This is a genomic window from Prevotella sp. P5-126, from assembly GCF_002251185.1.
Lineage (GTDB): Bacteria > Bacteroidota > Bacteroidia > Bacteroidales > Bacteroidaceae > Prevotella.
On the sequence record NZ_NPIZ01000029.1, the window covers coordinates 1 to 57,671 of the forward strand.

Below are 57,671 nucleotides of genomic sequence, written 5' to 3' on the forward strand. Positions count from 1 at the left end.
ATGATGCACCTATTATAAAGAAAAAGATAGGTATGAATGTTGATGGAAGAAATGACATTGATTATAGTCATAGTGGCATTTCTTTCAATGATGATGGTGGAGTTGACTCCATCATCATTTTCGGCACAAGAACCTTAACCGAATATTACGAAGGTAGTGTGCCAAATGATGATTATTTGGATGATTCTTCAAGTAGCCATGAAATAATTGGTTATTATTCAACAGATGGGACTGATAAGGATATGCATAAGACATTTTATCCATTTGCTAGAAGATTAAACTAGATGTCACAGATATGGTATATCCCAAAAATGATGAAGATTGTAATATGGCATTGAAATGTATGGACATGATAAAATGTAAGACTCATAATGTCTTAGTCAAACGTATGTGGTATATATAAAAAATGCATTCAGAAATGACAGCATTTTATAGATTATTTGTGCCAACACCTATATCATTGCCTTTGTTTATATACGTTCACTCTCAAAATACGCTAATGGAAAGATTACTGCACTTCACGAAATATTATATGGCAGAGGCAGACTTGGTGGCTCTGTTGGAAAGTCGTGGACTTGTCATTTCCGATGAAGCCAAAGCGGTTCGGTATTTGGAGAGCATCGGGTACTATCGCCTTTCCCCTTATATGTACCCATTCTTGATGTTTGTTTCTTTGTCGTCTTAGTCCGAGATGACTCTGATGAATTCAAGAAACTCGTTCATCCTTCGCTTTGTCTTTTGAAGAATAATCGAGAACGAACCTTTTTCAACTGGGATCCAATCGAAAAAGGTTCGGGATGAGTTCGGGATGGCTTCGGGAACAGATAAACTACCAATCGACAGTTTGTTGATAGTCGTCATGTGGTGAGTCGTGGTTCTCGTGTTTCGGCCTAATGCCCTCCCTTCTTTTGGGTGTTTGGCAGAAAACCTGCGATAATGCCCAATAATGGTAGGAAGGCACTTGCCTGGAAAATGAATTCGATGCTTGTTTTGTCTGCCAACCATCCAAAGAAGGCAGATCCGAGACCACCCAATCCAAACATCAGTCCGAAGAAGATACCGGCAATCAATCCCACCTTGTCGGGCATCAGATCTGTGGCGTAAACCACAATCGAGGAGAATGCCGATGCAATAACCAATCCAGAAAGGAAAGCGCAGACTATCGTCCAAGTGAAATTGGCGAATGGCATGGCTAATGCGAATGGTGCTGCACCGAGGATGGAGAACCATATCACGTATTTTCTTCCGAATCTGTCTCCAAACATTCCTCCTGCCAATGTGCCAATGGCAAAAGCGGTCAGGAAAACGAATAGGCAGATTTGTGATGTTTGTACGCTGACGCCGAACTTGTGGATCAGGAAAAACGTGAAGTAACTTGTGATACAGGAAGTATAGAAATATTTTGAGAATACGAGCAGAATCAAGATGGTTAGTGCTCCGTATTTCGCCCTTTTGGAGATGTCGGTATTCAGTCCCGTATTCTTTTGCGGATGCTTCACAGCATAGACTAGTCGCGCTCTAAACCATGTTCCAAGCCTTATCATGATGATAGCGGCAATTAGTGCTGCAATAGCAAAATAGGCAATCGCATGTTGACCAAAAGGCAGGATGATGATGGCGGCTAAGAGTGGCCCCATGGCAGAACCGCCGTTTCCTCCTACCTGAAAGATGGCTTGTGCCAAACTTTTCTTGCCGCCTGAAGCCATCTGTGCCACGCGTGATGCAGTAGGGTGGAATATGGATGAGCCAAAGCCTACCACGCTTACTGCCAGAAGGATTAAAAGATAGTTTTCTGCAAATGCCAGCAACAGCAACCCTGTTAATGTGAAGCACATGCCAATCGACAGGGCGTAGGGGCGTGGGTGCTTGTCGGCATAATAGCCAGTAAAAGGTTGTAGGATGGACGAAGTCATTTGGAATACCAAGGTGATGATGCCTATCTGTGCGAAGGAGAAGTCAAATCTGTCTTTGATGATAGGATAGATGGACGGGATGATTGACTGGATCATATCGTTGAGAAAGTGGGAAATGCCACATATCATCAGCATGGAATAGACTGTTCTTTCCGTCATGGTAGGTTTTCCTTTGATGATGCTACCTATTGATTTCATGTGTTATCAGTCGTTTATTGCGTTTAGCAATTGTTTGAGTTGTTCGAAATTGTCTGCCACTTCAATCATATTGTGCCAGTTTCCGCGAATCATTCCTTTTTGGTCGAGGTCATCCATGAGTGCGATGAGTGCGTTCCAAAATCCTTTCATATTATAAAGGATGACTTTCTTAGCATGGTATCCGATACATTTTGAAGCTACTACACAGAAGATTTCGTCAAGCGAGCCAACACCTCCAGGAAGAGCAACCACCACGTCACATTGGTCAATCATCAGACTCTTGCGGTCGGCAAGGTTATCTGTGGGGATATGTACATCGATATAGTCGGATGTTCGTCCACCTTTTTCTACAAGTGATGGTACAACGCCGATGACCCGTCCACCTCCATCGTGTACGGCTTTAGCGATGCAGTTCATCAGTCCTTGGTTGGTGCCTCCAAAGATGAGATCGTGATGGTTGGCTACCATCCATTTTCCCAACTCTTCTGTCATACTGAAGAAATCGGGGTCTATATGCTCGTTGGCAGAGCAGAATACTGTAATTTTCATAGTTATTTTAAATGTTTATAAACCTCTCATCGACAACGATATGCGTTGGCGTTTTATATCAACCTCAGTCACTCTTACTGCTACATGTTGGTGTAGTTTCACCACATCATTCGGGTCTTTCACAAATCTGTCTGCCAGTTGTGAGATGTGTACCAGTCCGTCATGATGAACACCAATATCTACAAATGCTCCGAAATTGGTGATATTGGTCACTATTCCTGGCAAGAGCATTCCCACTTGCAGGTCATTAATCTCATGTACGCGTGAGTCAAATTCGAATACTTCTACGGCTGCACGTGGGTCGCGACCAGGCCGTTGAAGTTCTGCCATGATGTCGGTAAGGGTGGGCATACCGGTCGTGTCGGAAACGTAGTTCTTGAGGTCAACTGATTTTTGTAGTTCTTTGTTGTCAATAAGTTGTTCCACAGTACATCCCTTGTCCTTTGCCATTGCTTTCACAATATCGTAGCTTTCGGGATGAACGGCGCTATTGTCGAGTGGATTCTTGGCTCCAGGGATGCGTAGGAAACCAGCACATTGCACGAAGGCTACAGGACCGAGGCGTGGAACTTTCTTGAGTTCTGCACGCGATTTGAAGGCCCCGTTCTTTTCACGATATTCCACGATATTTTTGGCGGTTGTGGCATTGAGACCGCTGACATACATTAAGAGGTGACGACTTGCCGTGTTGAGGTTTACTCCAACGGTATTAACGCATGATTCCACCACCATATCAAGACTCTTTTTCAGTTCTCCTTGATCCACATCGTGCTGATATTGTCCCACGCCAATACTTTTGGGGTCAATCTTCACAAGTTCGGCAAGCGGATCCATCAGTCGTCGGCCTATCGATACGGCTCCGCGCACGGTAACGTCCTCGTTGGGGAATTCCTCGCGTGCCGCTTCTGATGCCGAATAGACCGATGCTCCATCTTCACTCACCACAAAGATATTGGTATCTGTATCAAGTCCAATCTCTTTCAAGAATGTGGAAGTCTCACGACTTGCAGTACCGTTGCCCACGGCAATAGCCTCTATCTTGTATTTCTTCACCATGTCAAGTACTTGACGAGCAGCCCCTTGACGGTCGTTTTTAGGAGCATGGGGATAGATGGCTTCAAAGTGGAGTAATGTGCCTTGGGCATCGAGGCAGACAACTTTGCATCCGGTACGGAATCCGGGATCTACGCCCATCACGCGTTTTTGTCCTAATGGTGCAGCCAAGAGAAGTTGACGCAGATTTTCGGCAAAAACTTTGATAGCTTCGTTGTCGGCAGCTTGTTTGCTTGATAGGGCATATTCTGTCTCTATTGATGGTTTTAGCAGGCGTTTGAAGGCATCGTCAGCCGCTTCGCCGACCAAATGACTGCAATCGCCTCGTCCTTGTACATATATTCTGCGGATTCTGTTCTTACATTCATCGTCATCGGCGGAAATACTGATACGCAGAAATCCCTCCTTCTCTCCGCGACGCATGGCGAGAAGTCGGTGTGAGGAACAACGCTTCAGAGGTTCAGAGAAATCGAAGTAGTCGCTGTATTTCTGTGCACCTTCGTCTTCTGCTTTGGTCTTCACAACCTTCGATGTGATGACTGCGTTATGGCGAAATACGTTGCGTATCTCTTTGCGCACCTTCTCGTTTTCGTTTATCGTTTCGGCAATAATAAATTTGGCGCCTTCTAATGCCTCTTCGGCAGACTGCACATCACCCTTGACGTATTTCTGTGCTGTCATCTGCGGGTTAGGATCCCGTTGTAGCATGATGGTATTGGCGAGCGGTTCTAATCCTTGTGCACGTGCGATGTCAGCTTTTGTGCGACGTTTAGGCTTGTAGGGCAGATAAATGTCCTCCAGTTCCGATATGTTCCAACAATCCTCAATACGTTTTCGTAGCGCATCAGTCATTTTTCCTTGCTCCTCTATTGTCGTCACGATAGTTTCTTTGCGTTTAGCCACATCTTGTAGTTTTTCGCGCATGAGTGCAATATCTGCCACCTGCACTTCATCCATGTTGCCAGTACGTTCCTTTCTGTATCGGCTGATGAAAGGAACGGTACAGTTTTCTTCAAGCAGTTGTATAGTATTGTCCACGCCTCGCTCAGGCAAAGCAAGGGCGTTGGCTATGATTTTTGTAAATACGTTCATATCTTATGTCGGGTATTTTCTGGCATTTTGTCGTTTTTGTCTTTGTCAAAATACAAAGGTACGATTAAGCGAGCGAAAAACCAAATTATATTTGAGTTTTTCCGAGCGTGAGTACCTTCGCATCCGTGATGCAGAGGTACGATTAAACGAGCGAAATACGAAGAAAAGCAGATTTTTTGCTCATCCAGGAAATGAAGTGATATTGTCTGTTGTATAAGTTCGTTGTGGCGTGTATTATGATGATTGATAGCAGAAATCTCACGCTTTCGTTAAGCCAAATAAATAGAACCACAATTTTTAGGTATTGCACTATAAGCGCAAAACCTCTAACTTTGCAACCGCAAACAAGAAACGTTTCTTGCGGGTGTGTCTGTCTCATGGAGATTGATCCCCGCAGCATCAATCAAGATTCAACAACAAGCAATAGTAAATCAGAAAAAATGAAACCGACAATTGTTATTTATGGTTCTTCCACAGGTACATGCCAGGGAATTGCCGAAACCATAGCCGCCAAGCTCGGCGTGGGTGCATTAGATGTTGCCAATATCAGTTCAGATATCGTAGTAGCCAACGATAACCTCATTCTCGGTACTTCCACATGGGGAGTGGGCGAAATGCAGGATGACTGGTATTCTGGTGTAGAAACGCTCAAGAGCGCCGACTTAACCGGAAAAACCGTTGCCCTGTTTGGTTGTGGAGACAGCGATTCTTATTCAGATACGTTCTGTAGCGGTATGAAAGAAATTGCCGACGTAGTGAAAGCTGCAGGTGCAACGTTGCTCGAAGGAGTTCCAACCGATGATTATTCTTTCTCCGATAGCGAAGCGGTAGAGAATGGAAAGTTCTTAGGACTTGCCCTTGACGATATTAACGAAAGCGACAAAACAGAAACTCGCATCGATACATGGCTCGAAGCCATTAAACCATTTTTATAGTCAATAACAATCTCCAAATCCTATAAGCGATTTGGCCAAAACTCCAGTCACAATGCAGTCAGTCACCATGCCAATAGATCTGAAGGTTCTGATGAACCATATTTATGAGTATAAAAAAGGTGTGCGCCGTATGGTGTTGTTCACCTTCAACAAAAAGTATGAAACTTTTGCCGTGTCGAAGCTGAAGCGCGAGGATATTGATTATATCATCCAGCCCATCGGCAACGACCGCCTCAATCTCTTCTTTGGCAAACGTGAATGTCTGGATGCTATCCGTATGATGGTCACAAAACCGTTGTGTCATCTTTCTCCAGAAGAGGATTTTATCTTAGGAGCCATGTTAGGCTACGACATCTGTGCACAGTGTGAACGCTATTGCGAACGCAAGAAACGGGTGAGCTGACATGCGCTACTTACCATAGCTTTCTGACCGATTCTGGTTCAAGATAGTCCCATCTGTCGATTCTATAAATGGAATATTACAGATGGGACGTCTTGGCTTGATCTTTCTCGTCATGTTATAGAAATTGCAAGTACAGGGAAAGAAATACACGTAAATAGTTGGCTGTCTCAAAATAATCCCATAATTTTGCGCTTTCATTCGACAAGCGTAATAGAACAGCATTATGGCATTATCCAATATAGAGAAACATTATAACAAACATCCCGAAGACTTGCGCTTACTGCGCAGACACGGTATTGTTGAGTTTGAAACCACCATGTACCATCTGCGCAGATTTCTGAAACCCGGTTATCGTTTGCTTGATATTGGTGCAGGTACAGGGCGCTACACCTCGGCACTCATGGCAGAAGGCTATGAGGTGAAAGCTGTGGAATTGGTGCGTCGCAATATTGATGTGTTTTTGAAACGGGAACCAACAGCCGATGTTGTGCAGGGCGATGCACGCCACATGCCGTTTGTGCCTACAGCATCGGCAGATGTCACGCTTCTGCTTGGTCCGCTCTATCATCTTATTGGTGATGATGAGAAATTGAAAGCATTAAAAGAAGCCAAGCGCGTGACCAAGCCAGGAGGTCTGATCTTTGTTGCCTATCTGATGAACGAATATAGCATTCTGTCGTATTGTTTTGACGAAGACAGAATAGGAGGCTTATTGGATAGAGGAGTAGTGGATCAGAATTTCCACATTCAAGCACAGGCAGACGAACTGTATGACTATGTGCGTTTGGAGGATATTAATCGATTGGACGAAAATGCAGGATTGGAACGAGTGACGATATTCTCGCCTGATGGTGCCTCTGATTATATGCGTACACGACTCAACCGTATGAGTGATGAGACCTTTGCCCATTTCATAGCCTATCAGAAGAGTATTTCCGAGCGTGCTGATCTCATCGGTGCAGGCAGTCATGTGGTAGATGTGGTGCGCGCTTGACATCAAACAGCTCATCTTCCTGGACAGAACACTCAGGTTCCTCCTAAATCCTAACACCCGATTCGAGAAAAAATCCCCATCCATCATGATCAATAAGCGGTCATGTGGATGGGGAAAATCGCATAGAATATAGGGTTTTTAAGCCTCGGCTTTGTCTTTAGGCAATACGAGATTGAGGATGACTGCCAATAGGAACACCACTGCCACACAGTTGTTGGCGAATACGGTGCGGACAATCTCAGGGAAGATGTTGAACATCTCTGTGGCTTGGGTGAAGCCAAGTCCGACGCTCAGCGACAGACTGACAATGACCATGTTGCGATGAGATGAACCGCAACGGCCCATCATGCCGAAGCCAGCATAGAGGATGCTGCCAAACATCATCAGCGTGCAACCGCCCAAAACACATTGTGGAATCGTGGTTAGTGCATAACCTATCATGGGGAATATTCCACCCAGAATCATGATGAGGGCACCCGTGGCGATGGTGAAACGGTTGATAATGCCCGACATGGCAACCAATCCTACATTCTGTGAGAAAGAGGTGATAGGGGTACAGCCAAACAGTCCCGATACCGAACTGACGAAACCGTCGCAACTGACAGCGGCTCCCATCTCACGCTCGTTGGGGTCGCGTTTCAAAGCACTATTGCAGAGCGCACTCGTGTCACCAATAGTCTCGGTGGCAGATACCAGATAGACGGCAACGATAGACAGAATGGCTCCGATATTGAAGGTTGGGGTGAAAGGCAACAGATGGGGCAATGACAGGATAGGACGACTACCGATGCCACTGAAATCGACCATGCCCATGCACAAGGCAAGGATGTAACCTGCCACAAGACCTACCAAAACAGATAGTGAACGAAGAAAACCTTTTGCAAACACCTGACAGAGCAGACATGTGAGTAGGGTGATGCTGCCCACAATCCAGTTGTTGATACTGCCAAAGTCGGCAGCTCCTTGTCCTCCGGCAAACGAGTTGGCACCAATGGGAAGCAACGAGAATCCAATAGCAGTTACTACCGTTGCTGCCACCACAGGTGGAATCAGTTTAATCCAGTAGCGTGCAAACAGGCCGAGTGTGCCTTCTACCAATCCACCGATAATTACGGCCCCCATCAGTGTACCCATGCCTTGTGTGGCAGCGATGCTGATGGCCAGCGACAAGAAGGTGAATGAAATACCCATGACGATAGGCAACCGTGAACCGATGCGCCATATCGGATAGAGCTGTACCAACGTGCCGATACCGGCAATAATCATACAGTTTTGAATGAGCATACTGCTGGTGACACTATCGATACCGATAGCACCTGCCAGAATCATGATAGGGGTGATGTTGCTGACAAACATGGCCAGTACATGTTGCAGACCGAAGGGTACGGCCTTGCCGACGGGAACACGTCCGTCGAGTTGATAGAGATTACTGATGTCTTGTCCCATATAAAAATGTAATGGATGAGAATTAAAAAATCCTTGCAAAGGTAATTGTTTTTTCGGGAATATCCAAAGAAATACCATTCAAAACCTATTCATATCCACTTCTCATTCCATGCAAGGAGCTGATAGACTTTGATGCCAGCTTAGGACGATGCCTATGACATGTTTTTTGGACTATCTTCTTGTATCTTTTGCAAAATTAGTGTATCTCTGCATCCAGAGATGCTAAGGTACTCACGCTCGGAAGTACAAAAGAAAAAGTGATTTTTCTTTTGTACTTCGCTCGCTTAATCGTATCTTTGTAGCCAGATATGAAATATATTGCAATAGCAACGCTTCTTGCCGTCACATTCAATGCCCATGCCCAACAGCGCGAACCTCTTGCCGACAGTCTTGACTATCGGATGGAACGCCAGAATTCGGCATCGGCGGGTGATCATTCGCCATTATGGCTTCATGCCAATAAGTATGGACTCAGTTCGCTCAAAACTACTAATGGCTTTTGGCGTGCAATCATAGAGCGTCCACTCTCACGTGATGATAGTCGGCGCTGGGGTATTGGTTATGGCCTTGACATGGCTTTAACGGACAGATATACCAGCCGTTTTGTTGTTCAACAAGCCTATGCTGAGGTGCGCTGGCTCAAGGGTGTGATCACCGTGGGTAGTAAAGAACAACCCATGCAGTTGAAAGATCAGGAACTCAGCAGTGGTTCACAAACTCTGGGTATCAATGCCCGCCCTGTTCCACAAGTGCGACTTTCCTTGCCCGACTATTGGACCATTCCCGGCACACACCATTGGCTTGCCATAAAAGGACATATTGCCTATGGCAAGACAACCGATGACCATTGGCAGACTGAGTTTACCCAAAGGCAATATAAATACACGCAAAGCACTCTTTATCACAGCAAGGCAGGCTATCTGCGTATTGGAAATGCCAACAAAATCATCGTGTCGCTTGAACTCGGACTGGAGATGGCGGCACAGTTTGGCGGCACCTCATATCTGCGGCAAAGTGATGGCTCGATGAAGGCCTATCACAATCAAGGCGGACTGAAAGGAATGATAAAGGCATTGGTGCCAGGAGGCGGCGATGTGTTGGAAACGGAGAACCGCAATGCTGCAGGCAATACCTTAGGCAGTTGGCTGGCACGTTTCAATTTCGATGCTGACGAATGGGGATTCAGTCTTTATGCCGACCATTTCTTTGAAGACCAGTCGGCGCTGACCCATCTCAGTCCTGATGGATATGGCGAGGGAGACCAATGGAACACGCAGGTGAAACGGCGCTACAATCTCTATGCCTTCAAAGATATGTTGTGGGGCTTTGAACTTCGTATTCCCGACCAACGATGGATGAATAAGATGGTGCTTGAATACCTCTATACCAAGTATCAGAGTGGTGCCATGTATCATGACCACGACCAAACACTGTCAGACCAAATTGCAGGTCTCGACAACTATTACAACCATTACCTCTATACCGGATGGCAACACTGGGGTGAGGTGATGGGCAATCCACTTTATACTTCACCTATTTATAATAGCGACCATCGTATTGCTGTGGAGAACAACCGTACTGTAGCCTGTCATCTTGGTATTGCCGGCGATCCTTCTTCCCGCTTACATTATCGCTTACTGGCTACGTGGCAGAAAGGTTTTGGCACCTATTGGGCACCGTTTCCCGATCCACGGCATAACGTCAGTCTATTGGCTGAAGCCTCTTACCGCTTGCGCGATGGTAAGGAACGATGGACTCGGGGATGGACGCTCAGAGGAGCTCTTGCCATGGACAGCGGAACGTTGCTGGGCGACAACTATGGTGTGCAACTCACTTTGATTAAGAACGGAATACTGAAATGGAGAAAGAGATAATGAAACGGCTGATATTTGTATTGACAATATGTATGGCTTTGGTGGCTTGCGACATCGAGACATCAGGCAATGGCGACCTCGATGGATTCTGGCAACTGCGCCAAGTAGATACTCTTGCCACAGAAGGCACAACAGACATGCGTCAATCGATGATTTATTGGGCTGTGCAAAACCGCTTGATAGAAGTGCGCTTGTTGGAGAATGAGGAGAGCAACGGCACGGGATATCTGTTTCATTTCGACCGGACAGACGACCAATTGAACCTCTCTGTTCCTTATCTGCATCTGCGCGACGAACCCGATGAGGAGGTGACCGACCTTGAGGTGATGCGTCCTTTCGGATTTGATGCCTTGCAACAGTCGTTTGCCATCAATTGCCTTGATAATGATAAAATGATTCTTGAAACGCAATATTTACGCCTACATTTCCGTAAATATTGATGCCCTGTTGTTTATTGTTTTTGTGACAATCTTATAGAAAGTAATGGATAATATTTTCAAATCTTGCCACCACGAACGGTGTCTCAGATAGTTGAGATCCATCTCCAGGCGGCGAAGCATCTTTTCCATGGTATCAGTATAGCCATTGTAAATGGTGGCATAGGAGGTGATTCCTGGACGTATTTGATATAGAAATTGATAGCGTGAATCTCTTTCCATAATCTGATCAATATAGTAGGGACGTTCAGGACGTGGACCGACAAACGACATTTCTCCTTTCAACACATTCCAGAACTGTGGCAGTTCGTCGAGGTGGTAGCGTCTCATCCATCGTCCGGCTTGAGTCAGTCTGATATCGGTGGCATTGTTGCAGAGCTGAGGACCGCTGTTCTCGGCATTGGTCACCATGGTGCGGAATTTATAGATGTAGAATGGGCGCCCGAAGCGTCCGATGCGTTCCTGCCGATAGATGATGGGACCGTCTTTCCCACGCCGTATTGCCAGATAGCAGGCGAGAAACAAAGGGGAGAAGATGATGATGCACATTCCTGCCATGATGAAGTCGAACCATCGCTTCACTTCTCGTTCAAAAGCATTCATGCCATCGTATATATAGTTGTCTATTTGTTTTGTTTGGGTATTATTCATATGTTATTTTTAACGTAGCAATCTTGGTTTTATTATCTACGTAGTAGGAAAATATAGATGTTTTGTCGCAATTTGTTGGGCAACAGTCTTACAACACACCGCATCAGCATGTTTGTTGTCATCTCTATGGTGCTGATATACTTGAACTGATGAAAGGATCGCAATAGGTTGATTTCCGACTTGGTGTATCGCCAGCCGCCCCGTCTGCCGAAGAAGTCTGTAGAGGTGCGGAAGTGTATGAGCGGCTGTTGCAGGTTGTGAAATCGTGCCCCGTCCATGATGAGTCTTACCCATAGGTCGTAGTCTTCAAACAGATAGATGTCATGGTATCCACCTACACGCATCACCGCTTCGCGGCGGAACATCACCGTAGGATGGTTCATCGGGTTGCGGTGTTTGCCAAACCTCACAATGTCGGCATGGTGCTCGGGCAACCGCCGTATAGAGATGGTCTCTGAGGGAGTGGCGCAAAACTCGTCGGTCCATCCTCCCAACACGTCACAGTCAGGGTGTTCTGCCATGTAGTTGTATTGCAGTTCCAGTCGGTTGGGGTAGCAGATGTCATCGGTATCCATGCGCATCACAAGGTCGTTGTGGCAGTGGCGAAGACCTTCGTTGAGTGCCAGTCCAAGTCCACGGTTTTCCTTGAGTGGCACAAACTGCAGTTCGGGATAATTGTTTCGGTAGCAGTCAATCATCGTGTCCAGCGCTTCTGTCAGCGGGCCATCGCCCACGAGTATTATCTCGCTGGCACGGAAAGTCTGACTGAACACGCTGTCTAAACATTGACGTAGGTATTCTGGCTTTTCCCGATGATAGACGGAGAGCAATATACTGCAGTTTATTTGTTGCATGGCTTGCTTGTTTTAATACATCTGTTCATGCGTTGTTATATGGTTATCCAATGGCTGGGCACAGGAGTGACCGCAGCCTGTCGTCGCCACCAGAGCTTTGGCCCAATGTTGATGGCACCGGTCTGTGTTGCCAACCAAGCGCCCCACCATGAGAACGATGAATTGGCGATGATATGATGTCGGCAGAGGGTCATCAGATGCATGTCCTGTATGCCCTGTTTGCCGTTGTTCCAGTCGGCAAAGATGGCTTCTACATCGTTGAGCAATGGTTGCAGATGGTTTTTACACCATACAATATCATCGGAGAAGATGCAGAACAACTGTGTCTGAGCGTGTTGTCGGATGTAGTGGATGGCTTGGGTGTAATAGTCGGTGGCGGTGAGATCATAAAATAGCTTATCGCCGATATAGTCGGTACGCCGCACATGGATGCTGACAGCCTCTTCCTTTTCCAACCGTTGTGCCAATGCGGTGTTGGCTTCATCGGCGAAGTCGGGAAAGTGAAATCGTTCCATGAGTATGTCACGGCAGTCGCTGAAATAATCCTCATGTTGCCAGTAACCATCGTAATAGGTGTTGCCTTGTCGGCTAATAGCCTCATGGTCGATGGCAAAGTTGTGTGGCTCTACACACATGGTTCTTCGCTTGGGCAACAACCTGCTACCAAACCGCCATGATTGAAAGTTGGGGTAGGGGTAAGCCACGTGGGCTATCATTCCGCATGTTGCCTGTTTGATGTCGATGCCAAACACCTCGTTGAGTTGGTATTTTCGCCTATAGCCATTAAACCCATGCAGGTCTGCCATCACCATTTCATCGGGATGGTGTCGTTGCAAGGCGGTATAGAGGGCATATTGAAACATTTGGTTTCCAAGTCCTCCAAGTATCTTGACAATCTTTATCGGTTGTGTCATTATTATGCAAAGGTAATGATAAATCAGCAGAAATGCAAACGATGTTGCGAAATATCTTGGCGCAACTATCTGCCAAATTGTTGCTTGACGGTCATAATCGTCTTCCCGATGGCCAGCATGAGTCGTAGAGAAATGCCCTTGTGCATGGTACCGATGATTTTGGCATCATGCTGCCACGCTTGATAGATATGGATGCTACGGCTGATCTGCCCTTCGTGGTCGTGGGCTGACTCCACGATGAGTGTTGGATAATAGACGATGGCTGACGCGCGAAGCATACGGTAGTACCATTCCACATCGACCAGCCATTGCAACGGCTCATGAAACGCCTGTCGCTTGTCGCATCGAAATGCTACGCAGGCACATGGCCCGATGGCGTTGAGGCCAAATAGCGTGGTGGGGTGGTGCAGCATCCATCGTTTCAATCGTGAAGGAAAGTGTCGCTTCTTTCGTTTCTCTCCTATCATGACGTGCACTTCCGATACGGCAATATCGGCATTGGTCTGTCGTATGACGTGCAGTAACTGGGCGAGATAGTTGTTGCCCACCAAGGCTTCGTCGTGGTGGAGTACAATGCCATATGTGCCCGTAACCTTGCCGAGTCCTTCGTTCCAATTGCCCACCGCCCCCAACTGAGGTCGGTTGTGGTGGTAATTGATTCGATCATCGTGGAGTCCCATGACATACCGTTCGATGCGATTGTCGGTAGAATCGTCGCAGACTATGATTTCCATACTTACCCCTTCTTGGCTGCGCACACTGTCTATAGCACGTTGTGCTAATGCCAGATGGTTGTAGGTTGGGATGATGATAGAGAAGTTGGGAGTCATGATTACGGATGTGATAAGGTTTGATGTTTCTGATTGATGAGATACATGCAAATCAACAATACAGAGAGCGACAATACATTGTCGATACTGCCACCCCAGAAGAGATCGAGTGCCAGTCCGAGAAACAGTCCTAGTTCGGGCGCATAGTGTTTATAGCTACTGTAATGTGAGAAGGTGCGGAATAGTGAAGCGATGAACAAGAACATCAATGGGAGTCCGAAACACAATCCGAAGAGCAGAATGGTCGATTCTGTCACATCGGCTGTTGCCAGCGTTCTGACGCTGAAGCGCGTGTGGTCTGTCACTTGTTGAAACAGAAAACCATTGCCAACCAACGGGCTGTCGTTGAGTCGGTCGATGGTGTGTCCCCATAGTTTATAACGGAAATAATTACTCTCACTACTCATCATTGTCCATCGGGTCAGTACAACCACCATACCTATCGTGGCACATATTCCCGACAGCAGATAGCTTCGATGGCGATAGAGGTGGAAGGTGATGAGCACCAAGACTAACGCCAACGAGATGAAGTAGCGGAGTGACCCTGCCAATAGCAGATTGACCACCATCAGAAAGGCTATAGAATAGCGCAACCTTTTCCGAAGTCCCATCTCGTTGATGAGGAAACATAGTGCCAAAAACGAAATACTACCCGAATAGAGCGAATTACCCTTGATGCCTTGAAAGCGCGGAATCAGTTCTCCGGGACGGATGGTCAGATACACCCATGGCAACTTCACTCCTGCCACCTGCAGTATATTCGCCATGAGATCGGCTGCAAAGATGGCATAAACGGTATATTTCACAGCGGTCAGCAACCGGCTTTTGTCTTTTACTCCCATCAGCATGACGGTGAGGAAATAAAACTGAATCCATCGTGCCAATGGTGCTGTTTCGGTGGGGCGCGCCATCATCATGAAGAGCCCGACAATGAGCGAGGCTGCCGTGAAGCCTGCAAACAAGGGTACACTCTTCACACATGTTGCAAAGGTGTGCTGGGAAAACAACAGCAGTAGCGCCCCTGCTAACAGCGGAACGAAGGCGTAGCCGGCAAACTGGAGCAATACCAGTGCGATGGCAAATAGTGTTATGCCGAGTTCTTCGCGTGTCTTCATAACGGTTGACTGTTGGGAGTGAAACAGATATAAACGCCCATCACGATGGTTTTTAGCAGATACGCCAATAATATTGCCATCGCCAATGCCGACGATCCCCAATGCAGGGGTAACAGCCATAGGGCCAACAGACATGTGGCAACAGCCCATACGACATTGAACAGGAATCCTGTCCACATCTTGCCGATGCTATAAATTGCCATCTCTATCACGTTTGACACACAGGCAAACACCACCGATACGGCGAGCAGTGACAGTGTGACATGGTTGGTGTAGTCTGTGCCATAGAGAGGCATGATGACAGGGGCTGCCACAATGATCAGTAATGCCAACAGCGAGGCAATACCTGCGATGAGTTGGATGTGCAGGCGGAGCGTGTGGCTGAAGGTCTGACTCTCTGTCATGCTCGATAGGATGGGGAGGGCTATCTGACTGATAGCACCTGGAACAAACATGATGATGATTTTCCATTGGTCGGCAGCTTCAAATACTGCCAGTTCTGCGTAGCCGTCGTGCCTCACGAGCATGGCGCGGATAGTCCAGAATACGGGAGTGACCATCAGCGCCGATAGTGCTGCTGGCAGACTGTAGGTCAACAGCAGTTGCCAGTCTTTCTTACGGATAGCCACACCGTGGGTGGCGATGCCTGCGTGTTGCAGGGTGCGCCTCACGGCAAAATGGTAGGCTATATAGAGCACCGCCACACCGAGTCCGAATCCCACAACAGCACCTTCCAATCCATAGATCCAGGCACCGGTGGTCATCAATGTCGCTTCTGCCACGCTGCCCACAAGGGTGCATAGCGCTATGCTGCGAAAGTCTTCCATTCCTGCAAGAATACCGTTGAGTGACCCGTTAAGGGTTGATCCCAATAGCATCAGTCCGCCCAGCATCAATGCTGTTTGCAACTGTGGCGAGTGGAGAATATTGTTTGCCAATAGTCCCGAACAACCTATCATGACCACCATGATTCCCATTCCAAACCATAGGGCGAAGCGGTTGGACATGGCGCAGATGGAAGCTGCCTGTGCGCTGTCAGTATGGCGGTGTTGGGCTATGAAGCGTGTTGCTGTCACTCCGATGCCTGCTGCACCAAACACAATGAACATGCCGATGGTGGAACGCACCATGCCGAGCTCGCCAAACTGGGTTTTGCCCAACAGTCGGGCACAGCCGATGCCTGCCAGCAATACCAGCAGTTTGCCCACAGCCGTCCCGGTAAAGGTCCATAGCGCGCCATTTGCCATGCGTCGTTTGATGTCAGACTTCAATCGTGTGCGGTTCATGCTGTTTTCTCTTCCTCTGTTTCTTCCGTGTCGTTGAGTTGTCGAATATAGAGTACTATCATGGGCAACAGCAGCGCCAAGAGCCATGCTGCTCCAAAGGTCCATAGCTTACGGGGGAAGATGGGGCGCAACTTTCCCATTGGCGGTGTTACCACGCGTATGTTTTTATTGTTGAATGCTCTGTCGATGCCGTTTTCTTCACGCTTCTGCAACAGATAGACGTATAGCGATTCAATCACCTTCTGTTGGCGTTTGGTGGGAAGCATCTTGCTCTTTTTAGTGGGCAGTTCTGCCGCCTTCCCTGTCAGTTCCTGTTCTTTGGCTACCACCCCTTTGAGTTGAATCTCTATTTGCGACAGGGCATGGCTGATTGAAGCGGCAATGGCATTGTGCATGGGCGCAATCTGCGCATCGAGGTCGCGCACCAAGGGATTGCGCTCACTGCTGTTTGCTGCCAGATTCTGCCGTTTCAGCAGTAGCGTGTTGTAATTTGCAATCTGTTTGGCAATATTGTCGTTGTCGGGTAGAATGTTGCCTGGCAATACCTGATGGTTGTCTCCTTCCTTGCTCATCAACTGTTGCATGTGTTTCAACACATACCGTTGGTTGCTCAGTTTGAGCATCATCTCATTGATATCGGCAGCAGATATTGCCATTGCGTTAGGTGTGGCAGCCCCTATTTCCAACAGGTTGTCGTGCTCGTAGTCGGCGAGTTTGCCATCCAGTTGGCTGAGTGCCTCTTCTATCTCAGTGATGCGCTGATTGATGAAGTTGGTTGAGGCCTGTCGCTCTTCGTCCTTGTCGGCTTGCCACGCTTGAAGATACACCCTTGTCAGCTCGTTGAGTATCAGTTCTGCACGACTGCTGAAAGCGTCATCGTAACTGAGTTGCACTATCGACGTGTTGTTGTTGAGCACATCGCCTTTGATTCGCTTCAAACAGCGTTCTGCCATCTCGTAGGGTGGCTGTTTGGTAATGGTGATGGTGAGTGTCTTTGCCTGGTGCATCAGCGTTTGGAAGGCTGGAGTTGATATTAAGGTGACGGGACCGAGGGGCGTGACACAAACGCTGTTGATGTGTCCGCTTACCTCACCTTTCATCTGTTCTTTGTTTTTCTCGAAATCGGTCAATACCACAGCCCCGTCCTCGTGTAGTGTGGCGCGGAGCCGCAGTTTGTCTGCATCTGTTGCTGCACCAAACTGCGCCTTTATGGGCAGTGTCTCGCCGTAGCGTTCTTCGCGTGTAAACCAGTTGCCTGTGGTGTAGGTCATATCGAGATGGTTGTCTTTCACTACCTTCATCATCAAGGCTGGCGAGAGAAATACTTCCAATTCATTATCCACATTCGATGTGATGTTGAATCCCATATTGGCAAACATGTTCATGCCTATCATGCTCGACAGCATACTGCCTGGCGATGTCTCATCTTTCACCATGATGTCGGTGGTGCGACGATATAGTGGTGTGACAACAAGCTGGAACAACACCCCTGTAATGGTCATGGCAATGGTGCTCACGGCAAACCATCGCCAGTGGCTGATGCACATCTGGAGAAAACTCTTCTGAACTTTTTTCATAGTTGTTTTTGAGGATTATCGGGTAATGAGACCAGCGAGCGAAGCCAATATTGAGGCAATAGAAATCCATAGTGACATGGATCGTGTCTCGTTGCCGTTGGTGGTTGATTGTCGAATCTTGGTTGGGTTCGCCTTCACATATATCAGGTCGTTCTGGTGTACATAGTAGGCTTCCGACTCGTGGAGAGCTTTGCCACGGGTGAGGTCTGCCATGAGGGTGGTGTGGCGCTCGCCATCGTTGCGCACCACCACGACACTGTCTCTTCTGCCATATACGGTCAGGTCACCAGCCTTTCCCAGTGCTTCCAGTAGCGTCACTTCATCTTTTTCTATTGCGTATTCGCCAGCATTTTTCACCTCGCCCATCACGGTGTAGCTGAGGTTGCGGAAACCAACGGTAACAGTGGCGTGTTTCAGCAGTCCTTCTTCCTCCAATCGTGTTTTGATGTAGTTCTCAACCTCGCTGCGTCTCATGCCTGCCAGATGAATGGTGCCTAACTGTGGGAAATCTACGTTGCCGTTGGCATCGAGTCTGTAGCCCTCCACATACTGCGACCCTTGTGCATTTCCATTGCTCATAGTGGTAGTCATGCCCTTGTTGAATAGAGCATCCAGTTCCGCACTGTTACTCTTCACGAGGATAGAAATCTCGTCTTTTGGCTGCAGTCGGATATAGCCACTGGCAGGTGTTGTGGTCACATTGCCAGACTGCAAATCCTGCAGATAGTTGTAGTTTTTGGGTGTCACGCAGGCGGTCATCACCATCGCCGTTGCCATGGTGCAGATCCATCCGCAAATCATTGTTTTCTGTTGTTTCATATTTATAATAACGACAAATCGCACAGATAATTGTCAAAAGTACAAAGAAAAGTTGAAAATATGAAGATAATGGGGGAGAATTGGAATCAGAAACCACAAAACCACCCTGTTTTTGGTTTTTCAAAACTGTTATATTGTTATATTGTAACGCTTGAAATGCAGAAAAATGGTTTTTCAAAACTGTAACTGTAACTGTAACGCTTATGGTGTGAACATAGACCTGTGCCTATGACGTCGCGGATAGTTTTGAGGATGACATTGATCTGTCTCCATGACATTGGATTTACGGAATCATATACATGCAAAAGCGGGCTGGAAGCTCAATGACTTTCATGATCCAGGGCAATGTCCTGAGAATCCTTTGGTATTTAGCTTTTCAAAAACTGTAATACTGTAACTGTAACGCTCCTTGTATTGTTGTTATGAAGAGTAGTGTTTGTTTGTATGTGTATTAAAAGTTTGCTGTATTTCGTTTCTTATTTCATGACATTATCTTATATGCATCATACCTATTGTGGTGTTAAAATTCTGAAAATAAGTTCGAAATAGGGGAAATATAGGGGAAAATCTGCCTAAAAGCCATCATGAAATTAGCTCAGCAAAAACTGTAATACTGTAACTGTAACGCTGTAACGCAACATTTTTGCGTTTTACTGAAAAATGCCGTTTTCGGCTCTTTTCTTTACAGCACAGAACATCTTACCCATGATCTTACCACAGATTCAAGCCCAATAAACGAATAGTGCTTCACCTATCTGCCTTATATTCAGCAATATACAATAACCGCCAAGATTTGTACTTCAAAATTAGGCTTTGTAACGCATTGATACACAGCGAAATGTAACAAGCCGTGGGAAAATTGGTCACGAGCCGTGGGACAAATGGGTGAACCTATTGTTTTTCTTCGTACCTTTGCACTGCGATTCAAGAGAGAATCACTCATCGCACTGAACATTCCGTCCGCACACAGACGTGGGCAACTTCTAAGTAAGTCACCAGTGAATCCGCATTAAATCCCAGAATTTGGCGGACAACGATGGGACAAAATGGGAGGAACATGGGAACTGAAAGGGAGAAACCTCACGATGTGGGAATGGGTGCGATATTGCTAATTTATTGATAACAACATACTGGTCGAGAAATGGAACGTTTTCGTTAAGCCAGATGAGCAGAATAAAGCTCGCTTTAATTCTGCCATGGCGAGAAAACGAAGGTTGAACTCCAAGGATAAGATCCAAGAAAATGATATGGCAATTCGTAATGGGCTTCTCAAGAAGTTTGTGTGGATCGGCAGAACTGTTGACTTTCAAAACCGTAAAACGGAGGTGTCGCGGTAAGCGAGAAGATGACGTAGAAGCACACTCGCAATAGTGACAGTCAACAAAACCTGATCAGACGATAACATCGTGACAAGGCGTTACAATATAACAATATAACAGTTTCCAAAAACCGCACAACGGATTTGCAGATTTTTTTATTCCTCCAATTTTGCGTTTCAAGGCGTTACAGTTACAGTATTACAGTTTTGAAAAACCAAAAACAGTGCGCTTCTTATGGCTTTATCTGATCTGCCCGATTCCAACCACTACCCGATAGCAGAGGACTCATCCTGATGAGATTACTGTTTCTTGCGAAAATCCAACGACAGTCAGCGAATTGTCGGGAAACTGATGGGAGAACAGCAATACTGTTTCAGACCGTCCCTGTCATGTGCAACTTCTTGATGTTCAGTTGGTTGAATTTGCTGAGTCCTTGTTGCTCTTCCACTCCGTAGGCGATACACCATACAGTTCGCGGAAGGAATTGATGAAATAGGAGAGGTTTTTGAAACCTACACGGGCGGCGATCTCGTTGACGCGCAGCGTGGTCGTGGTGAGCAGCTTCTCGGCTTGTCTGAGCCGGACGTTGCGAATGAAGATGCTGGCTGACTGGTTGGTCTGGTCTTTCAGCTTGCGGTGCAGACTGGCACGGCTGATGCCTACCTCTCGGCATAGCACATCGACGGAGAAATCGCTCTCGCTGAGGTGGCTGTTGATGGATGCCATGACGCGCTGCATGAATATCTCGTTGGAATCTTCTGTCTCGACTGCCTCCAGCTTGTCGTCTTGCAACTGCTTGCCGTGATAGGTGTTGTAGAGTTGCTGGCGGAGGAGAATGAGGTTGCTGATGCTCTGTTGCAGGATCTTGATATTGAAGGGTTTGGTGATATAGGCGTCGGCGCCGATGCCAAGACCTTGCAACATGGATTCTTCGTCGGCACGGGCGGTGAGGAGGATGACGGGGATGTGGGCAAACTGGATATTCTTTTTCAGCTTGCGACAGAGGGCGATACCATCCATCTCCGGCATGGTGACATCGCTGATGATGGCATCGGGGGCATGGCGGAACACAAGGGCAAGGGCTTCTTTGCCGTTGCGGGCTTCACGGATGTGGTAGCTGGATGAGAGGGCACGGCAGAGGTAGTTTCTCACTTCATCATCGTCTTCCACGATAAGCAGATGGCGGGAGGTGTGCGACTTCTGCAGACTGGCTGGAGCGGTTTCCTGCGCCTCGTTGCTCCTGATCGGACCGATGGGTTCTTCCTCTGTGGCTTGCGCTGCGAGATGCTGCAGACGCTCGGCATTGCGGAGCATCAGCCGGTAGGTGGCTTGGCGGTCGGGGTCTGCATCGGTGTCGATGAGCTGGGTCAGCGGACTGATGATGAGCGACATCGGAGTGCGTATCTTGTGGGAGATGAGGGCGAGGGCTTTGACCTTCTCGCGACTCTTGATCCAGAAGAATACAAGGGCGAAGATGAAGAGGAGAAGGGCGGACAGCAGGAGACGCGTCAGCCAACTGTTCCACCACGGACGACGGATGTCTATCTCTACCTGTTTCACTTCCGATCGCTTGCCGTTGTACTCCACGGCATAGCGGAGGATGTGGCTGCCTGCATCGAGATTGCTGAAGGTGACCAGGTGGCCGCCTTCGGGGATGGTGGCCCATGGCTCGTCGTCTAAGGAGTAGGCATAGGTGCACTCGGCAGGAGCATCGGTCTCTTCGGACGAGAGTTCGATGCTGAACGAGTTGTTTTCGTAGGCTATGCTGAAATGCTGCGACTGGTAGATATTGTCGGTCATGACGGGTTCGCCGCCGGTGAGGGTTCGGGTGTTTGCCGGCACATTGTTGATATACAGGGCTGTGAGGCGGGGGTGGAGCACGTACTGATGGCGGGCAATGGCGGAGGGCTGGAAATAGGTGATGCCGCCGTGACCGGCAAACCATAGTGTGCCGTCGGTATCTTTCAGCAGGGCTCCTTTCGAGAACTCGTTGCCTTGCAGTCCGTCGCTGACGGAATAGTTGGTGAAGATGTTGCCCAGCTCGTCGAAGCATGACAGACCGGCATTGGAGGAGAACCAGATGAGGCCGCGCTCGTCTTCGCTGATGGCAAAGACGGAATTGGAGGGCATGCCGTCGGAGGTGGTGTAGGTCTTGGTGTGGTCGCCATCCACCACAAGGAGGCCGTCGGATGTGCCTACCCACAGTCTGCCGTGGCGGTCTTCATGGATGGCATAGACTATGCGCTGCTCGCACAGGTGGCGATGCGTGGTGATGTTGTATATGCCGTTGAAGGTGCCTGCCAGCACATGGCCGTTTGACAATACATAGAGGCAGTTGACGTATTTGTTGATGACGGGACTGCTCACCCATGAGAGCGATTTCTTCTGCATGTCATAGCAATAGACACCATAGCCCATGGTGCCGAGCCATATCCTGCGGTTGCGGTCTTCTCTAATGGCAAAGACGTTGGCTTGTTCGGGAAGTCCGGGCACGGGGGTGAACACACCGCCTGTGCCGCTATAGCAGGGGTAGCCGAACGACCCGATCCACGTCCGGCCGTCGGAGTCTTCTATCACGCTGTTGATGATTGGGGGGACGCCCTGAACAAGGTGTTGGGACGATGATCCGTACAGACGATAAAGACCATCGCCATCGGTGCCGACCCACAGACCACCGTCTTTGCCTCGGCATAGCGACAGGATGCAGTGAGAACCGATGATGTTCTTCTGTGTGGTGCGCGAACCGATGTAGCCAAACATGCTTCTGCGCTGGGAAACCATGACAACGCCCTTCTGATACAGCGCTATCCATAGGTTGCCCCTGTGGTCTTTCTCTATATGGCGCACCTTCTCCAAACTTTGAGAAAAGCCTGGTATGTCGAGGGGATAGTCGCTATAGGTGTGACGTCGCTCGTCGTAGAGCTTGAGCCCCTTACTGTCGGTGCCAAGCAGCAGGTGGTTGTTGTCGTATCTCATGAAGGTACGGACGTTGAGCTCGCGAGGCAGTGAGGCTATGATCCTGTTGGGAAAATAGGTCTTTTCCGTCTGGCGCACCTCCACCTTCTTATTGCCAGACGTCAAGATCTCACACGACATACCGCCTGCACCATAGAGGCGGCCGTCGGGAGCAAGGTGCATCACATTGATGCTTGCATTCATCGGCCTGCCATCGGGAAGGGTGGCGAGAGGGGAAAAATCGTCGCTGTCGTATCGGTAGATTTGCACGCCTTTATAGGTGCCGACAATGAGATTGCCGTTGGCATCGGCAATCAGCGAACTCACATAGTTGCTGGCCAGCGAATGGCAGTCGCCCTTGCGGTGCTTGTAGGTGGTGATTTTCACTCCGTCATATCGGTTTAATCCGTCCTCGGTGGCAATCCATATCAATCCGTATCGGTCTTCATGCAGGAAGGTCACAAGACTGCTCGTCAGGCCTTTCTCCGTGGAAAGAAAGGTGAAAGCCTGTCCACTGGCATGTACTGCAAGGAGCAGCAACAGACTGATGGATGCTCCGATTCTGCCAAGGTAAGCAAACGAAAGATGTGATGCATGGACGTAATCCATGATATATTTTGGGTGATTCATGCCTATTCGTTTCAGGTTCGTACGGATTTTGATGGGCAAAGTTAGTGAAAAATGTATGAAAGGGCAAATATAATTCGGCTTTTTCCAACGGAAATGTTGCAAGTTATGTGGAAATGTTGTAAATTTGCAACCTCAAACAACAATATCACTCGGGGTTGACTGGATTTGACAGCGGGCTGAGATGGTATGTAAGCATGCGGAGTGACGACTGTAAACTCCATAATCCATTCGGTCAAAAATTTAATTGGCGAAAACAAATACGCTCTCGCTGCCTAATCGAAGTACAGTAGATTACTGGCTTAATTCCCTTACTAGGTGAGGGAACGAGACATCGCTCTTCTGGATGTTGTTCCGAATCAGGAAGGTATAGCGGTGCAGGATAATCGGAAATAGTCTGCGTGGAGCTCCGACAGGCAGATGAAATTCAGGAGATAAGGTCATGATTGGTGGTCCAGGTCTTGTCATGATTCGAAAAACAAAGGCTGGAATAAGCATGTAGAAAGCATATGGTTTCCCTGTTTGGACGAGGGTTCGACTCCCTCCAGCTCCACAACTATTTTAAATAACTCACTGGTTTCCAGTGGGTTATTTTTGTTTTAAGGGCATCGCTCCCCCAAGGTGCTCGGTGTTTCTGGTATTAGATTATTTATTCTCATCTACAAAAAAATTGCAGTTCTATGTTGAACTTACGCCATACAACCCATAATAACAGGTTGTATGGCATTATTAATAATATAAGTATTAATTACTTATACCAATCCTGGTTCTTTTTACCTTTGTTTTCTACCCATGACTTGAACTTTGGATATACTTCGTCTTCGTCGATAGCTCTTGTCTCATTGGCAGCGTCAAACAACTTCGTCATGTCGCTCTCTGTGGCACCATCGAGGAAGATTCCGAATGGATAGTTTCCGCTGCGCACATAGTAGATGTTCTTGTCGGGCTGCGAAGCATCATCCTCTGTACCGAAGAATGACCTGTCTGCCACTTTTGTAGGAGCTTCCTGAGCGATGTGTATCTCAAGTCGCTTGCCATCCACGTCACGATAGATGAACGGTTTGATTTTCACCTTCTTCTCCTTATAGAGAGCACCTAAAGCTTCGTCATGCTTCACGTTGAACATATATTCTGTGCCAATGTTGCTCTTTGCGTTGTCGGTCAGATAGATGATGTTGTTCCTTGTGTCACGCTCGAAGTTGGCGGCTGTGAACTCTGTTTCACCTGGTTTCTTCACGAAGAACTCAATCTGGTCGGTGGCTTTCAATCCCTCAACCTTCACTGCCACTCCGCTCTTGAGTTTCTCAGCCTTGGCGGCATTGGTGTAGGGCTTGAAGGTGTAACCCTCTTCATAGATGGCATTGTTGGCAGTGGAATATACCTTTGTGTATGTTGCATTGAAGATGACATCGTTCAAGTCGTAGTCACCCTTCGAAGGCCACTGGTCCTCGAAGATATAGAAACCAACGTTCTCTGTTGTTTTTCTGAATTCGTACTTAGGATCAGGAGTCTCTCCAGGGGCATCCACTGGGTTGGTCTGGAATGTCATCACGAGGTCGCTGTAGTTGTGGTCGTAGTCGTTGTCATCCTCGAATGACACAAGCACCTGTCCGTCGATGTTATACACAGCACTCATTGGCTTGCTGTATGCCTTGCCGAGATAATCCTTGCTCATTTCGGCAGATGTGGCGGAACGCTGCTTTCTGTCGTGTGTCCATTTGCCAAATCTTTTCGACCAGGCGTTAGCAGCCAGTACAAATCCGATGCGATAGTTTGCGGGGAATATGTCTGTAGCACCGCTTTTGTCACCGTTGTTGGCGATATTGGGATAGTACTTCAGTTTTACGCAGTCGCCATTGCTCACACCGGCAGAAGAAGCCGAGCCGGCGTATGTTCCATTCTGAGTGTTTGGGAAGAGAAGGATAACATTTGCCTCGTCCAATGATGCGGGCTTCTGTCCTTCTGGATAATAGTAGTAACCCATACTGCTGTTCCAACATGTGTTTCCGCCAATGATTGTCACAGCAACTTCAGCTGGTTTGGTGATGGTGATATCTGCCTGCTTTATATAATCCTCAGGGAACGAAGACCTGTCAACAGGGAATACAGCGAGGTGGGTCTTCAAATAATTATCCAGTTTGTCCTGAGGGATAAGTGGAAGATTTTTCTCCCCCTTGAATAATTCACTGAGGCGTCCGTTTGCGTCATAATCCACGTCGCTGTCATACCAACGCTTTTCCGAGGCATAGCTACTGAGATTATTAGGTATCTCGTTTGTAGGGCAAACCATATAGCTCTTTTCGCCTCCAGTTGCCCCCCCTTGTCAGAGCGCGGGTGGAATACTCCTTGTTGTCAACGAATGTGGCGGTGTTGCCCTCCATGGTTGTCTCAAGTATAGGGGTGGCGATGAAATACGGTGTGTAGGCATAGAGCTTAGACACGTATGAGGGCAGTGAGATATTTGACTTAAACTGTCCGTTCTCGTCGGTGAATCCCGAATAGATAGGCAATACACCCTCTTTCTTGTAGTATTTACCGTTGTCAGCCCATTCTCCTGGCTCTTCGTCAAAAAGTTCAAAGTAGATGTTGGTCTTCACGCCTGTATTGTACGACAAGTTGACGTAAGACTGTGAGTTCTCTGTCGAGAAGTTGAATGTGTTGTACTCCTTCTCAACCAATTCCGGCTTCTCTGGTTCCGGACCAATGTAGTCGCCTGAGTTGGATGAACATCCAGCAAGCAGGACAGCGACTGATGCGATGGTTAAATGTTGGAAACGCATAATTACTAATATTTTTTTAATGGTTTAACCTAATACGTTATTTTTTTCGCTGCAAATTTACATCATTTTTCATTTATGTAGCAACAAAGAGAATTAAAAACAAACTGAATATTCTGCACAATCGTTTGCACAACTAGTGTTTTAAACAGCCTGTTACAGCTCTCATGTTTTCGGGTGCAAAATTAGGCAATAATCTCCAAAGTTGTATAATTATTGCCTAATTTTTATTTTTTTTTTTGCATTTCATTCTTCATTCTTCCGAAAGCCATTGGATAAACAAACCTTCATATAACAATGACTTAACTGCGCACGGAGGACTACCACCTTAGCAAAGGTATAATAAAAATTTCGGGAACAACAAAAAGAAAAATAATAAAAACAAAATAATTATGTCAACAAACATCGGGTCACTTGCAAAAGCGTGTGGATAGCATAGCACAATAAAAGCAAGCAGGTGTACGTTTATAGAGTAAACGTTAGAACAAAATGGAACAGTATAGACTCTTAGCGGAATGCCTATTGCCAGCCCACATGCTTGACTGGTTTGACTTGAAGACTGTACGTGTCGAGAAGAAAGGTGACACACAGGTGATTCACCTTTATCTCGATGAGAACGAGCAGAAACCTGACGACAGAGAAGACCTGCGCCCCAATGGATTTACACGCGAAAGTGCGTTTCACAACTTTCCGATTAGAGATCAGGAAGTACTGCTTCACGTGAGCCGTCGCAGATGGCTTGATGCAGATGGTCACAACGTGATGACCGAATGCAATCTCATTCAGGAGTCCACCCGCTGCTCAACCGAGTTGGCGGATTTTTTAAAAGAAGCGTTTGGAGACGCGCCCTATAACGGCCCGTTCGTTTGAGGATGACTATCACATAGACGGTGATGAGTATGGCAGAGCCTACAAGGACCACCTAAGCGGCTATCGTGAATGGTCTGAACTAGGCCATGCTGACGAGTGGCTCATTATCTTATCATACAATTCCGCATACATACCAGTAGTAAAGCCTACCTCATATTGCTTGTGATTCCACCTCACTCTGACAATGACGCGGTTGTCTCGCTTGTCGATAGGCGAACGAATGTTAAAACTGATGTTAATCATTTTGTTATCTCAATTATTATTTGTAACTTTGCATTTTGAATGCGTAAATATTATTTTTTTTTGCTGCAAAGGTAAATAAAAAAATTGAGAATAACGCTGCTCCCCCAAAGAGCGACAATAAAAGATAATACATGACAATAATAAACAACAAGAGCTATCGTAAAGAGTTGATAATGAATGTCATATAAGATTATTAAATATCAGATGCTATCATTTCAAAACTCCCTCCAGCTCCACTCCTATGAGTTCCAATCGTTAACAACTAATGGTTGGGACTTTTTTAATGAATATGGACCGAACAGCAGACTGCTGGCATGACGGGAAATGGATTTTCAGACGGAGATGCAACATAAAGATATCATTCAAGGGTTTCGCGACGGTACTCCCATTGCCATGGGGTATTTTGCCGTAGCTTTCTCACTGGGCATCATTGCCAAACAGGCTGGACTGACGGCGGCAATAGGATTCGTAAGCAGTTTCTTTACTCGTGCATCGGCTGGCGAATATGGGGTATATACGCTTGTGGCTGCTCAAGCGACATACGTAGAAATCGTTGCCATGTGTCTGGTGGTCAACTTGCGCTATATGCTGATGAGCGCAGCGCTCTCGCAGAAGATTGCCCCTGGAACGTCGTGGATGCATAGGGTGCTGATGGCTTGCTGTGTCACCGATGAGGTATTCGGCATTTCTATTGCGCGTAAAGGCTATTGCCCACCGGCTTATACCTATTCGGCAGCATGGGTATCTACGATGATGTGGGCTTCGGGATGTGCGGCTGGTATTGTGGCTGGCGGAATGTTGCCTTCTGCGATCGTTGCTGCGCTTAGCGTGGCGCTCTACGGTATGTTTCTTGCCGTTATCATGCCCGTTGCTCGCAACGACCGTTATGTACGCTATGCTGTTGCTGCGAGTTTTGTGTTGAGTGGTATTTGTAGCGTGGCACCGGGGATAAGCGGGTGGAGCAGTGGAACGCGAACCATTGTGCTGACCATTCTTATCTCGGCTGTTGCCGCTTGGTGGAAACCTGTAAAGACGGAGGAGCAATATGGACAGGCATAATATCATCATCTGCATCCTTTTGGCCATCATCACTACGAATATGATTCGCGTGATACCGATGTTGCTGATCAAAGGACAGATCAACAATCGTTTTCTGCGCAGCTTCCTTTATTATGTTCCTTATGTCACGTTGGCGGTGATGACCTTCCCTGGCATCATCCAGACTACAATGTCGCCTATATCGGGCCTTGTTGCTCTTATAGTTGGCATCGTTGCGGCTTGGCGGCGTATGGGACTCTTCCCAGTAGCTGTCATTTGCTGTACTATCGTCTATCTGCTGGATTGCCTGATTCTATAGTTCTGAATGGGAAAGCAAGAAATCGGTCATTAGGATTATCATCAACCCTAATGACCGATTTGAGTTTTATCCCATCCTTTTACTTGGTTTCCTGAGAAATACAGAACTATTGCAAGAGGATGGATTGAATGACGGTGGCTGAAGCTCCTGTACTTCCTGTGTGTTGCAGATGGAAACCGCCATAATGGTTGGGGTGGGGCATGGTGGCGGTCAGCGTTTGTTCCTGTAGTGCCACTGAATCGGACGTTGGAGTCACAGGTGAGGATGCTATAGTAGCGGTCAGCTGACTGTCAACAGATTGTAATGTGATGGAACAACGGCCCTTGAAAAGGTCACAACGGGTGCCTTCTGTCAATGGGGTGACTTGACCATTGGCGTATTCCACAAGACTGACTACTACGGAATTGTCGTAGTCGGGGGTGCGCTGCAGTCGAAGGCCATAGCCGGTGAGTGTTCGGGTGTCGAACTTGATGCAGATGTCGAGATATTGTGTGGTGGCGCTGCCAAAACCTTGACCGCCGCTCTTGCAGGGAACAACAACAAGATGGCAACGCTGATTGCCTACAGAGTCATGCCCTTCTGCGGGGGTGTACATCATGCGTGCGCCCTTTTGCAGTTGCATCAGGCCCCAGCAACCTTCTGCACCATCTATGCCTTCTGCATATCCCCAACTGCTACGCGTATTGTCGGCAGTCCAGTCGCGGTCCATCGTGTCAAGTGGCTTGTAGCAGTCGAGTGTCCATTGCCCACTGATAATGGCGGTCTGCGGACCGATGGCAAAGGGTGGCAGACTGACGGGTAATGCTGCGGTAGGTTGCGGCACGTTGAGGGGCTTTCCATTGAGGGTGCAGCCTGTCATTACACAGCGATGACGAGGATCCGGACGCTTGGTCCATTCGATAGTCAGCATAGGATCGTCGCTGGTCCAACGACAGTCGGTCATACTAACGGGACCGCTCGCCTTGGTCAGATATTGGGTGCCCTTCGTCTTGCTGTGTAGGTCGCAGTCAATAAACGTCGCACCTTGGATGCCGTCGGTAGTGTAAAAGGGTTTGCTGCTGAATAGCGTAAAGCGACACTGACGATAGATGCCAGTTCCGCAGAGAGCATCGTCGGTACATTCGAAATAGCAACGCTCGAAATTGGTGTGTGGTGCTCCGACAAACGGGCAGAGGTTGAGGCGTGAGATAAAACGGCAGTTGGTCAGGGTGTAGCGGTCACCTTGGCAGATGGCCAACTGTGCCTGTACAATGGCGTTTCGTCTTTTGGCGCGGTTGAGCTTTGGATTGCGGGGATATTCAAGATCGACATTGCAATAGTTGCCAAAGGTGATATTGTCGGCTTTGAAATCAGATCCGATAAAGTGGAACATGGTGAAGTTGCCATCTGCACCTTGGGTTTGTCCGCGGTTGCATGCCAATACTACGTCTTCGGCTTTGTCGCTCATGCCTATCATGTGCACTCTGTTGATGGTTACTTCGCAGCCGTAAGGGGTGGTTTCGCCTTTGCGAGGCATGCGTATGGCTTTATCGTCGGGATTGTCAATCCAATAGACAGAGGGCTCGATATAGATTTCTGTCCATGTCGTGTCGGTTGACGACTTTTGTTCGGCGGCACGTAGCGCTTCTTCAATAGTGCGGAATGTGTTTCGTCGAGCATTGGTAGGTTTGCTTCCCACCAGCAGTCTGTGCTCGTTGGTGGTGAGGGTGTTGCCTTGATAGGTGAAGCGCGTTTGCGCCTCTGTGCCTATACTGACGGCCAGTCCCATCAGAAGCAGTAGTTTGTTTGTAAAGTGTGACATGTGTAGATTGTTTTTATAGTTCTGTTGTAAGTTGTTTCAGTAGTGATTCGCAGGAGTCTTCGAGTAGTTCTATCACCAGTTCGAAGTCGCGCTCGTCTCCGTAATAGGGGTCGGGGATGGTGGCATTATTGTGGTGGCGCAGAAAGTCGGACATCAGTAGTATTTTCGATTCGTCTTCTGCGCTACGGGCTTTGGCTTTGATGGCTTTGAGGTTGTCGTGGTCCATGCCGATGATATAGTCGAAACGGGCAAAGTCGTCGCTTGTCAGTTGGCGAGCTCTTGTGCTGAAGTCGTAGCCATGGCGTGTGCCACATCGTCTCATTCTTGCATCGGGCAAGTCGCCCACATGCCAAGGACCTATTGCTGCTGAGTCAATGATGAAATCGTCAGTCAGTTGCTGTTGGTTGACGAGGTGTTGGAATATTCCCTCTGCTGCTGGTGATCGGCAGATGTTTCCGAGGCAAACGAATAGTATTCTCTTTTTGTTCATAATGTTTATATCTTATAATGATGATGTGGATGTTGTATGCTGAAAATCTGTTGTGGTATTATATATAATATGTACGCGCGTATAGAGATTTTGTTGTGTTAGTATGGGAGCTTTCGTGCTGTTTCTGTGTTTGCATGATAGCTTTGTGTCGTTTGTTTGATATAAACAATAAAGCCTGCAAGTGTTGAAACTTGCAGGCTTCGGTTTAGTTGGGTGCCCGGTGGGACTCGAACCCACGACATTCAGAACCACAATCTGACGCTCTAACCAACTGAACTACGGGCACCATCTGTGCTCTCATCTGGAAAGCGAGTGCAAAGGTACGCGATTTATTCGAGATTACCAAATAAATCGCGCACTTTTTTACACTTTAGCTTTATTTTCTTCCAAAAAGGAGCGTTTGCGCGATGCCTGACCGTCTGCAAGGCTTATTTTGCAGGAGCGACAGGTGCAGGAGTCTGTGCAGGAGCAGCAGGTGTTTTGGCATCCTGTACTGGAGTTTCAGACTTGCTTTGGCTGGCACCGAAACCTGGCAATGTGTTGGGGTTGGCTGTTGATTTCTCAACATTCTCCATCACGGAGCTGTCGGTAACGGCAGTAGGAGCTACCCATGCGCATACGATGCTGAAGAACACCATTGCGATAGCAAGTCCCCAAGTGGCTTTCTCGATGAAGTCGGTTGTCTTGCGTACACCGGCCAATGAGTTGTAGGAAGAGAAGTTTGATGAAAGACCACCTCCTTTAGATTCCTGGATCAGTACGACGAGAATCATCAGTACTGCAGCCAGGAGGATCAGAATTACAAATAATGTGTAAAGTCCCATGTTGTTTTACTTTTTGTTTTTATTACTGTTTATTATTAATTTCTCTAAGAATCTTATCTGGTCGGCAAAGTATGCGTTCTTTCCTGGGAATTGCGTGCTGAGCCTTTGTATGATGTCGAGTGCCTTTTGGTAGCGTCCTTGTTTGATATAGATGCGAGCCAAGGTCTCGGTGAAGAATTCTTCTTCGTTGTCGCTGCTTTGCTCTGCTTCTGGTTTGGCATTGGCGGGTTGTGCTGCTTGTTGGCTGTTTCCTTCGCCGTTGTCTTCTTCGTCGGCTATATTGTCGCGCATATCGCCTAATGCAAAGCGTCCTTGTTCTTTTTCAAGGAAGTTGTCGATGAGGCTTTGTCCCTGCATCTTTGGCAGTTCGTTTCCTGTTTGTTCTTCCTCATCTTCACTTTCCAGAAGATACGCTACGTAATCAACGGTAGCGTCTGCTGGGGTGGGGCGTCGTTTCTTTTTCTCTGCTTCTGGCTCCTCGCTCGGAATGGATCCAAGGAAGGTGTCGATGAGTGCGATGGTGCGGTCGCCATCGGGTGCTGTTTCAACGGGCTTCGCTTCGTGATTCCAGCGGTAGTGTGCGCCTTCCACCACATTGAACAGCGTGCGTCTGTCGGTGATATATACTGCTGATCTGCGCAGTTCCTCATCGAATGATGGGTCGTGGAGCAGATAGAGGTTCTGCAGCATCAGCAATCGGATGGTCTGGTAGTACGGGTGTAATGCCAGCATGGCTCGCAACTCATAGAGTGTGTCGCGGTCCATTCTCTCCGGATTATTGATGAGCTCTGCAATATTTATCATGCTTTAAACCTTTTGTGTTAACGGTGACTTTACCAGTTGGCCACTGTGGCATTGAATATCTGTTCGCAGAGTTCTTTCGACATTTGTGTCACGAGTTCCTCCTGTACGGAGTTGAGTGACTTTGTCGTTTCGTATGTTGCCGAGGCCGTAAACTGGCGCTCGAAGTCTTCGTTGTGGTTCACATTGTTGGTGAAACGCACATTGACCGTCATTGAGAGTTCGGTCTGTGCAGAATATCCTTCAGCAGAAACAGATTTGTTTCGCTGTTGGTATTGGGTGATTTCGCCCTCTATTTTTAGGTCGCCGTTGCGCTTTACCTGTTGCAGACGGGTGTGGTTTGCAAACTGGTCTTTCAACTGATTGTTGAATAATGGTCCCATCGGGCCCCATACATAGCTGGAACGTATAGGGAAATCGGCTATCTGGATGCTTTTAGTTTTTGAATAGTCGATGCTGGCACCATTGAATTTGTAGCTTACCGAACAGGCGCAGAGCAGCATGAGTGCCACAACGGCAATTCCGCGAAGCATAGGAGCTGCGAGGTGTCGGATGGTGGTATGTGTGAATAATGGTTTCATGCTCTGTTATTTCTGTTTTGTTATTTGTTGTTGGATGGTTTGTCCAGTCCGTATTGCTTCAGTCTGCGGTAGAGAGTTCGGTCGCTGATGCCCAGCTCCAATGCAGCTTTTTTTCTGTTACCTCCATTTCTTTCCAGAGCCTTTTCCAGTGCCTGTCTACTCCAGTCGTTGAGATTGAGGTTTTCTGGCTCTTTCTCTGGCTCAACATATTCTTCTGCCTCTGCGAGTTCCATTCTTGGTTGGATGGGCTGTATGGTATTGATGGTTGCCAGTTGTGTGGTGGCAATACCGGTTGTGTCATTCGCCGGTGTGGGCTGTCCGTCGTTTATTTGTTTTTTCAGCGTGCTTATCTCTCGTCGCATATCGTTGACATTACTGCGAAGTTCGAAGAGTATTTTATAGAGAATCTCTCTTTCGTTTTCGAAGCTATGATCATCCTTTGTGCGGATAGTTGCCAGTTGTGTGGTTTCCTGATCCTGTGGGATAAACCGCATGATAGCATCTGCTGTGATTTGCCGGTCGGTGCTGAGTATTGAGATTTGCTCGGTGATGTTTTTTAATTGTCTTACATTGCCTGGCCATTTGTATTTCATCAGCACTTGTTTCGCTCCTTCGGTCAGCACAACCTTTTCCATGTGGTATTTCTCTGCCATCTGCATGGCAAAGAGACGGAACAGTAAGATTATGTCTTCGCCGCGTTTGCGGAGTGGTGGCATTTGAATGGGGATTGAGTTGAGGCGGTAGTAGAGGTCTTCGCGGAAGCGTCCCTCTGTAATGGCCTGTCGGATATTGACGTTTGTTGCAGCTACGATGCGGACGTCGGTTTTATGCACTTCGGTAGCTCCTACTGGTATGTATTCTCCTGTTTCGAGCACGCGTAACAGTCGGGCTTGGGTTGCCAAAGGCAGTTCTCCTACTTCATCGAGGAAGAGCGTTCCTTTGTTTGCCACTCCGAAATATCCTAGTGAGTCGTTGATGGCTCCTGTGAATGATCCTTTCACATGCCCGAAGAGTTCAGAGTCGATAGTGCCTTCTGGAATAGAACCGCAGTTGATGGCGAAATACTTCTCTCTGCGGCGTGGTGAATTGTCGTGTATGACGCGTGGTATGATTTCTTTTCCCACTCCGCTTTCTCCAACAATAAGCACGCTTAAGTCTGTCGGCGCCACTTGTAGTGCGACGTCGAGTGCATGGTTCAGACTTTCGCAGTTGCCTACGATGCTGTAACGTTGTTTGATGGTCTGTAGTTCAGAACTCTTCATTTAGCGGACAAAGGTACTAAATAAATCTGACATTATGGCATATCTTGCTGAAAATTATCGCTCTTCTTGTGTTTTGCGGTTGATTTTTATCATCAGCAAGCCTATTCCTGTCCACACCAATTCGCGTATGCGTACGATGAGTGCCACAAAGATTCCTGCGGATGCTGTCATTCCCAGTCCGCCTGCCGACATGAGAAATCCGCCTTCGCGTCCTCCCAACTGTAAGGGTATGAAGAACAGTAGGTTGGCGAACAAACTTGTGAATGCCAGTATGAGGATACATTGCAGATAGTTGGCAGATGGCGTGATGACCAACAGTACGAAGAATATTTCCAATGCTGATGCGATGCGGCAGGCCAGCTCCAAAATGACGGCTCCTACGAAGGTGTTTTGGTTTTGGTTGTGGAGTGCGGCAATCTGCTTATCTACTTCGTGTAGTCGTTCGGCATTGCGTTCCACGAAAGGTTGTGCCCAGCGTTTTACCAAGGGGAAATGGCTTAGTAACCGCATGAGCCATACGGTAATACCGCGCTTGTAGCCTTTCAGGAAGAACCAAATGGCCAACAGGCAGAATGTGGCTATGATGGGTAATAGAATCCACATCAGCGTGGTCATGGGTTGTGTCAGTATGTAGAGTGCACATGACAACAGCCAGAACCAGAAATGGGAGAAGATATGGGTCATCGTGTGTAGTATGACTGACGAGGTGGCCCGTTCGGTTCCGATTTTTGGCTTGAGCATCATGATTTTATAGGGTTCGCCTCCCATTAGTCCACCTGGTGTGGCATAGTTGAGTGCAAAACCGCTAATGGTCACTTTATATAGCCACCAGAATGGTGTGGGTTTGCTGTCCCCTGTGTTGGATGTATCTTTCGTTGTCTTTGGCAAGGGTGCTGTTGCGCTGTTGTTGTTTGGGTTCTGTTCTTCTTGACTTTTGACGATAAGCCACCATGCTGCCGTATTGAACAGGTATAGGAATGCCCATAGTGCGATGACTGCTACGGCCCAATATCCTGCCCGTTGCAGTCCTGCCCATGTTGCAGCAAAGTCAAGTTGTGTCACCATCAAGGCGAGCACAATGAGTCCGAAGATGAAGAATCCGTTTTGCCAGTGCTTACTCATTTATTGCTTGTTGTTTGTCTTCGGTCTTGCCTTTTGCTTTGGGAATGGCAAAGCGCACTTTCTCGCTGTCGTCGCGCTTCTCGTGGTAGAGCTTGGGTAGTGGGTTCTGCATGGGTTCGTCGTAGAACTGTCGGTTGCGGAACACGTCAATAGCGGTGTAGATGGCTTGACGGAATGAGTTCTCGTCGGCTTTGCCTTGTCCTGCAATATCATAGGCTGTACCATGGTCGGGTGATGTGCGCACGATAGGTAGTCCTGCGGTGAAGTTCACTCCGTTGTCGAGGGCGATGGTTTTGAATGGTGCCAATCCTTGGTCGTGATACATGGCGAGGACGCCGTCGAAGTGTGAATAGGCTGCGGTTCCAAAGAATCCGTCAGCAGGGAATGGTCCGAAAGCTTGTATGCCCTTCTTCTCCAGTTCTTCAATGGCAGGGATGATGATGTCTTTCTCTTCGTTGCCCAACAGTCCGTTGTCGCCGGCATGGGGGTTGAGTGAGAGTACTGCTATGCGTGGACTGGAGATTCGGAAGTCGCGTTTCAAGCTGAGGTTGAAGATAGAGGCTTTCTCTACGATAGCTTCCTGGGTGATGGCTTCTGCTACGTTGCGTATGGGCAGATGTGTGGTGACGAGAGCCACTCTCAGGTCTTCATTCATCAGAATCATCAATGCTTTGTTTCCTTCTCCCACGCAGGTCTCGATGTATTCGGTATGTCCGGGGAAGTGGAATCCTTCACCTTGTATGGTGGCTTTGTTGATTGGTGCGGTGACGAGTACGTCATATAAGCCTGAGCGATAGTCGGTCATGGCGCGGTCGAGTGCCATTAGTGCGGCCTTTCCAGCCTCTTCTGAAGGTTGTCCGAGCTCTACTTTTACTTCGTCGTCGAAGCATGCTAATATGTTGAGCTTACCATCGCAGGCATCCTCAGCTCGTTCTATGATGTTGAAACTGGTTTCCAGATTGAGTGCTTTACGGTGGTAGGCGGCCAGTTTTGGCGAACCGTATACGATAGGGGTACAGAGTTCGAGAATGGTTGGGGTGGCAAATGTTTTGAGGATTACCTCGTATCCTATGCCGTTTGTATCTCCATGCGTGATAGCCACGCGAATCATTTTATCTTCCATTGTGTGAGTTTGTTATTGTGTAAGTCTGTTAAAGTCGTTATTGTGTAAGTCGTTATTGTGTGGTTTGCTATTCTTTCTTGTTCTGGTGTGCGGTGGAGAGTAGTCCACAGGCTGCAAAGATGTCTTGTCCGCGGCTGGCGCGTATGGTGGTAAACACTCCGTGTTGTGTCAGATAGTCGCGTAGCTGTTCCATGCGAGTCTCGTTGGCTCCAGGCAACTTGACATCTGGGATTTCGTGAAAACGAATCAGGTTGACGCGACATTCCAGTCCTTTTACCAAGTTGATGATGGCTTTGGCATGTTCCATCGTGTCGTTGAGTCCACCGAAACAGATATATTCAAACGAGCAACGTCGCTGATGTGAGAAATCGTATTGTCGCAGCAGTTCTACCGTTTCTTCGATAGGCATTGCTTTCTCTGCAGGCATCAGTTGCAGGCGCTGTTCGTGGAGTGGCGAGTGCATGGATATTGCTACGTGGCAATCGCTCTCGTCGAGGTAGCGCTTCAACTTGTTTCTTACGCCCACCGAACTTACTGTGATGCGTTTTGGACTCCATTGGTATCCCCAGTCTGCGGTCATTATTTCGCATACGCGCAATATGGCATCGAGGTTGTCCATCGGTTCGCCTTGTCCCATAAACACAATGTTTGTCAGGGTTTCGGCCTCTGGCATGGCGTAAATCTGGTTGAGGATGTCTGCCACGGTGAGGTTGCCTTCCCATCCTTGCTTGCCCGTTTGGCAGAATAGGCAGTTCATCTTGCAGCCCACCTGGCATGATACACAGATTGTGGCTCGGTCGCCATCGGGTATATAAACGGTTTCAACAAACTTCCCTTCTCCACAACTGACAGGAAATAGGTATTTTACAGTACCGTCGATACTGCGTTGGCAATCTATGGGTTCCCAGGCGCCTACTTCGTATTCTTCAGCCAGCCGCATACGGTTTTGCTTCGAGATGTTGGTCATCTCGTCTATGCTTTTGGCATGTTTCTCGTAGAGCCATTGGGTTATCTGCTTAGCGGTAAATGCTGGCATTCCAAACTCAGCGACCACAGTCTTGAGTTCGGTGGGCGTCAGTCCGAGCAGTCTTTTTTTTGTTATGTCCATTCTTTCGGGTTGCATTATAGCTTGCAAAGGTATGAAAAAATGTCGAGAAAGACGAATTCTGAATTACCTTTTATATTCTTTTTACTGCTATTTTCGTATAAAGGGGGTTCTTTGCATATTCTCTTAAATGATTTATTTGTGAATTTTATAGCAGGTAACAACCATTTTTCGATGGAAGATTTGTTTTCCGGACTACAATATTTGTTGTTTCTGAAGTATAAAATTGATTGTTTATTCGCGTGCGCGAGAATAATGGCAAGAAATCACCATTTGACAACAATAATTCTGTAATCAGGCATCATGATAGTCGTTAATTTACTATGGTTTGTTCTTTGTTGGTTTTATGTGTTAAGTTATTGTGTTATAGTATGATGTACTTTTTTGTTGTCTGATAATTGCTTACTTGACGTATCTTCTTTTCGAGCGCGCGTGAAAAAAGGCTTATATGATCATGCAGTTAGGATTCGTAGGTGGATAAACATTACCCTTAATCGCTTATTTGAGTTCAACATGCTTAATATGTATCTGGGTAGTAGCTCCTATCTGACTCCCCCTCCATTAGTAAGTTTTTGGGACTTACTTGGAACTTGCTTGGGACTTGCTTCGTACATGAAAAGGATAGAAATATATCCCGACGGCATCCCGAATACATCCCGAAGCCGAGCCGTAAAATGTATTTTGGGCTATGCCTTTACTTCGTTCTTTAGTTCGGAAATAAAAGAAAAACTTCGTTTCTCTTTGTATTTCTCTCGGTTTGCACTACCTTTGTAGAAAATAAATAAAAAAAAAGAAAAATGAGACAGAAAATAGACTGCTTCGTGGCTTGCCACTCACTTGCGGATATTGCCGAAAAAGTGGAACAACTACAGCAAAGCACAACAGTAAGCAATATATTTCTTTTAGTCAACGGAGACTTGGCTGAACAACAGCCACCCAAAGGATGTACACTCCTTCGTGTGGAAAACCTCACCAGTAGTGCATTGGTGAAACAAGTGGCGCAACATGCTTCCGCTCCCTATGTCATGCTAAGCGTGAAACCCAATTCTGGAACTTTAGGCAACGTCGCATTGGAACGTATGGCGCTGGCAGCAGAAGATACCGGAGCCGTTATGGTTTATAGCGACCGCTGGCAAATGGAAGAAGGTAAGCGTACCGCACATCCCGTGATCGACTATCAAGAGGGTTCTCTACGCGACGATTTCGATTTCGGTAGCATCTGGCTGTTGCGCAACGAAGCCTTGCAACAATATATGACCGATGGACCTTCTGCCGACTATCAATGGGCAGGACTCTATGACTTGCGATTGGCATTGAGCCGACAAGGACTCTTGTTCCACCTCAACGAATATCTCTATACCGAAGACGAAAGCGATTTGCGAGCATCAGGTGTCAAGCAGTTTGACTATGTCAATCCTGCCAACCGCGAAGTGCAGATAGAGATGGAACGCGCCTGCACAGCACATCTGCGTGCTGTCAACGCCATGGTGGATACTACACAATACGAAGATATCGACTTCCAAGAACAGGAATTTGAGGTTGAAGCCTCGGTCGTTATCCCGGTTTTCAATCGTGCCAAGACCATCTGCGATGCTGTGAAGAGTGCATTGGCACAGAAAGCCGACTTCAATTTCAATGTGATTGTGGTGGACAACCATTCGACCGACGGTACAGGACAACTCCTGGCGGATATGGCAAAGGCCGATAAACGCCTCGTGGTCATCACTCCAAAACGTCATGATCTCGGTATTGGCGGATGCTGGAACGAAGCAATCAACAGCCAATGGTGTGGACGCTTTGCCGTACAGCTCGATAGCGACGACCTCTATTCGTCACCCGCTACGCTGAAAACTATCGTAGAAGCATTCTATAAGCAGAAGGCAGCCATGGTGATTGGTTCCTATCGCATGTGCGACTTTGAACTCAACACCTTACCGCCAGGACTTATCGATCATCACGAATGGACTGACGAAAACGGACCAAACAATGCACTCCGCATCAATGGACTCGGTGCGCCACGCGCCTTCTTTACCCCATTGCTCCGACAGGTGCAGTTCCCCAATACCTCGTATGGCGAAGACTATGCTCTCGGCTTGATGTTCTCGCGCCACTTCCGTATCGGACGTATCTTCACCGAACTGTATCTCTGCCGCCGTTGGGGGGGCAACTCAGACGCAGCACTATCTGTAGAGAAAATCAACGCCAACAATCTCTATAAAGACCGTCTGCGCACCATGGAATTGAAAGCACGCCAGCGGATGAACCAAGGACTGCACGACAGGATGGAGCAGTCTGCTCTGATGCGCTTCTTCAACCGACAAATGGCCGTGTGGGATGAAGTGTGCCAACGCTATCGCGAACTGACAAGAGTAGAGACTCGCGAACTGTTGGCCGACAATCTCTCGCTCCAAGTGCAATGGAATCCAGCGCGCATCCGATCTACAGGAGCGAAGATTGATGCTAAATCGTTGGCAGAAAGACCTTGCTTCCTCTGTCAGAAGAACAGACCCAAAGAACAGATGCACCATACAATCGATGGCGATTACGAACTCTTAGTCAATCCGTTCCCCATCCTCCCCATCCATTTCACACTACCTACCTTGCGCCATCAGCGACAAGCCATCCTGCCTATGTACGATGAACTGCTCCACCTGGTGTGCCAGCATCGTGATTTTACCTTATTATATAATGGACCGAAATGTGGCGCATCGGCACCTGATCATGCCCATCTGCAAGCCATCTGTAGCGGTAAGTTGCCGTTGCAACGTTCATGGCAACGACTCAGTCGCAGCTTGATAGAAGTGGTGAGCGATGGTGAAGAGGGCATCTGGCAGATACCCGAATATCCCGCAGCTGCATTCCTCGTGCGCAGCCATTGCGAAGAGCGAGGCTGCCAGTTGTTCCGTCGCTTGTATGACAGTTTGCCGATGCAGGCAGACGACACCGAACCGATGATGAATATCATAGCATGGAAACAAGGTGACGCAATCCTCTCTGTCGTATTGCCACGCAGAAAACATCGCCCAGACTGCTATACTGCAACAGGCGAACAACAATACATCATCAGTCCGGGTGCCGTAGATATGGGGGGACTCATCATCACACCACGTGAGGAAGACTTCCGTAAACTGACTCCAGAAAAGGCATCAGCCATCCTGCAGGAAGTGACTCTCACCCCCGATGAGGTGGCAGAAGCCATCCGCAAGATGAAAGAGGCAAGAGTCTCTACATCAACACAGAAGGAACACGGCGTACAGCCTGATGTCACCGTGGGAATTGTAAGCGGACAGAAAATCGCCTTTGCTCTCAACGCACCATATATGGCAAAAGGAGAACTCATAAAAGGCGAACAGGTAGTGGAATTTTCTGAAGGCGGAATCCTATGGCGAGGCATGCAATATCGCGAACTGACCTTCACACCACAAACCCCAACAGCGTCGTTCTCGCTCCATGATGTGACCATCGGTGTTAATTTCCATTGGGAACGAAAAGAGACACAGGTATTCCTCGGCACACTACGCCTTGTGGTCGAATCTGATAAGATAACAGCCATCAACCAACTGCCTGTGGAACGCTATCTGGCCAGCGTCATCTCCAGCGAGATGAAGGCAACGGCTGGTGTGGAACTGCTGAAAGCTCATGCCGTTATCTCCCGGTCATGGCTCTTGGCGCAGATGCGCAGACGGGAGGAAGCTGGACAACGCAAAGATGGTTTCTTCTCGTTTGTCAAGAAAGACGACGAACTCATCCGCTGGTACGACCGCGAAGACCATACCATCTTCGATGTTTGTGCCGACGACCATTGCCAACGCTATCAAGGCATCACCAAACAAACCAGTCCGGCTGTAGAACAAGCCTTGCAAGCCACACGAGGACAAATCCTATGTTATGGCGATGAAATATGTGACGCACGATTCTCGAAATGTTGCGGTGGAGTGACCGAGGAATTTCAGTATTGTTGGGAGGATACTCCGAAACCATATCTCGTTTCAGTAGAAGACCCCTTCTGCAACACCAACGATAAGGCCGTACTGGAACAAGTACTCAACGACTACGATCAAGAGACCAACGATTTCTATCGCTGGACCGTGGAGTATTCTACAGAGAAACTCTCCCAACTGGTCAGCGAGAAACTCAAAGAAGACTTCGGCACCATTACCGACCTCATTCCTTTAGAGCGAGGCAAGAGTGGACGTATATGGAAACTCAAAATAGTGGGTACGAAGAAAACCTTCACTATCGGTAAGGAACTTGAGATACGTCGGACCCTCAGCGAGAGCCATCTCTATAGTTCTGCCTTCGATGTAGAGAAAACTGAAACAGGCTTCCGACTGCATGGACGCGGTTGGGGACACGGCGTCGGACTCTGTCAGATAGGAGCCGCCGTCATGGGACAACAAGGATATAAATACGATGAAATACTGCTTCACTACTATCGTGGAGCCGAAATTAAAAAGATATACTGATGTTACACAACAAACGAATGTCGCCGTGGACATGGGTTCCATCGCTCTATTTTGCCGAGGGAGTGCCTTATGTGGCTGTGATGACCATCTCACTCATCATGTACAAACGTCTCGGCTTGTCAAATGCCGATATCACACTCTACACTTCATGGCTCTATCTGCCATGGGTCATCAAACCGCTCTGGAGCCCGTTCGTGGATATACTCCGATCCAAACGCTGGTGGATAGTGGCGATGCAACTGCTCATCGGGGCAGCCTTGGCTGGTGTGGCGTTTACCATACCAGGTCCATGGTGGTTGCAAGGGTCGCTATGTTTCTTTTGGTTGATGGCGTTCGGTAGTGCTACCCACGATATTGCTGCCGACGGTTTCTATATGCTCGGTCTTGACCAACACGAACAGGCATTCTTTGTAGGAATCCGCTCCACCTTCTATCGCATAGCCACTATTGTGGCATCAGGACTGTTGGTAGGTCTTGCCGGTGTGTTACAGGTCCTCACTCGTAGTATTACCTATGCATGGAGTCTGGTATTTTATTTCATGGCAGGACTCTTCATCGCCTTATGGCTCTACCATAGTTGGGTATTACCACGCCCCAGCGAGGATAGCGATAAAGTGCGTCGTACTATGCGCCAGATAGCAGATGAGTTTGTGGCCACAGTGGTGACATTTTTTAGAAAACCGCAGATGTGGGTGGCTATCTGCTTCATGCTATTCTATCGTATGCCTGAAGGACTGTTGGCTAAGGTGTCGGCATTGTTCCTTGTTGACTCCGTACGCAATGGCGGACTCGGTCTTTCCGATGTGGAATACGGATTAGTGCAGGGCACAGTAGGAATCATCGGACTGACCCTCGGTGGAATACTCGGTGGAGTAGTGGCAAGTCGTGACGGATTGAAACGATGGCTCTGGCCTATGGTAATGGCGATCACGTTGCCCGACCTTGTCTATGTCTATCTCTCCTATGCCTTACCCTCCAATCTGTTGATCATTGATATATGCGTCTTTGTTGAGCAGTTTGGCTATGGATTCGGCTTCTCTGCCTATATGCTATACCTTATATATTATAGCCGTGGCGACCATAAAACTTCCCACTATGCGCTGTGTACTGCCTTCATGGCTCTGTCGATGATGATACCGGGCATGTTTGCTGGAGCCCTGCAAGAGGCTGTGGGCTATCCTGTGTTCTTCCTCATCGTGATAGGGACTTGTTCGCTGACTTATATCGTGACGTGGTTTTTGGATGTTGATCCCGAATTTGGTAAGAAACAATCCTAATTCGTAAGAATACAAAAAAGAATAGAAAGCGGCAGGATTTCCCAATCGTGCCGCTTCTTTATTGATTGTGTTAATAATGGAAAAGAAATTTTGAAGTGGTACTCGTACAGCCACTTCATGCTTATCATTTGCAAAGATAGCAAAATTTAATCAAATACCCATGAAGAAAATTGTAAAAAAATCTATTCTATGATATTTATCATAAATCGACTAATAGATTCTTGTAGGACTCTATCTCTAAAATCGTGTTTCTGAGTTGAAGGGCAATAAGGGATAAATATATTTTCCTACAGAAGAATAGGGGTTTCCCTATAGAAAAAAGGGAAATATGTTTTGTATTTCTCTCGATTTGCACTACCTTTGTTTCCAGAAACTAAACGATATATGATTATGAAACAAACATTGACTTACACCCTGATGGCCATCTGCACCATGTTTGTGATGACCAGTTGCGATTCGGATACCGATTTGGCATACGACCTCGATGGCGTATGGAGTGGAACACTCTCAAGCGAGTTTTATGACTATCGCTATGGTCAGCACATGACTGATACCTACGAAACAGAGATAACCTTTGTACAGGAAGGAGACTTCTCACGTGGTGGTACGGGGTATGAAATTGACTACAACCTCAACACAGGACGCAGTAGTCAGACTTATTTCGATTGGACGGTAAGAGGTGGCAAAATATATATTGACTACGATGATAATACAACCGTGGTAGTTCGCGACTATGATATCTACACTGTGGGTAGAACCCCACACTTCCGTGGATATTTCGACGATTACTATGATGGTTCAACACTCGCCGCTTTCAATCTGGTAAAGGTGACAAGAACAAGAGCTGCCGGAGACAGACAGTTTATCATGGTACCGAAAGATGAATTTAAATAATATCGTTATATAAGAGAAAAAGGAAAGAGGACCCAAACAGGCCCTCTTTTTTTCTCAGTCTTTATCCGACCTCAGTCTAATCAAAGAGGAATTTATATCCCCAATCCACCATTGAATGATACATCGACCGCCCTCGACTGTTGAATGCGTGAATGGGGTGGAATATCGTGTGTAACCCAGATGTTACCGCCTATCACACTATCGTGGCCAATAGTGATGCGTCCAAGTATCGAAGCATTGGAATATACTGTCACATGGTCTTCTATAATCGGGTGGCGTGGAACGTTAAGCACATTACCCTGCTCGTCGTATTTGAAACTCTTTGCACCAAGCGTAACACCCTGGTAGAGCGTGACATGATGGCCGATAATACAGGTTTCGCCAATCACAACACCAGTACCATGGTCAATAGCAAAATACTCTCCTATGGTAGCGCCGGGGTGTATGTCGATACCAGTCTTGGAGTGTGCTTGTTCGGTGATGATACGCGGTATGACGGGAATATTCTTCACGTGGAGGGCGTGGGCAATGCGATAGTGGGTCATGGCATTGACCACTGGATAACAGAAGATTACCTCACCGTAGGTTTCTGCGGCAGGATCGTTGTCGAACATGGCTTCCACATCGGTATAGAGCAGACGCTTCAGCTCTGGCAGTTCATCAATAAATTCTAAAGTCAGCGTCTCGGCTTTGTGTTGCACTTCCTCTTCACCCATCTGCTTGCAGAACTGTAGTCCACGGGCAATCTGTTCCTTCAACTCTTTGTATAGGTCTTCCATCTTTACACCGATATAATAGGAACGGATTTCCTCCTGTGGTTGTCGTTGGTAGAAATAGTCGCTGAAAATGATGCTTTTCACTAACGTCACAATGTTGCGCACACTCTCTACAGAGGGCAGGGGAGCGTTACCTTTCGGCATCATACTGTCTTCTTTCTCCGAATGTCGTGAGAGGATGCTGACATTCTTTAGCAGTATCTCATTAATGTTATCATTTGTCATTATTGTGCTGTATTTTGTTTTCAAAAGTGAATATTTCTTGCCGTTTTTATTTCATTTTATCTGCAAAGGTAAGCATTTCTCATCAAATATGTGCATAATACTCCTTTTATATTGCATTTTCTCTCAGCCTTAGTTGCTACAAAAATTGGTGTTTTTCTTATTTGATCGTTGCCTTTGACCTGCGGTCCAAGGTAGGCTGCACTTAACCTTTTGGTTTCCTTTCTCCTTGAAAGGCATAGTTCAAGCGAGCTTGACTCTGCACTTTCTTCGTTCGTCAGTTCGGAAATAAAAGAAAAACTTTGTTTCTCTTTGTATTTCTCTCGGTTTGCACTACCTTTGTAGCGATGAAGCGAGAAATACTAATTATTATGGTATGGTGCTTGACACTACTGACAACTTCTGCACAACCGGCAGGGGTGAGACTCGATACGCTTCAAGTGAAACATATCGATGGGCAAGGAGTGACACATACAGGAACAATTGTTTGTAATCATACAATAACAGATGACCTGCGTGAGATATTTGCAGAACTATACCGACAACGATATCCCATAGAACGCATTCGCCCTATCTCAGACTATGGTAACGACGATGAACAATCCATGCGGGCCAATAATACTTCGTGTTATTGCTATCGCAAAGTGGCAGGAAGTAAAACACTCTCTAAACATGCGCGAGGATTAGCTATCGACATCAATCCTCTCTACAATCCATGCGTGCGACGCCGCAAAGATGGAACGCTCTATATACAACCTTCTACTGCCCGCAGATATGCAGACCGTCGGGCTTCCTTTCCCTATAAGATAACAGAACGCGACCTATGCTATCGTCTGTTTCGTCAACATGGTTTTGTCTGGGGAGGACATTGGCGTACAGTAAAAGACTATCAACACTTCGAGAAATAGTCATGTTTTGCTATCTTAGGAGTTGCTTATCTTTCTATCATTTGCATAAGGTGATGCCGTAATCAACATTTTTTATGGAAATCACTATGAATATGATGTTTCTTTGTCTTATTCTTAATTACTAAAATATAGTACCATTGTTATCTGGTAAAAATGAGACGGAGAGTGCCTTCTATTTGCCAGAAAGTAATAACTTATTTTATTAAACGATATGATACAACGTCACGAGATTTTACAGTAACCTTACGGACAATTTTGTTTTTTAAATTTGTTTTGCCCTCCATCTTATGTGTCCAAAGGTTATAGACTTTATATATGTTCGTATTGAAAGCTGTGCTCATTTTACTCACTTGCGAATCAATAAAATTGAAATCTTGCCAATTTAGTTCACACACAATGTTATTCTGTGTGGGATTAAGAATGGTGAAAGCCCAATCGCCACCTGCCAAAGGCTTAAACCAGAATTGTAGTCCATCACGGTCGCAATAGTGCAGACCTTGAATGCCAAGTGTGTCTTGATTGATTGCTATCATCTCCTTGTTCATAATAATATTGCGAGTAGCCTCACTCATGTTGCGTAGGTCGTTTCCAAGTATCAGTGGACTGGCCATCATACACCACATGGTAAAGTGGGCACGATCCTCGTTTTCTGTCATACCATTGCCCACCTCCAGCATGTCGGGGTCGTTCCAGTATCCCTTGCCTGCATACTGACGCAATGAGTCGTTGAATTGGATGCACTGCATCACACCAAACTGGGTGTAGCCTGGGAATACACGCAAAGAATCGAAATGACACCATATATCGGGTGTGGTACGCCATGAATGGCCAATCTCACGAGCCCATTTCCAAGGTTGACTATTGCCCCATTCGCACATACTTAGGAAAATAGGACGACCAGCAGAACGGAGAGCGTCGCTAATGAGTTGATATGCTCCTTGGGGATTCACATTGGTGGTATTACACCAGTCGTATTTCAGATAGTCCACTCCCCAACGGGCATATTGGATAGCATCTTGATATTCGTGTCCGAGTGATCCTGGTCTGCCTGCACAGGTTGCAGAGCCTGCATCACTATAGATGCCAAGTTTAAGCCCTTTGCTGTGAACATAGTCGGCCACGGCCTTTATGCCGTTTGGAAACTTTATCGGGTCGGCCTGAATAAACCCGTCGACATCACGTTTCCCATGCCAACAATCATCGATATTGATATAGGTATAACCCGCATCGCGTAGCCCTGTTTCTACCATCACATCAGCGATGCCCTTGATGATGTCCTCAGAGATATTACCTTGAAACTTGTTCCATGTGCTCCATCCCATTTGAGGGGTGTCTGCCAAATGTTCCCACTTCTGTGCCTTGCAAGGCATTGTCATCATGGTAAGTATGCCAATGATGACGATAAATTTGTTTGATAATTTCATAATAATATAATATTTGTTTGTTTAAGTTTCTAAAAAAAACTGTTTTTGTTTCACTTTACTTGTGGGTAAGAATGTTACGGCTACAGCTCCTCCCTTTGGGATGTTTTTGAGTGATGTCGTTTTCACAACTCTGGGGTGTTTGCCTGTGACGCGTTCAATATCATCGGCCAGCATATTTGCGGTAATATTTACGACTTTATACTCTTTAGTATCGGTATATATCACAGCTTCGCTTAAAGGGAAATAATCTTGTATTCTGGCCTCTGAAACGGCTGGCATGCTCTTTTTGACAGGTAGATATGTTGTCACGTTTAGGTGGTTGCTGATGTGTGGTATTGCTTGATTAACTGGTGGCATGTGGGAAGTCCCAGGTGTTTGGGCATCCGATGGCATGACAACGATGATAATCAATAGTAATAAGACAAACAGTTTTAGTTTCATACGTGATGAAGATTATATATATTGACTACAAAGTTAAGAAAAAAAAACAAGAACTACAAGCAAATACCATTATCTATGCTAAAAAAATATATATGTGCCCAAAGCCGCAGTTGTTGTATATAAAACGCTGAGGGGTAGAAGCAATATGCTGACAAAATTGTTGATTGCTAATTAACGATGAGATTATTTGAAATTATTGCTGGCTACTAGAACTTTTGCAAACAACATATATTGGGGCAGATACTTCTCACGAGGTATCAGTCCTTTGGTTTATCTTTGTTTTTGTTAGAAATAATAATATCATGAGCGAAGATAGTCATTTTACTGGACAACAATAAAAAACATCATTTCATTTGCTGAATTCAAAATAAAATCCTACTTTTGTTGCTTGTCAAAATGTGGGTAAAGTAGAAATCATAATGAATAAGATGAAAAATATGGCAGTTGTTGTGTGCTTAGCTATGTGTCTTGGTACACGAGGACAAAATGAGATAAACGTAAAAAGCCTGGCAGAAGGGGACTTGCTCTTCTGTGTGGCAGAAAACGGTAATAACATTACCGATGTGACAACAGGACTTGATGGAAAACAAATAGATCATGTGGCGATTTTCCATAAAGACAAGGGGGCGGCATTTGCACTTGAGGCGATACACCAAGGGGTGTGCCTCACTCCAATAGATAGTTTTATGGCAAGGCGACAGACTGTGGTGGTGGCGCAACTCAAAGATACTACTGGTGTGGCACGCTCGGTGGAACGGGCTATGCAGTTTATCGGTACACCATACGACTTCAATTTTATGCCGTCAGATAGTGCGATGTATTGTAGCGAACTGGTGCAAAAATGCTATAGGACACCGCATGGTGAACTGGTGTTTAATCCCATCCCCATGTCGTTTCATGACAAGACGGGAAAAGTGACTGCCTATTGGAAGGAGTATTATGGTCGCCAGGGTTTGGAAGTTCCGGAAGGAAAGCCTGGAAGTAATCCGGGCAACTTGTCGAGAAGTGAAAAGATTGTTGTTCGGGGGAAACTGCGACAATAGCCAGTTGATATCAAATTGCTCCATAATCGAAAAGGTTTTAGTTTTTGTAAAAATTTCGCCCACTACTACCATCTATATCGATGTATAAACGGAGTTGCTGATGTTTATCATCACTTTTTCAAACCTTGATAACATTTTTATCAAATGTTGGATAATACTTTTGTCAAACGTTGGATAATACTTTTATCAAACGTTGGATAATACCTTTATCAAACGTTGGATAATACTTTTGTCAAACGTTGATAATACCTTTGTCAAACGTTGATAATACCTTTGTCAAACGTTAGAAAATACTCTTGCCAAAACGTTGTCTTAAAGAATATCAATCTGTTATATTCCTAAACGACATTCTTTCTTTATTTTTATGGATAGTTTATGAGCATCGCGGATACGCCTACGAAACTGCAGCTCAAGTGGTGACAAAGAGTGACAATAGCTTTCTCAAATGTTTATGCTGATGAGGCTACTCGGTGGGATGGTTGGTTGATAGGGTTGTATTTGTGATGAGGAAATGAAAATCCCAAGCGGCATGGACTTCAATAAGCAGAAGCCATGCGCTTGGGATGGGGGATAAAGGACGAACGGCTATCGGATGAACAGCAGTTCGCGGTATTTGGGTAGCGTCCATAGTCCGTCCTCAACAATCATTTCGAGATGGTCTATCTCGTAACGGATGGCATCCATATGAGGTTCTACAGTATCGTGATAGGCGATGGCACGCTGTTGGATGGACTCGATATGATTGGCTACACGACGGGCATCGGTTAGTTCTTCTACCAGTTGTTCAATCTTCTCGGTGCGCTCTGCAATCTCTTCAATAAGTTTCATATTGCGTGAGGAGAGTCTGTCTGCCTTTTCTGCACTAAAGACGTCTTTCATACCCTGCACGTTTTTAATGAGTTTGCTTTGGTAGTGGGTAGAGACAGGGATGATGTGGTTCATGGCGAGGTCGCCCAATACGCGTGCTTCAATCTGCAAAGTCTTGACATACATCTCCCATTTTACTTCGTTGCGAGCTTCAAGTTCTTTGCGGTTCATGACCTTGGTCTGTTCGAACATGCGGACGCTCGACTCGTCGAGGTAGCGCTCGAATATGATGGGACATGACTTTTCGACGTCGAGACCACGTTGACGTGCCTCTTCTACCCATTCGTCGGAATAGCCGTTGCCATCGAAGCGCACGGGTTTGCAGGTGCGTATATCTTCGCGCAGCACATCGAGAATAGCAGAAATTTTGTTTTCGCCCTTGTTGATGAGTGCATCGACACGCTCTTTGAAAGATACGAGGGCTTCTGCCATCGCTGCATTGAGTGCTATCATGGCCGAGGCGCAGTTGGCTGCGGAACCGGGAGCACGGAATTCAAAGCGATTGCCGGTGAAAGCAAAAGGCGATGTGCGGTTGCGGTCGGTATTGTCGATGATGAGGTCTGGAATCTGTGGAATATCTATTTCCATGCCCTGTTTGCCCTTTAGGTTGAAGAGCTCGTTTTTCTCACTCTTTTCGATATGGTCGAGGAGTTCGTTGAGTTGCTTGCCCAGGAATGACGAGATAATGGCAGGTGGTGCTTCGTTGCCACCCAAGCGGTGGGCATTTGTGGCACTCATAATAGATGCTTTCAACAGTCCGTTATGATGAAAAACAGCCATCAAGGTCTCAACGATGAATGTGACGAAGCGCAGATTCTCCTCAGGAGTCTTAGCTGGTGCGTGGAGTAGTATACCATTATTGGCAGACAAGCTCCAGTTGTTGTGCTTGCCCGATCCGTTGATGCCGTCAAAGGGCTTCTCGTGGAGCAACACTCGGAATCCGTGTTTGCGGGCCACCCTTTTCATGAGCGACATGAGCAGCATGTTGTGATCGACAGCCAGATTGCACTCTTCAAAGATGGGGGCTAATTCAAACTGGTTGGGGGCAACCTCGTTATGGCGGGTCTTTACAGGGATGGCCAGTTCGAGAGCTTGTATCTCAAGGTCTTTCATAAAAGCCTGTACGCGGTCGGGGATGGTTCCGAAATAGTGGTCATCCATCTGTTGGTTTTTCGCACTCTCATGTCCCATTAGGGTGCGACCTGTCATTAGTAGGTCAGGACGTGCAGAATAGAGTCCTTCGTCAACAAGGAAATACTCTTGTTCCCAACCCAGATTGACCTGCACTTTATTGACATCGTCATAGAAATACTGGCAGACATCTGTTGCAGCTTTGTCTACGGCATGGATAGATCGTAATAGCGGAGCCTTATAGTCGAGGGCTTCGCCAGTATAGGCAATGAAGATGGTGGGGATACAGAGTGTGTCGTCGATGATGAACACCGGACTTGTGGGGTCCCAGGCAGAATAGCCTCGTGCCTCGAATGTGTTTCTGATACCGCCATTGGGGAAAGAAGAGGCGTCTGGTTCCTGTTGTACCAACAGTTTTCCTGAGAATTTTTCTATCATTCCGCCTTTGCCATCGTGTTCTACGAAGGCATCGTGTTTCTCGGCAGTTCCTTCGGTGAGTGGCTGAAACCAGTGGGTATAGTGGGTTACCCCCATCTCTTTTGCCCATTGTTTCATGCCAGCCGCTACGGCATCGGCTATGGAACGGTCCAATCGGGCGCCGTTGTCCATCACGTCGATCATCTTGTTGTAGATGTCGGCAGGTAGGTATTTATACATCTTTTGTCGGCTGAATACGTATTTGCCGAAATACTCTGATGGTCTCTCGCTTGGTGCCTCCACATCGAGTGCATGCTTCTTGAAGGCTTCTTCTACCACTTGGAATCTTAGATTGTTTGCCATATTCTGTTTGGGTTGTTTGTTGTTTGCTTGTTGAAGAGAGTTGATTGTCAGTCGATGAACCGTTTGATGATATCATCGTAGTGGTCTATGCGTCGGTCGCGAAGGAAGGGCCACCAACGGCGTACCTGTTCGGAGCGTTGCAGGTTGACATCGATAATGGCTGTGGTTTCGCTGTCGCGTGGTGCTTCGTAGAGCAGTTCACCTTGCGGGCCGGCAACAAACGAGGTGCCCCAGAACTGTATTCCGTTGGTTTGTTTGCTGGGGTCTGGTTCGTGGCCGGTACGATTGACGGTCACTACGGGTAGTCCGTTGGCTACTGCGTGGCCACGTTGTACGGTTTGCCAAGCCATGCGTTGACGTTCTTGCTCATCGGGTGTGTCGCTACTCTCGTAACCGATGGCGGTAGGATAGATCAGCATATCTGCTCCCTGTAGTGCCATCAGGCGTGCTGCTTCAGGATACCATTGGTCCCAGCAAACCAGTACGCCAAGTCGGCCTACAGAGGTCTGGATGGGGTGGAACCCCAAATCGCCTGGTGTGAAATAGAATTTCTCGTAGTATGCTGGGTCATCGGGGATATGCATTTTGCGGTATTTTCCTGCTATAGAACCATCTTTCTCTAATACTACTGCCGTGTTGTGATAGAGTCCGGGTGCACGTCGTTCAAACAAAGAGGTGACGATGACCACTTGGAGTTCGCGTGCCAATGCTCCGAAGAAATCGGTAGAAGGGCCTGGGATGGTTTCTGCCAAGTCGAATAGATCGACATTCTCGGTCTGACAGAAGTATAGCGAATTGTGGAGTTCCTGCAGAACGATGAGTTCTGCACCCTGTTTGGCGAGCGAACGTATGCTCTCTGCCAGTCGTTGGCGGTTGTCTTGTATGTCCGCCGTATTGTGCTGTTGAATGATTCCTGTTTTCATCTTAGTAATACTGCATGGTGCAACAATGTAACGATCCGTGTTGCCGGATGACAGCGCGACAGTCGATACCAATGATTTCTCTATCTGGGAAGGCCTTGCCGATGGTGCTTATGGCTTCTTGGTCAAGGTCCTGTTGGTTGTAGGTGGGTACGAGGACGGCGCCATTTATCACCAGGTAGTTGGCATAGGTGGCAGGTAGTCGCTCGCCATCATCATAGATGGGACGTGGCATGGGTAATCGGAGCAATCGGTAGGGATGTCCGTCGATGGTGCGTAGCTGCTGGAGTTCTTGCTCCATGAGCAACAGGTCGGGATGTTCGTCGTCGGCCCCTATATATAATAAGGTGTCGTTAGGAGCTATGCGTACCAGTGTATCAATATGTCCATCGGTATCGTCACCTATGAGCGAACCATGGTTGATCCAGACGATGCGTTCTGCTCCGAGCCATTCTTTCAGTTGTTGTTCTATCTCTTGTTGTGTAAGAGGTTGGTTGCGATGTGGCGCCATCAGGCAACAGGTGGTAGTGAAGATAGTGCCTTTGCCATCGCTTTCAATACTACCGCCCTCAAGAACGAAATCGAGGTGTGACTCGTAAATGCCTTTCACCAGCTGTTGTTCGTAGAGTTGTCGGTTGATATCGTTGTCGAGTTCTGCGGCATATTTCTCGCCCCATCCGTTGAATTTAAAGTCGAGCAGATTCAGTTGGCCGTTTTCTTCTACGGTAATGAAACCATGGTCGCGTGCCCATGTGTCGTTGTGTGGTATGTCATCGACTACGATAACGGTTTCTCTGCTTTCTATTTCTCGCTTCATTTCCTCATATACTGAGGTGATTTCTGGCAGTATAGGAGCCCAGTCTGTATCTTTGTGAGGCCATGTCAGTTGTACCGCACTTTGCGGTTCCCATTCGGCCAACATTCGTCTCTTACTTTTTATCATGAGTGCAAAGGTAGTGCAAATCGGGAGAAGTACAAAAGAAAATCACGAATATATTTGGCTTTTTATTCACTATATTGTATCTTTGCCATCAAAAAAACAACCGATGTTAGAATTACACCATGTAAAGATTGACGGACTCTTGGCTGATTGCTCGCTGACAGTGGGCGATGGTGAGATGGTTGGTATATATGGTGAAGCAGGGACAGGAAAGACCACTTTGCTTCGGGCTGTGCTCGGGATGGTGTCTATCGACGGAGGGCATATCAGTATCGATGGTGAATTGCTAACTCCATTGTCGGCTCCTTTTTTTCGGCGCGCTACAGCTTATGTGCCGCAACAACTGTCGCTGGTAGAGGGCTATGATACAATAGCACAATGTGACGCAACGGTAAATTCGTTGAAAATCAATAGTCGAGAAACTTCAGTACAAGAATCTTCTCAAGGTGAAGAAGATGGTCGGACTTGGTCGCAACTTACTGCAGACGAGCAGTTTCTGTCGCTTGTGCATCGTGCCGTTGGCTTGCGAAAGACGCTCGTCGTTGTGGATGAACCTTCGTCACAAATATCAGAAGCAACACGACAGACAGCAGACAAAATGCTTTTGGAAGCAGCTCGCAACGGAGCATCGGTATTGGTTGTTAACCCCCTAATTGCTCAAAAGCAGATACAACTATGAATAGTATCATCTTTCAGTTGTTGGCCGGACTCATGCTGTTGGCCATTCCGTTGACCGTCTTTTATAAGAACGACCGCCGACTACTCTATCGTCTGCTCACTACAACAGGTTGTTGGGCTATTGCCATGTTGGTGCTGGTCGTGGTATTTAATTTTGTGTTTCAATCAGCCGTATGGTGGCTAGACGTTCTGTTGCTACTATTGTTGGAGGTTATAGTAACGATGGTTTGTTGCCGAAAAAAGTGGCTTGTTGTACCAATATTAATAGGAGTGGTTCCTGTTACGTTTATTGTGGGGCTTCTGGTGATGGTGATTATGGGTCAGAATCCCTTCGGTAATATTTGGTTTTGGGTGCCTGTAATGGCTCTGCTTCATGGCGAAGCCTTGAGAGCGAGTAGGAGTGGGTTGCTCACTTATGCTTTTAATCGCAAGGTACATGCCAGTATGTTTGAGTATTTGCAGGGAAATGGTGCAACGCAAACAGAAGCCTTGCGCCCATTTCTGGTGCGAGCTATGAGTAAAGCACTTAATCCGTTGCTGACCAAGATGCGCGATACTGGACTCGTGGCAGTTCCTGCAATACTTTGTGTCTTGATGCTCAGTGGGATGCCTCCAATACAGGCAGGTATTTTCGCTGTAGCAGCCACTATTGGAATGGTGTGTTGCTCGGTGTTGTCGATATTGCTTTCTGTTATGGTCTATGAGTGGCTTCGACGCTGAGTGAGGCAGATGGAATATTGATATAGCATAAATAAACGGTATGGAAAACTAAAAAAAAAGCATGGGTTATTGTAATTCCATGAATTTTTTGTAATTTTGCAGACCTAAACAAAGTATAGTAATTTCAATACAAGCAATACAATGGGAGGTTTTTTCGGTACGATCTCGACTAAGGATTGTGTAAACGATGTGTTTTACGGTACAGACTACAATTCGCACTTAGGAACCAAACGCGCAGGATTGGTGACTTTTGATGAGGAAAGCGGTTTTCATCGCTCTATCCACTCGTTGGAACGCCAATATTTCCGTTCGCGTTTCGAAGATGAACTTGACGACTTTAAGGGGCATCAGGGACTGGGTGTTATTAGTGATACAGATCCACAACCCATCATCATCAACTCCCATTTGGGACGTTATGCAGTGGTCACAGTGGCCAAAATCAATAATCTTAGAGAAATAGCTGATGAATTGTTGGCCAGCCGCATGCACCTTAGTGAAATGTCGGCGAATGTCATCAACCAGACAGAACTCGTGGCATTGCTTATCAATATGGGAGACTCGTTTGTGGATGGTATCAATAAGGTTTATCAGAAAATACAGGGCTCGTGCTCGATGTTGATTCTTACCGAAGATGGTATTATTGCCGCACGTGACTTCCTTGGACGTACCCCTATCGTTATAGGAAAACGTGATGATGCCTATGCAGTATCAAGCGAAACGACAAGTTTTCCCAATCTTGACTATCAAGTACTGCGCGATGTAGGTCCGGGAGAAATCGTAAAACTGCGTGCCGACGGTATCGAAGTGTTGCAAAAACCTATGAGCCGTTGTCAGATATGCTCGTTCCTGTGGGTGTATTACGGATTTCCTGCCAGCGACTATGAAGGAATCAATACTGAAGCAGTACGCGAGAAGAACGGACGCATTGTGGGTGAGAAGGATACTGAAGTGGAAGCCGACCTCGTTTGTGGTATTCCCGATTCGGGAGTAGGAATGGCCCTTGGTTACTCACACGGAAAGAAAGTACCATACAAGCGTGCTGTATTGAAATATACTCCAACATGGCCACGTTCGTTTACTCCTGGCAACCAGAAACGTCGTGACTTGGTGGCACGCATGAAACTCATTCCCAACCCTGCCATTTTGAAGGATCAACGTGTTGTTTTCTGTGATGACTCTATCGTACGTGGTACCCAGTTACGCGACAATGTGCGTACCTTCTTCGATAATGGTGCAAAGGAAGTACATGTACGTATCTCTTGCCCACCATTGGTGTATGGTTGTCCGTTTATCGGTTTTACCTCACAGAAGAGCCCTCTTGAACTCATTACCCGTCGCATCATCAAGGATTTTGAGGGCGATGAAAATGCAAAACTGGCAGAGTATGCAAAAACAGATTCACCAGAATACAAGCGCATGGTGCAGGAAATAGCCAAGCAACTGGGACTGACGAGTCTGAAATTTGCTCATGTGGAAGATCTTGTCGAATCTATCGGATTGCCCAAAGATCGGGTCTGCACCCATTGTTTTGATGGTAGTAGCTATTGTCATGAGCATGACAATGATCCAGAATAATCGTTAAAAAATGATAATGTTCATCGGAAGGACTATGTCTTTCCGATGAAAAACAGTAACTTTGCATATTGATAAAATATCATAGAAGCGTGAAAATACAGCAAGTGCTTGACGCCCTTGAACAGTTCGCGCCTCTGCCCTTACAGGAAAGTTGGGATAATGCTGGCCTGCAAGTTGGATTGACAGAGGCGGAGGTTTCAGGGGCATTATTGTGTCTTGACGTCAACGAAAAAATTGTTGATGAGGCAATAGAAAAAGGGTGTAACCTGATTATCAGTCATCATCCACTCTTGTTTCGTGGATTGAAACAGATTTGTGGTGCAGATTATGTGCAGCGTACGGTAATGAAAGCCATAGAGCGACATATCGTTATCGCATCGATGCATACTAATATGGATAATGCCAGAAATGG

General features: G+C 47.0%; 50 protein-coding genes, 1 tRNA gene and 1 other RNA gene (1 of these 52 running past the window's edge). 20 read left to right on the top strand and 32 right to left on the bottom strand.

The annotated features are described in order from the left end of the window. Nucleotides 1-284, top strand: a 284-nt coding sequence (locus CIK90_RS14095; RefSeq protein WP_158216016.1) for a hypothetical protein, incomplete at its 5' end; no start/stop codon positions are given. Between the two features lie 215 nt (nt 285-499). Continuing rightward, the gene (locus CIK90_RS02270; RefSeq protein WP_094434065.1) at nt 500-685 is read left to right on the top strand and encodes a hypothetical protein; all 186 of its coding nucleotides are present in this window, start codon (nt 500-502) and stop codon (nt 683-685) included. Nucleotides 686-890: 205 nt separating this feature from the next. Here the strand turns inward: CIK90_RS02270 and CIK90_RS02275 are convergent, their stop codons facing one another. From CIK90_RS02275 to CIK90_RS02285, 3 genes are read right to left on the bottom strand one after another with little or no spacing between them, the layout of a single operon-like run. Then, on the bottom strand, nt 891-2,111 hold the full coding sequence (locus CIK90_RS02275) for an MFS transporter (RefSeq protein WP_094464248.1): 1,221 nt from the start codon (nt 2,109-2,111) through the stop codon (nt 891-893). Nucleotides 2,112-2,117: 6 nt separating this feature from the next. Then, nucleotides 2,118-2,660 carry a TIGR00730 family Rossman fold protein gene (locus CIK90_RS02280; RefSeq protein WP_094464249.1) on the bottom strand — a complete coding sequence of 181 codons (543 nt, stop codon included), beginning with the start codon at nt 2,658-2,660 and terminating at the stop codon, nt 2,118-2,120. Between the two features lie 15 nt (nt 2,661-2,675). Beyond that, complete coding sequence (locus CIK90_RS02285; RefSeq protein WP_094464250.1) at nt 2,676-4,805, bottom strand: Tex family protein; 2,130 nt, start codon at nt 4,803-4,805, stop codon at nt 2,676-2,678. Nucleotides 4,806-5,245: 440 nt separating this feature from the next. Here CIK90_RS02285 and fldA point away from each other — a divergent pair, with 440 nt between their 5' ends. The 3 genes from fldA (at nt 5,246) to CIK90_RS02300 (ending at nt 7,137) form a co-directional block, all read left to right on the top strand. Beyond that, on the top strand, nt 5,246-5,740 hold the full coding sequence (gene fldA, locus CIK90_RS02290) for a flavodoxin FldA (RefSeq protein ID WP_094390429.1): 495 nt from the start codon (nt 5,246-5,248) through the stop codon (nt 5,738-5,740). Between the two features lie 52 nt (nt 5,741-5,792). Next, nucleotides 5,793-6,143, top strand: a complete 351-nt coding sequence (locus CIK90_RS02295) for a DUF2023 family protein (RefSeq protein WP_094440639.1) — start codon at nt 5,793-5,795, stop codon at nt 6,141-6,143. Between the two features lie 223 nt (nt 6,144-6,366). After that, complete coding sequence (locus CIK90_RS02300) at nt 6,367-7,137, top strand: bifunctional 2-polyprenyl-6-hydroxyphenol methylase/3-demethylubiquinol 3-O-methyltransferase UbiG (RefSeq protein WP_094390375.1); 771 nt, start codon at nt 6,367-6,369, stop codon at nt 7,135-7,137. A gap of 138 nt (nt 7,138-7,275) precedes the next feature. Here the strand turns inward: CIK90_RS02300 and CIK90_RS02305 are convergent, their stop codons facing one another. Continuing rightward, nucleotides 7,276-8,583 carry a nucleobase:cation symporter-2 family protein gene (locus tag CIK90_RS02305; protein ID WP_094390374.1) on the bottom strand — a complete coding sequence of 436 codons (1,308 nt, stop codon included), beginning with the start codon at nt 8,581-8,583 and terminating at the stop codon, nt 7,276-7,278. Nucleotides 8,584-8,891: 308 nt separating this feature from the next. Here CIK90_RS02305 and CIK90_RS02310 point away from each other — a divergent pair, with 308 nt between their 5' ends. After that, the gene (locus CIK90_RS02310; RefSeq protein ID WP_094464251.1) at nt 8,892-10,457 is read left to right on the top strand and encodes a capsule assembly Wzi family protein; all 1,566 of its coding nucleotides are present in this window, start codon (nt 8,892-8,894) and stop codon (nt 10,455-10,457) included. Beyond that, entirely contained in the window at nt 10,442-10,897 is a 456-nt protein-coding gene (locus CIK90_RS02315) for a lipocalin-like domain-containing protein (RefSeq protein WP_094464252.1), read from the top strand. The genes CIK90_RS02310 and CIK90_RS02315 overlap by 16 nt, the downstream gene beginning before the upstream one ends. Here the strand turns inward: CIK90_RS02315 and CIK90_RS02320 are convergent. The 9 genes from CIK90_RS02320 to CIK90_RS02360 all read right to left on the bottom strand — a co-directional run bounded on the left by CIK90_RS02320 (nt 10,877) and on the right by CIK90_RS02360 (nt 23,844). Beyond that, on the bottom strand, nt 10,877-11,545 hold the full coding sequence (locus tag CIK90_RS02320) for a sugar transferase (protein WP_094464253.1): 669 nt from the start codon (nt 11,543-11,545) through the stop codon (nt 10,877-10,879). The two genes, CIK90_RS02315 and CIK90_RS02320, sit on opposite strands and share 21 nt — an antisense overlap. 32 nt (nt 11,546-11,577) lie before the next feature. Continuing rightward, nucleotides 11,578-12,399: a glycosyltransferase gene (locus tag CIK90_RS02325; RefSeq protein WP_254046252.1), complete on the bottom strand. Its 822-nt coding sequence runs from the start codon at nt 12,397-12,399 to the stop codon at nt 11,578-11,580. Nucleotides 12,400-12,434: 35 nt separating this feature from the next. After that, the gene (locus CIK90_RS02330) at nt 12,435-13,313 is read right to left on the bottom strand and encodes an alpha-1,2-fucosyltransferase (RefSeq protein WP_254046253.1); all 879 of its coding nucleotides are present in this window, start codon (nt 13,311-13,313) and stop codon (nt 12,435-12,437) included. Between the two features lie 65 nt (nt 13,314-13,378). Then, nucleotides 13,379-14,143: a glycosyltransferase gene (locus CIK90_RS02335; RefSeq protein WP_094464254.1), complete on the bottom strand. Its 765-nt coding sequence runs from the start codon at nt 14,141-14,143 to the stop codon at nt 13,379-13,381. Nucleotides 14,144-14,145: 2 nt separating this feature from the next. Next, nucleotides 14,146-15,258: a hypothetical protein gene (locus tag CIK90_RS02340; RefSeq protein ID WP_094390250.1), complete on the bottom strand. Its 1,113-nt coding sequence runs from the start codon at nt 15,256-15,258 to the stop codon at nt 14,146-14,148. Continuing rightward, nucleotides 15,255-16,544 (bottom strand): oligosaccharide flippase family protein, encoded by a 1,290-nt coding sequence (locus CIK90_RS02345; RefSeq protein ID WP_094464255.1) that lies wholly within the window; start codon nt 16,542-16,544, stop codon nt 15,255-15,257. Before CIK90_RS02345 ends, CIK90_RS02340 begins: the two co-directional genes overlap by 4 nt. Further along, nucleotides 16,541-18,121: a hypothetical protein gene (locus CIK90_RS02350; RefSeq protein WP_094464256.1), complete on the bottom strand. Its 1,581-nt coding sequence runs from the start codon at nt 18,119-18,121 to the stop codon at nt 16,541-16,543. The genes CIK90_RS02345 and CIK90_RS02350 overlap by 4 nt, the downstream gene beginning before the upstream one ends. Before the next feature lie 15 nt (nt 18,122-18,136). Then, nucleotides 18,137-18,940: a polysaccharide biosynthesis/export family protein gene (locus CIK90_RS02355; RefSeq protein WP_094464257.1), complete on the bottom strand. Its 804-nt coding sequence runs from the start codon at nt 18,938-18,940 to the stop codon at nt 18,137-18,139. Between the two features lie 1,727 nt (nt 18,941-20,667). Continuing rightward, nucleotides 20,668-23,844 (bottom strand): AraC family transcriptional regulator, encoded by a 3,177-nt coding sequence (locus tag CIK90_RS02360; protein WP_094464258.1) that lies wholly within the window; start codon nt 23,842-23,844, stop codon nt 20,668-20,670. Nucleotides 23,845-23,995: 151 nt separating this feature from the next. Between CIK90_RS02360 and ssrA the strand changes: the two genes are divergently transcribed. Beyond that, nucleotides 23,996-24,397, top strand: a transfer-messenger RNA (tmRNA) gene (gene ssrA / locus CIK90_RS02365). Between the two features lie 192 nt (nt 24,398-24,589). Here the strand turns inward: ssrA and CIK90_RS02370 are convergent. Further along, complete coding sequence (locus CIK90_RS02370; RefSeq protein WP_094464259.1) at nt 24,590-26,131, bottom strand: LruC domain-containing protein; 1,542 nt, start codon at nt 26,129-26,131, stop codon at nt 24,590-24,592. After that, nucleotides 26,103-26,621, bottom strand: a complete 519-nt coding sequence (locus CIK90_RS02375; protein WP_094464260.1) for a hypothetical protein — start codon at nt 26,619-26,621, stop codon at nt 26,103-26,105. Before CIK90_RS02375 ends, CIK90_RS02370 begins: the two co-directional genes overlap by 29 nt. Before the next feature lie 486 nt (nt 26,622-27,107). On the opposite strand from CIK90_RS02375, the gene CIK90_RS02380 reads away from it, so the two are divergent. Further along, complete coding sequence (locus CIK90_RS02380; protein WP_094433945.1) at nt 27,108-27,488, top strand: hypothetical protein; 381 nt, start codon at nt 27,108-27,110, stop codon at nt 27,486-27,488. A gap of 60 nt (nt 27,489-27,548) precedes the next feature. Here CIK90_RS02380 and CIK90_RS14100 read toward each other — a convergent pair whose 3' ends face one another. Then, a complete protein-coding gene (locus CIK90_RS14100; protein WP_158214617.1) occupies nt 27,549-27,731 on the bottom strand; it encodes a hypothetical protein in 183 nt (60 codons plus the stop codon). A 342-nt stretch (nt 27,732-28,073) separates the two neighbouring features. Here CIK90_RS14100 and CIK90_RS02385 point away from each other — a divergent pair, with 342 nt between their 5' ends. Further along, on the top strand, nt 28,074-28,790 hold the full coding sequence (locus CIK90_RS02385; RefSeq protein WP_254046254.1) for an AzlC family ABC transporter permease: 717 nt from the start codon (nt 28,074-28,076) through the stop codon (nt 28,788-28,790). After that, a complete protein-coding gene (locus tag CIK90_RS02390; RefSeq protein ID WP_094391434.1) occupies nt 28,777-29,088 on the top strand; it encodes an AzlD domain-containing protein in 312 nt (103 codons plus the stop codon). Before CIK90_RS02385 ends, CIK90_RS02390 begins: the two co-directional genes overlap by 14 nt. Before the next feature lie 106 nt (nt 29,089-29,194). Here CIK90_RS02390 and CIK90_RS02395 read toward each other — a convergent pair whose 3' ends face one another. From CIK90_RS02395 to rlmN, 10 genes are all read right to left on the bottom strand, one after another. Beyond that, a complete protein-coding gene (locus CIK90_RS02395) occupies nt 29,195-30,889 on the bottom strand; it encodes a hypothetical protein (RefSeq protein ID WP_144007203.1) in 1,695 nt (564 codons plus the stop codon). 13 nt (nt 30,890-30,902) lie between these two features. Further along, entirely contained in the window at nt 30,903-31,379 is a 477-nt protein-coding gene (locus CIK90_RS02400) for a low molecular weight protein-tyrosine-phosphatase (RefSeq protein ID WP_094439854.1), read from the bottom strand. Between the two features lie 212 nt (nt 31,380-31,591). After that, a tRNA-His gene (locus CIK90_RS02405) sits at nt 31,592-31,665 on the bottom strand. A 142-nt stretch (nt 31,666-31,807) separates the two neighbouring features. Then, nucleotides 31,808-32,203 (bottom strand): preprotein translocase subunit SecG, encoded by a 396-nt coding sequence (gene secG, locus CIK90_RS02410; protein ID WP_094464262.1) that lies wholly within the window; start codon nt 32,201-32,203, stop codon nt 31,808-31,810. Nucleotides 32,204-32,209: 6 nt separating this feature from the next. Beyond that, nucleotides 32,210-33,004, bottom strand: coding sequence for a hypothetical protein (locus CIK90_RS02415; RefSeq protein WP_094391456.1), 795 nt, complete (start codon nt 33,002-33,004; stop codon nt 32,210-32,212). Nucleotides 33,005-33,036: 32 nt separating this feature from the next. After that, nucleotides 33,037-33,537, bottom strand: coding sequence for an LptE family protein (locus CIK90_RS02420; protein ID WP_094391457.1), 501 nt, complete (start codon nt 33,535-33,537; stop codon nt 33,037-33,039). A gap of 68 nt (nt 33,538-33,605) precedes the next feature. Further along, nucleotides 33,606-34,847, bottom strand: coding sequence for a sigma-54-dependent Fis family transcriptional regulator (locus tag CIK90_RS02425; protein WP_094464263.1), 1,242 nt, complete (start codon nt 34,845-34,847; stop codon nt 33,606-33,608). A 54-nt stretch (nt 34,848-34,901) separates the two neighbouring features. Further along, the gene (locus CIK90_RS02430) at nt 34,902-35,969 is read right to left on the bottom strand and encodes a lysylphosphatidylglycerol synthase transmembrane domain-containing protein (protein WP_094464264.1); all 1,068 of its coding nucleotides are present in this window, start codon (nt 35,967-35,969) and stop codon (nt 34,902-34,904) included. Next, a complete protein-coding gene (gene pdxA, locus CIK90_RS02435; protein ID WP_094446352.1) occupies nt 35,962-37,092 on the bottom strand; it encodes a 4-hydroxythreonine-4-phosphate dehydrogenase PdxA in 1,131 nt (376 codons plus the stop codon). Before pdxA ends, CIK90_RS02430 begins: the two co-directional genes overlap by 8 nt. 67 nt (nt 37,093-37,159) lie before the next feature. Beyond that, on the bottom strand, nt 37,160-38,200 hold the full coding sequence (gene rlmN / locus CIK90_RS02440) for a 23S rRNA (adenine(2503)-C(2))-methyltransferase RlmN (protein WP_094464265.1): 1,041 nt from the start codon (nt 38,198-38,200) through the stop codon (nt 37,160-37,162). 794 nt (nt 38,201-38,994) lie between these two features. Here rlmN and CIK90_RS02445 point away from each other — a divergent pair. The 3 genes from CIK90_RS02445 (at nt 38,995) to CIK90_RS02455 (ending at nt 44,834) form a co-directional block, all read left to right on the top strand. Further along, a complete protein-coding gene (locus CIK90_RS02445) occupies nt 38,995-42,663 on the top strand; it encodes a DUF4922 domain-containing protein (protein WP_094464266.1) in 3,669 nt (1,222 codons plus the stop codon). Next, nucleotides 42,663-43,940, top strand: coding sequence for an MFS transporter (locus tag CIK90_RS02450; RefSeq protein ID WP_094391444.1), 1,278 nt, complete (start codon nt 42,663-42,665; stop codon nt 43,938-43,940). The genes CIK90_RS02445 and CIK90_RS02450 overlap by 1 nt, the downstream gene beginning before the upstream one ends. Nucleotides 43,941-44,330: 390 nt before the next feature. After that, nucleotides 44,331-44,834, top strand: coding sequence for a hypothetical protein (locus CIK90_RS02455; RefSeq protein ID WP_144007204.1), 504 nt, complete (start codon nt 44,331-44,333; stop codon nt 44,832-44,834). Between the two features lie 92 nt (nt 44,835-44,926). Here CIK90_RS02455 and epsC read toward each other — a convergent pair whose 3' ends face one another. Beyond that, nucleotides 44,927-45,835, bottom strand: a complete 909-nt coding sequence (gene epsC, locus CIK90_RS02460; RefSeq protein ID WP_094464267.1) for a serine O-acetyltransferase EpsC — start codon at nt 45,833-45,835, stop codon at nt 44,927-44,929. Between the two features lie 344 nt (nt 45,836-46,179). Between epsC and CIK90_RS02465 the strand changes: the two genes are divergently transcribed. Then, nucleotides 46,180-46,740 (top strand): M15 family metallopeptidase, encoded by a 561-nt coding sequence (locus CIK90_RS02465; protein ID WP_254046255.1) that lies wholly within the window; start codon nt 46,180-46,182, stop codon nt 46,738-46,740. A 194-nt stretch (nt 46,741-46,934) separates the two neighbouring features. Here CIK90_RS02465 and CIK90_RS02470 read toward each other — a convergent pair whose 3' ends face one another. Continuing rightward, the gene (locus CIK90_RS02470; protein ID WP_094464268.1) at nt 46,935-48,164 is read right to left on the bottom strand and encodes a glycoside hydrolase family 27 protein; all 1,230 of its coding nucleotides are present in this window, start codon (nt 48,162-48,164) and stop codon (nt 46,935-46,937) included. A gap of 21 nt (nt 48,165-48,185) precedes the next feature. Next, a complete protein-coding gene (locus CIK90_RS02475; RefSeq protein WP_094464269.1) occupies nt 48,186-48,605 on the bottom strand; it encodes a hypothetical protein in 420 nt (139 codons plus the stop codon). Between the two features lie 419 nt (nt 48,606-49,024). Between CIK90_RS02475 and CIK90_RS02480 the strand changes: the two genes are divergently transcribed. Then, complete coding sequence (locus CIK90_RS02480) at nt 49,025-49,648, top strand: YiiX/YebB-like N1pC/P60 family cysteine hydrolase (protein WP_094391449.1); 624 nt, start codon at nt 49,025-49,027, stop codon at nt 49,646-49,648. Between the two features lie 585 nt (nt 49,649-50,233). Here the strand turns inward: CIK90_RS02480 and CIK90_RS02485 are convergent. The 3 genes from CIK90_RS02485 to CIK90_RS02495 are packed head-to-tail and all read right to left on the bottom strand — an operon-like array spanning nt 50,234 to nt 54,268. Continuing rightward, a complete protein-coding gene (locus tag CIK90_RS02485; protein ID WP_094464270.1) occupies nt 50,234-52,426 on the bottom strand; it encodes a glutamine synthetase III in 2,193 nt (730 codons plus the stop codon). Nucleotides 52,427-52,473: 47 nt separating this feature from the next. Next, nucleotides 52,474-53,349 carry a carbon-nitrogen hydrolase gene (locus tag CIK90_RS02490; protein ID WP_173824990.1) on the bottom strand — a complete coding sequence of 292 codons (876 nt, stop codon included), beginning with the start codon at nt 53,347-53,349 and terminating at the stop codon, nt 52,474-52,476. Nucleotide 53,350: 1 nt separating this feature from the next. Further along, nucleotides 53,351-54,268 (bottom strand): agmatine deiminase family protein, encoded by a 918-nt coding sequence (locus CIK90_RS02495; RefSeq protein WP_254046256.1) that lies wholly within the window; start codon nt 54,266-54,268, stop codon nt 53,351-53,353. A gap of 124 nt (nt 54,269-54,392) precedes the next feature. Here CIK90_RS02495 and CIK90_RS02500 point away from each other — a divergent pair, with 124 nt between their 5' ends. The 4 genes from CIK90_RS02500 to CIK90_RS02515 all read left to right on the top strand — a co-directional run. Continuing rightward, nucleotides 54,393-54,965 (top strand): ATP-binding cassette domain-containing protein, encoded by a 573-nt coding sequence (locus CIK90_RS02500; RefSeq protein ID WP_158215451.1) that lies wholly within the window; start codon nt 54,393-54,395, stop codon nt 54,963-54,965. Next, nucleotides 54,962-55,684: an ABC transporter permease gene (locus CIK90_RS02505; RefSeq protein WP_094440081.1), complete on the top strand. Its 723-nt coding sequence runs from the start codon at nt 54,962-54,964 to the stop codon at nt 55,682-55,684. The genes CIK90_RS02500 and CIK90_RS02505 overlap by 4 nt, the downstream gene beginning before the upstream one ends. Before the next feature lie 141 nt (nt 55,685-55,825). Continuing rightward, entirely contained in the window at nt 55,826-57,259 is a 1,434-nt protein-coding gene (locus CIK90_RS02510) for an amidophosphoribosyltransferase (RefSeq protein ID WP_094464272.1), read from the top strand. Between the two features lie 89 nt (nt 57,260-57,348). Continuing rightward, nucleotides 57,349-57,671: the 5' portion of a Nif3-like dinuclear metal center hexameric protein gene (locus CIK90_RS02515; protein WP_094464273.1), read on the top strand. 466 nt of this gene lie beyond the right edge of the window; only the first 323 of its 789 coding nucleotides appear in the window; it begins with the start codon at nt 57,349-57,351; its stop codon lies beyond the right edge, outside the window.

Coding starts and splice junctions, on each gene's coding strand:
- CIK90_RS02400 (WP_094439854.1), bottom strand. CDS start 31,379: ATGAACAAAAAGAGAATACTATTCGTTTGCCTCGGAAACATCTGCCGA.
- CIK90_RS02485 (WP_094464270.1), bottom strand. CDS start 52,426: ATGGCAAACAATCTAAGATTCCAAGTGGTAGAAGAAGCCTTCAAGAAG.
- CIK90_RS02370 (WP_094464259.1), bottom strand. CDS start 26,131: ATGGTTTGCCCTACAAACGAGATACCTAATAATCTCAGTAGCTATGCC.
- CIK90_RS02280 (WP_094464249.1), bottom strand. CDS start 2,660: ATGAAAATTACAGTATTCTGCTCTGCCAACGAGCATATAGACCCCGAT.
- epsC (WP_094464267.1), bottom strand. CDS start 45,835: ATGACAAATGATAACATTAATGAGATACTGCTAAAGAATGTCAGCATC.
- CIK90_RS02310 (WP_094464251.1), top strand. CDS start 8,892: ATGAAATATATTGCAATAGCAACGCTTCTTGCCGTCACATTCAATGCC.
- CIK90_RS02500 (WP_158215451.1), top strand. CDS start 54,393: ATGTTAGAATTACACCATGTAAAGATTGACGGACTCTTGGCTGATTGC.
- fldA (WP_094390429.1), top strand. CDS start 5,246: ATGAAACCGACAATTGTTATTTATGGTTCTTCCACAGGTACATGCCAG.
- CIK90_RS02420 (WP_094391457.1), bottom strand. CDS start 33,537: ATGCTTCGCGGAATTGCCGTTGTGGCACTCATGCTGCTCTGCGCCTGT.
- CIK90_RS02325 (WP_254046252.1), bottom strand. CDS start 12,399: ATGCAACAAATAAACTGCAGTATATTGCTCTCCGTCTATCATCGGGAA.
- CIK90_RS02380 (WP_094433945.1), top strand. CDS start 27,108: ATGGAACAGTATAGACTCTTAGCGGAATGCCTATTGCCAGCCCACATG.
- CIK90_RS02285 (WP_094464250.1), bottom strand. CDS start 4,805: ATGAACGTATTTACAAAAATCATAGCCAACGCCCTTGCTTTGCCTGAG.
- CIK90_RS02275 (WP_094464248.1), bottom strand. CDS start 2,111: ATGAAATCAATAGGTAGCATCATCAAAGGAAAACCTACCATGACGGAA.
- CIK90_RS02445 (WP_094464266.1), top strand. CDS start 38,995: ATGAGACAGAAAATAGACTGCTTCGTGGCTTGCCACTCACTTGCGGAT.
- CIK90_RS02455 (WP_144007204.1), top strand. CDS start 44,331: ATGAAACAAACATTGACTTACACCCTGATGGCCATCTGCACCATGTTT.
- CIK90_RS02480 (WP_094391449.1), top strand. CDS start 49,025: ATGAATAAGATGAAAAATATGGCAGTTGTTGTGTGCTTAGCTATGTGT.
- CIK90_RS02305 (WP_094390374.1), bottom strand. CDS start 8,583: ATGGGACAAGACATCAGTAATCTCTATCAACTCGACGGACGTGTTCCC.
- CIK90_RS02350 (WP_094464256.1), bottom strand. CDS start 18,121: ATGAAAAAAGTTCAGAAGAGTTTTCTCCAGATGTGCATCAGCCACTGG.
- CIK90_RS02355 (WP_094464257.1), bottom strand. CDS start 18,940: ATGAAACAACAGAAAACAATGATTTGCGGATGGATCTGCACCATGGCA.
- CIK90_RS02375 (WP_094464260.1), bottom strand. CDS start 26,621: ATGCGTTTCCAACATTTAACCATCGCATCAGTCGCTGTCCTGCTTGCT.
- CIK90_RS02335 (WP_094464254.1), bottom strand. CDS start 14,143: ATGACTCCCAACTTCTCTATCATCATCCCAACCTACAACCATCTGGCA.
- CIK90_RS02360 (WP_094464258.1), bottom strand. CDS start 23,844: ATGAATCACCCAAAATATATCATGGATTACGTCCATGCATCACATCTT.
- CIK90_RS02395 (WP_144007203.1), bottom strand. CDS start 30,889: ATGTCACACTTTACAAACAAACTACTGCTTCTGATGGGACTGGCCGTC.
- CIK90_RS02390 (WP_094391434.1), top strand. CDS start 28,777: ATGGACAGGCATAATATCATCATCTGCATCCTTTTGGCCATCATCACT.
- CIK90_RS02495 (WP_254046256.1), bottom strand. CDS start 54,268: ATGTTGGCCGAATGGGAACCGCAAAGTGCGGTACAACTGACATGGCCT.
- CIK90_RS14100 (WP_158214617.1), bottom strand. CDS start 27,731: ATGATTAACATCAGTTTTAACATTCGTTCGCCTATCGACAAGCGAGAC.
- rlmN (WP_094464265.1), bottom strand. CDS start 38,200: ATGGACATAACAAAAAAAAGACTGCTCGGACTGACGCCCACCGAACTC.
- CIK90_RS02470 (WP_094464268.1), bottom strand. CDS start 48,164: ATGAAATTATCAAACAAATTTATCGTCATCATTGGCATACTTACCATG.
- CIK90_RS02450 (WP_094391444.1), top strand. CDS start 42,663: ATGTTACACAACAAACGAATGTCGCCGTGGACATGGGTTCCATCGCTC.
- CIK90_RS02340 (WP_094390250.1), bottom strand. CDS start 15,258: ATGAAGACACGCGAAGAACTCGGCATAACACTATTTGCCATCGCACTG.
- CIK90_RS02475 (WP_094464269.1), bottom strand. CDS start 48,605: ATGAAACTAAAACTGTTTGTCTTATTACTATTGATTATCATCGTTGTC.
- CIK90_RS02295 (WP_094440639.1), top strand. CDS start 5,793: ATGCAGTCAGTCACCATGCCAATAGATCTGAAGGTTCTGATGAACCAT.
- pdxA (WP_094446352.1), bottom strand. CDS start 37,092: ATGGAAGATAAAATGATTCGCGTGGCTATCACGCATGGAGATACAAAC.
- CIK90_RS02425 (WP_094464263.1), bottom strand. CDS start 34,847: ATGAAGAGTTCTGAACTACAGACCATCAAACAACGTTACAGCATCGTA.
- CIK90_RS02345 (WP_094464255.1), bottom strand. CDS start 16,544: ATGAACCGCACACGATTGAAGTCTGACATCAAACGACGCATGGCAAAT.
- CIK90_RS02315 (WP_094464252.1), top strand. CDS start 10,442: ATGGAGAAAGAGATAATGAAACGGCTGATATTTGTATTGACAATATGT.
- CIK90_RS02330 (WP_254046253.1), bottom strand. CDS start 13,313: ATGACACAACCGATAAAGATTGTCAAGATACTTGGAGGACTTGGAAAC.
- CIK90_RS02430 (WP_094464264.1), bottom strand. CDS start 35,969: ATGAGTAAGCACTGGCAAAACGGATTCTTCATCTTCGGACTCATTGTG.
- CIK90_RS02490 (WP_173824990.1), bottom strand. CDS start 53,349: ATGAAAACAGGAATCATTCAACAGCACAATACGGCGGACATACAAGAC.
- CIK90_RS02385 (WP_254046254.1), top strand. CDS start 28,074: ATGCAACATAAAGATATCATTCAAGGGTTTCGCGACGGTACTCCCATT.
- CIK90_RS02465 (WP_254046255.1), top strand. CDS start 46,180: ATGAAGCGAGAAATACTAATTATTATGGTATGGTGCTTGACACTACTG.
- CIK90_RS02510 (WP_094464272.1), top strand. CDS start 55,826: ATGGGAGGTTTTTTCGGTACGATCTCGACTAAGGATTGTGTAAACGAT.
- CIK90_RS02300 (WP_094390375.1), top strand. CDS start 6,367: ATGGCATTATCCAATATAGAGAAACATTATAACAAACATCCCGAAGAC.
- CIK90_RS02505 (WP_094440081.1), top strand. CDS start 54,962: ATGAATAGTATCATCTTTCAGTTGTTGGCCGGACTCATGCTGTTGGCC.
- secG (WP_094464262.1), bottom strand. CDS start 32,203: ATGGGACTTTACACATTATTTGTAATTCTGATCCTCCTGGCTGCAGTA.
- CIK90_RS02270 (WP_094434065.1), top strand. CDS start 500: ATGGAAAGATTACTGCACTTCACGAAATATTATATGGCAGAGGCAGAC.
- CIK90_RS02320 (WP_094464253.1), bottom strand. CDS start 11,545: ATGAATAATACCCAAACAAAACAAATAGACAACTATATATACGATGGC.